44 protein-coding genes (1 of these 44 running past the window's edge) are annotated in these 48,988 nt (G+C 57.7%); 21 read left to right on the forward strand and 23 right to left on the reverse strand.

Annotated features, from left to right (window positions below; all coding sequences use genetic code 11):
* Window positions 1–2,277, reverse strand: the 5' portion of a protein-coding gene (locus FGA82_RS27320; protein ID WP_141129496.1) for an autotransporter. 162 nt of this gene lie to the left of the window's left edge; 2,277 of the gene's 2,439 nt are visible here — the first part of the coding sequence; it begins with the start codon at window positions 2,275–2,277; its stop codon lies beyond the left edge, outside the window.
* Window positions 2,278–2,463: 186 nt separating this feature from the next.
* On the opposite strand from FGA82_RS27320, the gene FGA82_RS27325 reads away from it, so the two are divergent.
* Window positions 2,464–3,447, forward strand: coding sequence for an acrylyl-CoA reductase (NADPH) (locus FGA82_RS27325; RefSeq protein WP_141129497.1), 984 nt, complete (start codon window positions 2,464–2,466; stop codon window positions 3,445–3,447).
* Window positions 3,448–3,474: 27 nt separating this feature from the next.
* Here FGA82_RS27325 and ada read toward each other — a convergent pair whose 3' ends face one another.
* From ada to FGA82_RS27345, 5 genes are all read right to left on the reverse strand, one after another.
* Window positions 3,475–4,542, reverse strand: a complete 1,068-nt coding sequence (gene ada, locus FGA82_RS27330) for a bifunctional DNA-binding transcriptional regulator/O6-methylguanine-DNA methyltransferase Ada (RefSeq protein ID WP_141129498.1) — start codon at window positions 4,540–4,542, stop codon at window positions 3,475–3,477.
* 87 nt (window positions 4,543–4,629) lie between these two features.
* Entirely contained in the window at window positions 4,630–5,295 is a 666-nt protein-coding gene (alkB, locus tag FGA82_RS27335; protein ID WP_141129499.1) for a DNA oxidative demethylase AlkB, read from the reverse strand.
* A gap of 5 nt (window positions 5,296–5,300) precedes the next feature.
* Window positions 5,301–6,011, reverse strand: coding sequence for a 2OG-Fe(II) oxygenase (locus tag FGA82_RS27340; RefSeq protein WP_141129500.1), 711 nt, complete (start codon window positions 6,009–6,011; stop codon window positions 5,301–5,303).
* A gap of 93 nt (window positions 6,012–6,104) precedes the next feature.
* On the reverse strand, window positions 6,105–6,281 hold the full coding sequence (locus tag FGA82_RS32215) for a hypothetical protein (RefSeq protein ID WP_171057370.1): 177 nt from the start codon (window positions 6,279–6,281) through the stop codon (window positions 6,105–6,107).
* A 28-nt stretch (window positions 6,282–6,309) separates the two neighbouring features.
* The gene (locus tag FGA82_RS27345; RefSeq protein WP_016984992.1) at window positions 6,310–6,612 is read right to left on the reverse strand and encodes a DUF1883 domain-containing protein; all 303 of its coding nucleotides are present in this window, start codon (window positions 6,610–6,612) and stop codon (window positions 6,310–6,312) included.
* A 210-nt stretch (window positions 6,613–6,822) separates the two neighbouring features.
* Here FGA82_RS27345 and FGA82_RS27350 point away from each other — a divergent pair, with 210 nt between their 5' ends.
* Both FGA82_RS27350 and FGA82_RS27355 read left to right on the forward strand, forming a co-directional pair.
* A complete protein-coding gene (locus FGA82_RS27350) occupies window positions 6,823–7,179 on the forward strand; it encodes a hypothetical protein (RefSeq protein WP_095120936.1) in 357 nt (118 codons plus the stop codon).
* A gap of 71 nt (window positions 7,180–7,250) precedes the next feature.
* Complete coding sequence (locus tag FGA82_RS27355; RefSeq protein WP_008082673.1) at window positions 7,251–7,481, forward strand: hypothetical protein; 231 nt, start codon at window positions 7,251–7,253, stop codon at window positions 7,479–7,481.
* A 3-nt stretch (window positions 7,482–7,484) separates the two neighbouring features.
* On the opposite strand, the gene FGA82_RS27360 is transcribed toward FGA82_RS27355, so the two are convergent.
* Together FGA82_RS27360 and FGA82_RS27365 are read right to left on the reverse strand one after the other, a co-directional pair.
* Window positions 7,485–7,766 carry a hypothetical protein gene (locus FGA82_RS27360; RefSeq protein ID WP_171057373.1) on the reverse strand — a complete coding sequence of 94 codons (282 nt, stop codon included), beginning with the start codon at window positions 7,764–7,766 and terminating at the stop codon, window positions 7,485–7,487.
* Window positions 7,767–7,907: 141 nt separating this feature from the next.
* A complete protein-coding gene (locus FGA82_RS27365; protein WP_007912238.1) occupies window positions 7,908–8,093 on the reverse strand; it encodes a hypothetical protein in 186 nt (61 codons plus the stop codon).
* A gap of 258 nt (window positions 8,094–8,351) precedes the next feature.
* Between FGA82_RS27365 and galU the strand changes: the two genes are divergently transcribed.
* The 3 genes from galU (at window position 8,352) to gorA (ending at window position 12,477) form a co-directional block, all read left to right on the forward strand.
* Window positions 8,352–9,191, forward strand: coding sequence for a UTP--glucose-1-phosphate uridylyltransferase GalU (galU, locus tag FGA82_RS27370; protein ID WP_007912230.1), 840 nt, complete (start codon window positions 8,352–8,354; stop codon window positions 9,189–9,191).
* Window positions 9,192–9,483: 292 nt separating this feature from the next.
* Window positions 9,484–11,013 (forward strand): MFS transporter, encoded by a 1,530-nt coding sequence (locus FGA82_RS27375; RefSeq protein WP_249384295.1) that lies wholly within the window; start codon window positions 9,484–9,486, stop codon window positions 11,011–11,013.
* 105 nt (window positions 11,014–11,118) lie between these two features.
* Window positions 11,119–12,477, forward strand: coding sequence for a glutathione-disulfide reductase (gene gorA / locus FGA82_RS27380; RefSeq protein WP_141129502.1), 1,359 nt, complete (start codon window positions 11,119–11,121; stop codon window positions 12,475–12,477).
* On the opposite strand, the gene FGA82_RS27385 is transcribed toward gorA, so the two are convergent.
* Window positions 12,474–13,490: a DNA-binding protein gene (locus tag FGA82_RS27385; protein WP_141129503.1), complete on the reverse strand. Its 1,017-nt coding sequence runs from the start codon at window positions 13,488–13,490 to the stop codon at window positions 12,474–12,476. The genes gorA and FGA82_RS27385 overlap by 4 nt on opposite strands.
* Window positions 13,491–13,667: 177 nt before the next feature.
* Here FGA82_RS27385 and FGA82_RS27390 point away from each other — a divergent pair, with 177 nt between their 5' ends.
* The 3 genes from FGA82_RS27390 to ahpF all read left to right on the forward strand — a co-directional run bounded on the left by FGA82_RS27390 (window position 13,668) and on the right by ahpF (window position 16,994).
* Window positions 13,668–14,606, forward strand: a complete 939-nt coding sequence (locus FGA82_RS27390; RefSeq protein WP_141129504.1) for a site-specific integrase — start codon at window positions 13,668–13,670, stop codon at window positions 14,604–14,606.
* A gap of 137 nt (window positions 14,607–14,743) precedes the next feature.
* Window positions 14,744–15,307 (forward strand): alkyl hydroperoxide reductase subunit C, encoded by a 564-nt coding sequence (gene ahpC / locus FGA82_RS27395; protein ID WP_007912224.1) that lies wholly within the window; start codon window positions 14,744–14,746, stop codon window positions 15,305–15,307.
* A 124-nt stretch (window positions 15,308–15,431) separates the two neighbouring features.
* Window positions 15,432–16,994 carry an alkyl hydroperoxide reductase subunit F gene (gene ahpF, locus FGA82_RS27400; RefSeq protein WP_141129505.1) on the forward strand — a complete coding sequence of 521 codons (1,563 nt, stop codon included), beginning with the start codon at window positions 15,432–15,434 and terminating at the stop codon, window positions 16,992–16,994.
* A 124-nt stretch (window positions 16,995–17,118) separates the two neighbouring features.
* Here the strand turns inward: ahpF and gloA are convergent, their stop codons facing one another.
* Window positions 17,119–17,640 carry a lactoylglutathione lyase gene (gloA, locus tag FGA82_RS27405; RefSeq protein ID WP_141129506.1) on the reverse strand — a complete coding sequence of 174 codons (522 nt, stop codon included), beginning with the start codon at window positions 17,638–17,640 and terminating at the stop codon, window positions 17,119–17,121.
* 139 nt (window positions 17,641–17,779) lie between these two features.
* Here gloA and FGA82_RS27410 point away from each other — a divergent pair, with 139 nt between their 5' ends.
* A complete protein-coding gene (locus FGA82_RS27410) occupies window positions 17,780–18,298 on the forward strand; it encodes a DUF4946 domain-containing protein (protein ID WP_141129507.1) in 519 nt (172 codons plus the stop codon).
* Between the two features lie 219 nt (window positions 18,299–18,517).
* Here FGA82_RS27410 and FGA82_RS27415 read toward each other — a convergent pair whose 3' ends face one another.
* From FGA82_RS27415 to FGA82_RS27425, 3 genes are all read right to left on the reverse strand, one after another.
* The gene (locus FGA82_RS27415; protein ID WP_077573093.1) at window positions 18,518–18,883 is read right to left on the reverse strand and encodes a histone-like nucleoid-structuring protein, MvaT/MvaU family; all 366 of its coding nucleotides are present in this window, start codon (window positions 18,881–18,883) and stop codon (window positions 18,518–18,520) included.
* A gap of 234 nt (window positions 18,884–19,117) precedes the next feature.
* Window positions 19,118–20,653, reverse strand: a complete 1,536-nt coding sequence (locus tag FGA82_RS27420) for an EAL domain-containing protein (protein WP_141129508.1) — start codon at window positions 20,651–20,653, stop codon at window positions 19,118–19,120.
* Window positions 20,654–20,771: 118 nt separating this feature from the next.
* Window positions 20,772–21,641 carry a LysR family transcriptional regulator gene (locus tag FGA82_RS27425; RefSeq protein ID WP_141129509.1) on the reverse strand — a complete coding sequence of 290 codons (870 nt, stop codon included), beginning with the start codon at window positions 21,639–21,641 and terminating at the stop codon, window positions 20,772–20,774.
* Window positions 21,642–21,719: 78 nt separating this feature from the next.
* On the opposite strand from FGA82_RS27425, the gene FGA82_RS27430 reads away from it, so the two are divergent.
* Window positions 21,720–22,667, forward strand: coding sequence for a DMT family transporter (locus tag FGA82_RS27430; protein ID WP_141129510.1), 948 nt, complete (start codon window positions 21,720–21,722; stop codon window positions 22,665–22,667).
* Window positions 22,668–22,912: 245 nt separating this feature from the next.
* Window positions 22,913–23,989 carry a 4-hydroxyphenylpyruvate dioxygenase gene (gene hppD, locus FGA82_RS27435; protein ID WP_007912211.1) on the forward strand — a complete coding sequence of 359 codons (1,077 nt, stop codon included), beginning with the start codon at window positions 22,913–22,915 and terminating at the stop codon, window positions 23,987–23,989.
* Window positions 23,990–24,061: 72 nt separating this feature from the next.
* Here the strand turns inward: hppD and rarD are convergent, their stop codons facing one another.
* From rarD to FGA82_RS27455, 4 genes are all read right to left on the reverse strand, one after another.
* Window positions 24,062–24,943: an EamA family transporter RarD gene (rarD, locus tag FGA82_RS27440; protein ID WP_141129533.1), complete on the reverse strand. Its 882-nt coding sequence runs from the start codon at window positions 24,941–24,943 to the stop codon at window positions 24,062–24,064.
* Between the two features lie 154 nt (window positions 24,944–25,097).
* Entirely contained in the window at window positions 25,098–27,215 is a 2,118-nt protein-coding gene (locus FGA82_RS27445) for an acyltransferase family protein (RefSeq protein WP_141129511.1), read from the reverse strand.
* Between the two features lie 112 nt (window positions 27,216–27,327).
* Window positions 27,328–28,341: an aldo/keto reductase gene (locus FGA82_RS27450; protein ID WP_141129512.1), complete on the reverse strand. Its 1,014-nt coding sequence runs from the start codon at window positions 28,339–28,341 to the stop codon at window positions 27,328–27,330.
* A gap of 68 nt (window positions 28,342–28,409) precedes the next feature.
* The gene (locus tag FGA82_RS27455) at window positions 28,410–29,309 is read right to left on the reverse strand and encodes a LysR family transcriptional regulator (RefSeq protein ID WP_141129513.1); all 900 of its coding nucleotides are present in this window, start codon (window positions 29,307–29,309) and stop codon (window positions 28,410–28,412) included.
* Between the two features lie 98 nt (window positions 29,310–29,407).
* On the opposite strand from FGA82_RS27455, the gene FGA82_RS27460 reads away from it, so the two are divergent.
* Window positions 29,408–29,815, forward strand: a complete 408-nt coding sequence (locus FGA82_RS27460; protein WP_141129514.1) for a hypothetical protein — start codon at window positions 29,408–29,410, stop codon at window positions 29,813–29,815.
* A gap of 293 nt (window positions 29,816–30,108) precedes the next feature.
* On the opposite strand, the gene FGA82_RS27465 is transcribed toward FGA82_RS27460, so the two are convergent.
* Window positions 30,109–31,419: an MFS transporter gene (locus FGA82_RS27465; RefSeq protein WP_141129515.1), complete on the reverse strand. Its 1,311-nt coding sequence runs from the start codon at window positions 31,417–31,419 to the stop codon at window positions 30,109–30,111.
* Between the two features lie 171 nt (window positions 31,420–31,590).
* Between FGA82_RS27465 and FGA82_RS27470 the strand changes: the two genes are divergently transcribed.
* The 4 genes from FGA82_RS27470 (at window position 31,591) to FGA82_RS27485 (ending at window position 37,228) form a co-directional block, all read left to right on the forward strand.
* Window positions 31,591–32,709 carry a sugar diacid recognition domain-containing protein gene (locus FGA82_RS27470; RefSeq protein ID WP_141129516.1) on the forward strand — a complete coding sequence of 373 codons (1,119 nt, stop codon included), beginning with the start codon at window positions 31,591–31,593 and terminating at the stop codon, window positions 32,707–32,709.
* A 217-nt stretch (window positions 32,710–32,926) separates the two neighbouring features.
* Entirely contained in the window at window positions 32,927–34,066 is a 1,140-nt protein-coding gene (locus FGA82_RS27475; RefSeq protein ID WP_141129517.1) for a glycerate kinase, read from the forward strand.
* Between the two features lie 307 nt (window positions 34,067–34,373).
* The gene (locus FGA82_RS27480; RefSeq protein WP_141129518.1) at window positions 34,374–35,999 is read left to right on the forward strand and encodes a methyl-accepting chemotaxis protein; all 1,626 of its coding nucleotides are present in this window, start codon (window positions 34,374–34,376) and stop codon (window positions 35,997–35,999) included.
* 41 nt (window positions 36,000–36,040) lie between these two features.
* Entirely contained in the window at window positions 36,041–37,228 is a 1,188-nt protein-coding gene (locus FGA82_RS27485) for a pyridoxal phosphate-dependent aminotransferase (RefSeq protein ID WP_141129519.1), read from the forward strand.
* Between the two features lie 131 nt (window positions 37,229–37,359).
* Here FGA82_RS27485 and FGA82_RS27490 read toward each other — a convergent pair whose 3' ends face one another.
* The 5 genes from FGA82_RS27490 to FGA82_RS27510 form a co-directional block, all read right to left on the reverse strand.
* A complete protein-coding gene (locus FGA82_RS27490) occupies window positions 37,360–38,337 on the reverse strand; it encodes a 2-hydroxyacid dehydrogenase (protein WP_141129520.1) in 978 nt (325 codons plus the stop codon).
* Between the two features lie 18 nt (window positions 38,338–38,355).
* Complete coding sequence (locus tag FGA82_RS27495) at window positions 38,356–39,654, reverse strand: MFS transporter (protein WP_141129521.1); 1,299 nt, start codon at window positions 39,652–39,654, stop codon at window positions 38,356–38,358.
* 80 nt (window positions 39,655–39,734) lie between these two features.
* The gene (locus tag FGA82_RS27500; RefSeq protein WP_141129522.1) at window positions 39,735–40,733 is read right to left on the reverse strand and encodes a sugar kinase; all 999 of its coding nucleotides are present in this window, start codon (window positions 40,731–40,733) and stop codon (window positions 39,735–39,737) included.
* Window positions 40,726–41,508 (reverse strand): sugar phosphate isomerase/epimerase family protein, encoded by a 783-nt coding sequence (locus tag FGA82_RS27505; RefSeq protein ID WP_141129523.1) that lies wholly within the window; start codon window positions 41,506–41,508, stop codon window positions 40,726–40,728. Before FGA82_RS27505 ends, FGA82_RS27500 begins: the two co-directional genes overlap by 8 nt.
* Before the next feature lie 151 nt (window positions 41,509–41,659).
* On the reverse strand, window positions 41,660–42,688 hold the full coding sequence (locus FGA82_RS27510) for a LacI family DNA-binding transcriptional regulator (protein ID WP_141129524.1): 1,029 nt from the start codon (window positions 42,686–42,688) through the stop codon (window positions 41,660–41,662).
* A gap of 232 nt (window positions 42,689–42,920) precedes the next feature.
* On the opposite strand from FGA82_RS27510, the gene FGA82_RS27515 reads away from it, so the two are divergent.
* The 4 genes from FGA82_RS27515 (at window position 42,921) to traN (ending at window position 48,932) form a co-directional block, all read left to right on the forward strand.
* Entirely contained in the window at window positions 42,921–43,727 is an 807-nt protein-coding gene (locus FGA82_RS27515) for a hypothetical protein (protein ID WP_141129525.1), read from the forward strand.
* Window positions 43,728–43,811: 84 nt separating this feature from the next.
* On the forward strand, window positions 43,812–45,962 hold the full coding sequence (locus FGA82_RS27520) for a hypothetical protein (RefSeq protein ID WP_141129526.1): 2,151 nt from the start codon (window positions 43,812–43,814) through the stop codon (window positions 45,960–45,962).
* A 226-nt stretch (window positions 45,963–46,188) separates the two neighbouring features.
* Window positions 46,189–46,965, forward strand: a complete 777-nt coding sequence (locus tag FGA82_RS27525; RefSeq protein WP_141129527.1) for a hypothetical protein — start codon at window positions 46,189–46,191, stop codon at window positions 46,963–46,965.
* Entirely contained in the window at window positions 46,956–48,932 is a 1,977-nt protein-coding gene (gene traN / locus FGA82_RS27530) for a conjugal transfer mating pair stabilization protein TraN (protein WP_141129528.1), read from the forward strand. The genes FGA82_RS27525 and traN overlap by 10 nt, the downstream gene beginning before the upstream one ends.
* Window positions 48,933–48,988: the final 56 nt, after the last annotated feature.

Here is a 48,988-nt window from a genome sequence, read left to right on the forward strand (position 1 = left end):
AGTCGCGCCGCTCCCGACCATCGATTGCCAGCCATTATCGGTCTTCTTGTACACGTTACCGTCGTGTCCCGCGTAGACGTTGTCGCCCACATGTGCAGCGCCGCCATTGCGCCCTCGAACGCCGCCATATCGAGTGGTGTCGCCGGTGTTGGGGTTGTACACGGCGCCGCGATTGGCGGTGACTTGCGCGCCGTTGCGCGCATTGCCGGCGGTAACGCGTTCGCCGGCAATGGCGCCCCCATTCGGTCCAACTGTCACGCCACTGCGCCCGGCTGCGTAGTTGCCGGTGTAGACGTTGTGCACGGCACCGCGTTGACCGGCAGCCGCGACGCCGGTGCGTGAGTTGTAGGAAGCGCCGACCTGACCGGCCCAGCGATTACCGGTCCAGGCGTTGTACCCAGCGCCCGAGCGACTGACCGTCGCTCGATCACCCCACTGATGGTAGATATTACCGGTGGTCCCGGCCCAGCCACCTGGACCCCAGGCCACCGCGCCTCCGTGATAACCGTAAGCGGCTCCACCCCAAGCCAGTGGCGCCGGATACAAGTGCGGTCCCCAGGCGTAACCCCAGCCGTAATTGCCCCACCACGGGTATGCGCCCCAACCCCAGCCCATCGCCACAGTGCTGCCGCCCCAGCTCCAGCCGAAACCGAAACCGAAGGTCCAGCCCGTCCACGGCGTATAGCGAATGGCGACACCGAAACCGTAAGTCACCGGCGGGCCATACCAGACGCTGCCCACCCAAGGCGTGTAGGGATAACCGGTGCCATACACCACGACGCCTGTGGCCGGATCCAGATTTGAACCCTGATAACCCGGTGTGTAGCCGACCACCACAGTATCGCCGCTGGACTCGTAGACTTTGACGTAGGTGAGGTAATGCATGGGCGAACTCGGCGGGATCGAATAGATCACCGCCGGCACAGAGCTGGCCACAACCCAAGGACCATTCACGGTAGTGGCGGTGAACCAGATACCGTTTTCCACCGCGTACCAACTGTCGTTATCGACACGGATGATGGGCGTTGCGCTGTTGACCACATATTGCAGGGTGGTGGTGTTGATCGCTTTGAGTTGCGGCTCGCCATCGAACTGTGGCGCGGTCATTTTTACTGCGCTTTTCTTGATTGCCGACGTCTGCGGAATAGTCGCGGCAATGGCTGCTTCTTTGGCTTGCGGGGTGCCGGCGACCGAAGCTTTGACGTTTTCCTTCGGGCTGTCGTCGGGGATGTTGGCGAAATCTGCCGGCAGCTTGTCTGCCGGGGTAAACGTCCACGGGCCATTCATTTCAGTGGCGCGAAACCAGCGTCCGGAGATCAGCACATAGCTGTTCTGGTCACCGATTTCCTTGAAGATGTGCCCGGTGGTATTGGTGACATACAGCAAGCCTGTGCCCTGAATCGGCGACCATTGCGCCGCGCCGTCAGTGACCAGCAGTTCGGTGGGCGTGGTTGCGACGAAAATCCTTGGCTGTGGTGGTTTGGCCAGACTGGGGATCTTGTCTTTCGGGTCGCTTTGCCCGGTCAGCAGATCCACTTGCCGGCTCTGAATGGCGGCCTGCTTGGCTTTCTCCAGTTCCGCTGGTGGTGAGGCCATACGCGTATACGCGCCATTGATCTGGTCAGAGACCATCCAGCCATCGAAGACGTGCAGGTAATGTTTGCCCTGTGCGTCCTTCAACAACAGCGGGCGAGTGTTGATCACCCGTTGCAGCGCCGTGCCATCTACCGGCCGGTAGGCCGCATCGCCATCTATATAGACGAGCAGGGCGGGTACGTCGGAACTGATGATGCTCGGCGGGGTGTTTTCCAGTGGCGCGTTGTCAGCTTTCTGTTCTGCCGAGAGTACGCCGACAGCAGCTTCGAGTTGATCCAGCGAGATGGTCTTCTTGCGGTTATCGGCGTCCTTCTGCAGAGCTGCGATCCAGGTGTCGGCTTGACTGGCATCAGCCGGGAAGTCGGCTTTGAGGATCTTGTACTGATCCAGCGCGACCCAGCGCGTAGCCTTGTCGACCAGCGTATGCGCGCTGAATTGCACGATCCCGTAGGTGGACTTGCCGTCGGCAGCGGTGGCTTCGACGGCTGCGCGGGCGTTGAGGGTGTAACCGTCCCAGCTGTCGAGTTGCGGTTGATACACCGTCAGTTTCGCCTTGCCGCTGGTGATGACTTGCGGCCAGGCCGGCTCGCTCGGAGCCTCGGTGACTGGTGCCGCCCAGGCACTGCCGAACGTCAGCAGGCACAGCATCAACATCGCGAACAGCGAGCGCGGGTAAGACATTGTCAGCTCCATCGACAAACCGGTTTCTGAAGAAATACGGCGAAACCACGACCGTCGAAAAAGCATAGTCGCCCGCCATGGAAATACTTGGTGGATTCGCCGATTGGCGCAAAGTCGAATGTGGCAGGGTGTTGCGATGTGGTATTTCAAGGCACGACATTCTGAAAACAGCCATGCGAGGCAGTCATGTTCAACGCCATTGTGATCGACAAAGACGACAGCGGTTATCGCGCCAACCTGCAGCAAGTCAACGAGGAGCAGTTGCCCGAAGGCGATGTCACCGTCGCTGTTGCGTACAGCACGCTGAACTTCAAGGATGGTCTGGCGATTACCGGCAGCAGCCCGGTGGTGCGCAAGTTTCCGATGGTGCCGGGGATCGACCTGGCGGGCACCGTAGAAGCCAGTTCGCACCCCGACTATAAGGTGGGTGATCAGGTGGTGCTCAATGGCTGGGGTGTCGGCGAAAATCACTGGGGTGGTCTGGCGCAGAAGGCGCGGCTCAATGGCGACTGGCTGATTCCATTGCCCGAAGCCTTTACGGCGGCGCAAGCCATGGCCATCGGTACGGCGGGCTATACGGCGATGCTGTGCATCCTGGCGCTCGAGCGTAATGGCGTGACGCCGGACCAGGGCGAAGTGCTGGTGACGGGCGCCAATGGCGGCGTCGGCAGTTTCGCCATCGCGCTGCTGAGCAAACTTGGCTACAGCGTCGTCGCCTCCACTGGCCGCGTCTCTGAGCACGAGTATCTTCAGCAATTGGGCGCCGGCGAAATCATCGACCGGGCAACGTTGTCAGCGCCCGGCAAACCGTTGGCAAAAGAGCGCTGGGCCGCGGTGATCGATTCGGTCGGTAGTCATACTTTGGCCAATGCCTGCGCCAGCACTCGCTCTGAAGGCACGGTCGCGGCATGTGGTCTGGCGCAAGGTATGGATTTCCCGGCTTCGGTTGCCCCATTCATTCTGCGCGGCGTGACCCTTGCCGGCATCAACAGCGTGACCCAGCCAAAGGCTCGCCGTCTGGAGGCGTGGGATCGTTTGGCCAGGGATCTGGATTTCTCGTTGCTGGCATTGATCAGCCATGAAATCGGTCTGAGCGAGGCCATTGATGCGGCGCCGAAGTTACTCGCCGGACAGCTTCGCGGGCGGGTTGTGGTGGACGTCAATCGCTGACAGCTGCCGACGAGGCGGGACGTCCGCTCAGGACGTCGTCTCGCGCTCCAGCAACTGACGCTTGCGCTCGACGCCCCAGCGATAGCCCGAAAGATTGCCATCGCTGCGCACCACGCGGTGGCAGGGGATCGCCACCGCCAAACGGTTGGCCCCGCACGCCTGTGCCACCGCACGCATGGATGTCGGTGCGCCAATGCGCTGGGCAATCTCGGCGTAGCTGGCTGTATGACCCGCCGGGATTTCCCGCAGCGCCTGCCACACGCGTTCCTGAAACGCCGTGCCACGAACGTCCAGCGGCAGGTCCAGGCCAAGCGCCGGCGCTTCGATAAATCCGACGACTTTCGCGATCAATTGCTCGAAGCCGGTGTCGGCGCCGATCAGGTTGGCTTTGCGAAACTGATCCTGCAGATCGCACACCAGTTGATGCGGATCGTCACCCAACAGAATCGCGCACACGCCACGCTCGCTTTGCGCCACCAGAATCGCTCCGAGCGAACATTGGCCCACGGCGAACCGGATGTCGTTGTTCTTTCCGGCAGCGCGATAGTCCCCAGGTTTCATACCCAGCAAATGATCCGCTGACTCATAGAAACGGCTGTTGGAATTGAAGCCGGCGTCGTACAGCGCATCCGTCACCGAACCGCCGTCTGCCAGGCGCTCACGGACTTTGCGCGAGCGATGGGCTGTCGCGTAGCCCTTGGGCGTCAAACCCGTCGCGGCTTTGAACACGCGATGGAAGTGAAACGGACTCAGTCCGGCGGTTTGCGCCAGTTCATTCAGTGCCGGCAAGCTCTCGGCCGATTCGATGTGGCGGCAGGCAATGGCGACGGTTGCGGCATGCTGCGCGGCGACATCACTCTGATCCTTGGTGGCTCGTTTGCTCGGCCGATAGCCGGCAGCCTCGGCCTGTTCAGCGGTATCGAAAAACTCGACGTTCTGCGGTTTCGGCAAGCGTGAGAGGCTGCTTGGGCGACAGTAGATGCCAGTAGTTTTCACCGCGTAGACAAATTGCCCGTCCGCCCGAGAGTCTCGGGCGATCACAGCGGCCCAGCGTGGATCGTTTTCAATCGTGAAGGTGGACGAAAGCGTTTTCATGAGGGGGTATCCGTTGACCTGTTTGATTCAGGTTAACCAGCGTCGCAAGGCACAACACTCCGGGCCTTGCGGTCAAACTTTTGCGGGTTATCCGGCCACGCGAAAGGTCAGATTGATCCGCTGTTCACCCAGACGTGGATGCCGACCCTGCTTGATCGGCAACACACCGTGATAACGCAAGCGATCAACGCCGCCCCAGACCACCATGTCGCCATGCAGCAAGGCAATGCGCTGGCTCTTGTCGCTGCGATTGAAACCACCGAAGAGGAACATCGCCGGCAACCCGAGTGACAACGAAACGATCGGTGCGCTGTAGGCCTTTTCGTCTTTGTCCTGATGCAATGACATCTTGGCGCCGGGGACATAGCGGTTGATCAGGCAGGAATCGGCGTTGAAGTCAGCAAATCCGGTCTGTGCCGCTGCCGAGTGCGCCAGCTCCGAGAATACTTCCGGCATCGCTGGCCATGGCAAATCACTGAGCGGATCGACGCCTGAATAACGGTAACCATGGCGATCAGTGATCCAGCCCAATGGCCCGCAACTGCTGGTGCCTACTGACATGCTGAATCCGCCCGGCGTGACCATGTGGCGCAATGGCGCCGCGGCAAGAATTGCATCCAGTGCCGGCAGGATCTGCTCGATCAGCGGCAGGGCGAAACCATGCAGCACCCACGATTGTTCGCCAATCTGCTCGGTGCGAGGGCGTTGTTCGGGTTCATGATCGGCGAACAGATCGAAAGTATTCGGTTGCATGGTGGTCAGGTGGCGTCGTGAAAGATGATGCCTAGGGTATGCCTTTTTCCACTGTGCAGGCGACTGACGCCGTGGCGCATCGTCACCCGATAATCACCGCGCACGCCTTTGGCCGGGCGCTGGTTGACGGCAAAGATCACCGCGTCACCTTTCGTAAGGTCCAGCACGTGCGGTCGGGATTGCATGCGCGGGCGCTGCTCGGTGAGCACGAATTCTCCTCCAGTAAAGTCTTGCCCGGGTTCTGACAGAAGAATCGCCACTTGCAGCGGGAAAACCGATTCGCCGTACAAATCCTGATGCAGGCAGTTGTAGTCCTGCGAGCCATATTGCAACAAGAGAGGGGTAGGGCGTATCTGGCCGACAGCATGGCAGCGCTGAAGAAATTCGGCGTGGCTCGCCGGAAAGCGCTCGGGCAGGTTCATGCGTTCGTACCAGCGATTGGCCAAAGACACCAGGCGCGGATACAACGCGCAGCGCAGGCGTTCGACCGGTGTCGGCAGGGGATAACGAAAGTATTTGTACTCGCCGCGACCGAAACCGTGGCGGGCCATGATGACCTGCGAGCGAAACGGTTCGGTCTGCGGATACAGCCCACTCAATTGATCACAGGTTTCGGCCTGCAGCAGCGAACGGATGATCGCGCAGCCGTGCTGATCCAGTTGCTGCTCAAGGCTTGCCCAGTCGAGCGAATCCAGCCGGGAGGGTGACATCGACATGCGGACTCCTTGACTCATGGTCGAAGAAAGTCAGTCTAGGCAGGGCCTCGCGGCAGAACACTCCGCCGCTTGCGGTCGAATTCCTGTCGATGCTTACAGCGCTTTGCTGACGGCGATGTCGCTGATCACGTCTTCAGATGAGCCGTGAAGCGCATCCAGAGCAGCCTTGGCTTCTTCTTCAGTGCCGTTTACCAGTTGCGCGAACTCGAAGCGGCGTTCACCGTTGAGTTTGTACTTGATGACGTATTTGGTCGTTTGGGCCACGGTCATGCATTCCTTTCTGGTTGAGCGGCGTGTCTCAGCTGAGTTTGGTGCTGGAACGACGGATGATCTTGATCGAGTGGGTCAGGGTCGGCTTGCGCGTGACGCTGATCGGCCGACGGTTGACGGTGTCGATGGTGATGTTCCAGAAACCGGTGCTCGGCGCGGTGATACGGGCCGGAAAAGTGTCGAAGGCGCCGCCGTGATAGGTGTGACGGCCGCCGTTCTTGAAGCTGCGGAAGTTGGCGTCGTTCATCAAACGGATGTTGCACATTTGCGAGCATTGAATGACGACGATGTCGTCTTCGTTGAGGTGTTCGCGCTGGTGAATGAATTTCATGGGCGCCTCCAGAAGGGCTTTTTCTACAAAATCAAAACGATAGCTTGTAATTGCGCGCAGTTTATCAGCCCGCACGGGTTATTATCTGGCCGTCGGGCGTTGGTTTGACAAATTTGAACAGATATTCGCAATCGGATGCGGGTTAAATGCAGAAGGCCCCGGAGAAAAACGGCATTTGTGCTGTCGGACGGTCTTTAACGGAGGTTTTGTATGAAGTGGGGTGTGGTGTGTCTGCCGTTGGTTTTGGCTGTGGGTGGTTGTGCGAGTGTTTCGGAAATCAATGAAACGCTGCCGACCGTGAGCGTAATCTCCGGCAAGAAACCCCATGAATATGCCCAATGCCTGGCCGAGAAGCTGGCGGACAGCCGCGGTGCGCTGCAAATGCAGCCGCACAAGGACGGGGTTCGGGTCATCGTCCCGGGTAAATTTTCCACCGGCGCGGCAGCGGTATTTGATATCGAAGATCGCTCCGGCGGCAGCAGCATCAAGTTGCATGAGCGCATGTCGAATGTGCCAGTGCGTCCGCGTGATGTGCGAAACGCTGCCAATGCGTGTATTTCCGGCTGATAGACTGACAGTCATCAGCACCGATGCCGTCGCAGTCATGCTGTGACGGCATTTTCATTTCTGGAGTTGCGATGAAGCGAGAGCAAGTACGGGAGCGCCACGTAGAGGGCCTGATCTCTGCCACCCATGTCATCCAGAACCCGGCGAATCCGGGGGAGTGGATCGTGTTTTTCAAGAAGAGCGCCGGCCGCAGTTACTTTCTGGTGGACGATAACGACGAAGTCGAATCCTTCAATCGTCTCGACGATCTGATCGAAGTCGTGCGCGGACTCGGAATCAAATTCGCCGAAATTCATATGTAAGGTCTATTTGCAGACCACAACAACGCTGCGGTTTTTGTAGTTGCCGACATCGACGCCCAGGGTTTTGTCGCTTTCCTTCGGCTGTGGCGTGCCGTCAGTGCCAACGATGCGATAACCAGTACCTGCGCAAGACGCATCGGCCTTTTCATAGCAGGTCGCCCAGGAATTGGCTTCGCCGGAGCAATCGATCGACAGCCCTTGCTCGCCGTTGTTCAGGTACGTGGGTTGAGAGGTGGCACAGCCAACCAATGCCAATAGCGCAATCAGTGGCAGGAATTTTTTCAGGGTCATGTTCATGGTCTTCAGCGAAGGGGACTAGACGCTCTGACAGCGCCGGTGTGAAAAGGTTATAGCGTTTGGCCACTTGTTTGTACGTGGGCACAAAAAAGCCCTGCTCAAGGCAGGGCTGGGGCATATCGCAGCAGATCAGTCCTGATCTTTGCCACGGCGCTTGGCTGATGCCGGAGTGTCCGTGAATACGGAAGCAACATCGGTCGCCATTTGCTCGCTGTCGAAAGGCCCGGCGATGTGCTCGCCATTGGTGGTGGTCAGCGTCCACTTGCCGTCTTTCTTGTCGATCACATACCCGTTGATGATTTTTACCGCGGCCATCTATCTGTCTCGTTCGCTGGTTCAAAGGCGCCATGATACCGCCAAATGCTGGCATTGGGGGGCGATGAGCGTATGGTAATCCGGATTGTCGACAGCTTTGAGCTACGCTGATCTGGCCGCGCCCGGATGTCGATGGAACTATCGGCGAGAATATTTCTCTATGTTGGCATCGGTTAGCCAGCGCGGGGCATTGTAAGGTGCACGCCGCCTGATTAGACTGCGCCGAAACTCGTACACACAGCCCTTTCAAGGACTTATATGATCAAGAAATGCTTGTTCCCAGCAGCCGGTTACGGCACTCGCTTCCTGCCAGCGACTAAAGCCATGCCTAAAGAAATGCTGCCGGTGGTAAACAAGCCACTGATCCAGTACGGCGTTGAAGAAGCTCTGGATGCCGGCCTGACGGAAATTTCCATCGTGACCGGTCGTGGCAAGCGTGCTCTGGAAGACCACTTCGACATCAGCTACGAGCTGGAAAACCAAATCAAAGGCACCGACAAAGAGAAATACCTGGTCGGCATCCGCAAACTGCTCGACGAGTGCTCGTTCTCCTACACCCGTCAGACCGAAATGAAAGGTCTGGGCCATGCGATCCTGACTGGTCGCCCGCTGATCGGTGACGAACCGTTCGCCGTGGTCCTGGCGGACGACCTGTGCGTCAACCTCGAAGGCGACGGCGTACTGACCCAGATGGTCAAGCTGTACAAGCAGTTCCGCTGCTCGATCATCGCCATCCAGGAAGTCGATCCGCAGGAAACCAGCAAGTACGGCGTGATCGCCGGCGAGATGATCCGCGACGACATCTACCGCGTGCACAGCATGGTCGAGAAGCCAAAGCCGGAAGATGCGCCGTCGAACCTGGCAATCATCGGTCGTTACATCCTGACCCCGGACATCTTCGACCTGATCGAACAGACCGAACCAGGCAAGGGCGGCGAAATCCAGATCACCGACGCCCTGATGAAACAAGCCCAGAACGGCTGCGTCATGGCCTACAAGTTCAAAGGCAAGCGTTTCGACTGCGGTGGTGCTGAAGGCTACATCGAAGCAACCAACTTCTGCTTCGAGAACTTCTACAAGACTGGCAAGGCTTACTAAGAGCGCTTGATTGGTCAGTAGCGACTTTGCACTGCGTCATTCGTGTAGGTCAAAAAAACGCCCCGACTGGTTCTGGGCGTTTTTTTTTCGCTGGAAAAAGTTCGCTTCCAAGCGAAAAGGGTCGAAAGTCGAAGGAAATTTCCGAGTTGTAATATGAAACAAATGAGTAATTGTCAGCGCGTTTGATCGCTGTTGAACTCGTCAATCCTCGCCACGGATGTGCGCAGGTAAAACTTTCGCGACTGTCTGAACACGTCAGCGGAATCAAGATTGCAGCATAAGGAATTTGTCGGTGCCGCTTACTCATCAGGTTACACATACCAAAGCAAAATCTACGCGCTGGTTCGGCCTCGGCGTGTTGATGTTGCCAGTGCTACTGGTAACCGTTGATAACACCGTACTGGGTTTCGCATTACCCAAAATCGCCGAAGCTTTGCGCCCAAGTGCCAGTCAACAACTGTGGATGATCGACGCCTACTCGTTGGTGCTCGCCGGACTGCTGGTGTCCATGGGAAGTCTGGGAGATCGGGTCGGGCACCGCAAGTTGCTGCTTATCGGCTCGCTCGGATTTGCTGTGGTATCGGTGCTGACCGCCTATTCCGAGACGGCCTTGCAGTTGATTATCGGGCGTGCCTGCATGGGGATTTTCGGGGCGATGCTGATGCCTTCCACATTGGCATTGATACGTTCGGTGTTTGAGGATCGAGAGGAGCGCAGGCTGGCTGTCGCGATCTGGGCCACGACATTGACCGTCGGTTCGGCTCTGGGGCCTTTGGTGGGCGGAGTGTTGCTGCAGTTCTTTGATTGGGGCGCGATTTTTCTGTTGGCGGTACCCGTTCTGATTCCGCTGTTGGTGTTGGGTCCGCTATTGCTTCCTGAGTCGGAGCGTGATGCATCTGGGCCGTTGGATCTGATCAGCATTCTTCAGTCGATGGCCGCCTTGGGTGGCATCGTTTACGGCATCAAGCATGCCGCCAGTGAAGGTGTTGACGGGGTCGTGCTGGGGGGCTTTCTGGTCGGCGTATTGGCAGGCTGGATGTTTGTCCGGCGCCAGTTACGTCTTCCTGTGCCGCTGATGGATATGACTCTGTTCCGCAACGGGACTTTCAGCGGGTCTGTTCTGATCAATTTGATGAGTCTTGCGTTCCTCGTCGGTTTTGTTTTCTTCACCACTCAGTTTTTGCAGATTGTCCTGCAGATGTCGCCTTTGAGTGCGAGCCTGGCGTTGGTTCCGGGCCAAATCATGGCGATTGTGGTTGGAATGGCGGTGGTGCCGGTCGCGCAGCGTATGCCTGTGCATATGCTGATACCGGTCCTGATGGCCTTCGCTGGTGCGGCGTTTTTGCTGGTGGCCAGCATCGGCAGCAGTCTCGCGGTGTTGGTAGCGGCGTTTGCATTGTTGAATGTCGGAGTGGGCGCTATTGCGACGGTGTCCAATGACGTGATTTTGTCGGCCGCGCCTCCGGCAAAGGCAGGTGCAGCTTCCGCCATCAGTGAAACGGCCTATGAAGTGGGCGTGGTGTTGGGGACGACTCTGCTCGGCGGCCTGGTCACGGCCTACTATCGTACTGGCCTGCAGCTTCCAGCGTTTTTGAGTGATATTCAGGCGACGCTGGCAAGTGAAACGCTGTCGGGCGCTCATCATGTGGCGGCCGGTTTGGCGGGTAATCAGGCGCAACAATTAATGCAGCAGGCGGGAAGTGCATTTGAAGGCGGAATCGAATTGGTTTCTTGGGTCGCCTTCAGTCTGGCGCTTATGGCGATTCTGATTGCTTGGTGTACGTTGCGGTTGCCAAAAGTTGAATCGGCAGAATGTCATTGATCAAAAGCTGAAGGTAAAACTCCACGGTGTTGCTGATCTACATGCTGTAGAGACTTGCTCAATAACCGTCTGCAGGTATGCTGATCCCCTGCCGAGGAGATAGAAATGGCCTACGATTTTGACCTTTATGTGATTGGTGCCGGTTCCGGCGGTGTGCGTGCTGCGCGTTTTGCGGCCGGGTTCGGCGCGAAAGTGGCGGTGGCGGAGAGCCGTTATCTGGGCGGGACCTGTGTCAATGTTGGCTGTGTGCCGAAGAAGCTGCTGGTGTACGGCGCGCACTTCGCTGAAGACTTTGAGCAGGCGTCCGGTTTTGGCTGGAGCCTGGGTGAAGCGAATTTCGATTGGGCGACGCTGATCGCCAACAAGGATCGCGAGATCAATCGCCTCAACGGCATTTACCGCAATCTGCTGGTCAACAGCGGTGTGACCTTGCATGAGGCGCACGCGAAGATCGTTGGTCCGCATGAAGTCGAAGTGAATGGCGAGCGATATACCGCGAAAAACATTCTGATCGCCACTGGCGGTTGGCCGCAGATTCCGGAGATTCCGGGGCGCGAACACGCGATCGGTTCCAATGAAGCGTTCTTCCTGAAAGAGCTGCCAAAGCGTGTGCTGGTGGTTGGCGGCGGTTACATCGCGGTCGAATTCGCCGGGATCTTCCACGGCCTGGGTGCGAACACCACGCTGCTGTATCGCGGCGATCTGTTCCTGCGCGGTTTCGATGGTTCGGTGCGCAAGCACTTGCAGGAAGAACTGACCAAGCGTGGCCTGGATCTGCAATTCAACGCCGACATCGCGCGCATCGACAAGCAGGCTGACGGCAGCTTGAAAGCCACGCTTAAAGATGGTCGAGAGCTGGAGGCGGACTGCATTTTCTACGCCACCGGCCGCCGCCCGATGCTCGATAATCTCGGGCTGGAAAATACCGATGTACAGCTCACGGACAAAGGCTTCATCAAAGTCGATGAGCAGTACCAAACCAGCGAGCCATCGATTCTGGCGCTGGGCGATGTCATCGGTCGCGTGCAACTGACGCCTGTGGCGTTGGCGGAGGGCATGGCCGTGGCGCGACGCCTGTTCAAACCAGAGCAATACCGTCCGGTGGATTACAAGATGATCCCGACAGCGGTATTCAGCCTGCCGAACATCGGCACGGTCGGTTTGACCGAGGAAGAAGCGCGCGAGGCTGGTCACGAGGTGGTGATCTTCGAAAGCCGTTTCCGGCCGATGAAACTGACCCTGACCGAGTGTCAGGAAAAAACCCTGATGAAGCTGGTAGTCGACGGCAAGACCGACAAAGTCCTCGGCTGCCACATGGTCGGCCCGGACGCTGGCGAGATCGTTCAGGGTTTGGCGATTGCGTTGAAGGCTGGCGCAACCAAGCGTGACTTCGACGACACGATCGGGGTGCACCCGACGGCCGCCGAAGAATTCGTCACCATGCGTACGCCGGTCGGCGCTTAAGCGTCTTTCGGTTTGGCTGAGTCTGGCGCTGCCGCAACGGTAGCCGCCAGACGCTGGCTTTCTTCCAGGCTTGCTTGAGCCTTGTTCAATTCTTTTTCCAGAGACTGGTTGAGCAGCGCCTGCTCCTCGACGCTCTGTTTGAGTGTCTGGCTTTCCAGGGTGGCTACGCGCAAGCGTTCCTGGAGGAGGGTGCGCTCACTGTCGACGCGGGTCGCTTGTTCGAGCAGTTGATCCTGACGCTGGTTGCTCTGCTTGAGCTGATCTTGCATCAGGCTCAGTTCGCGCTGCGTGCCACGGTTTTCCGTGAGCAGGCGTTCGTTGTCGCGGTGCAGTTGCGTGATTTCGTCCTGACGAACCAGTGCGCTTTGCTGCGCCTGACGCAGTTCGGCCTGAATCTGCTGCACTTGCGCTTCGTGACGGCTCTGTTCCTGCTCGCGCTGCTCTTTGCTGGCGTTGCGGTAGTGCTCCAGTGCGTCACGGGCGTGCAGGTGTTTTTCTTCCAGCGAACGGATCTGTTCGTCCTTGTCCTGCAGGCGCAATTCAAAATCGGCCAGTGCTTGATTCAGACCGGCGTTACGCGTTTGTTCGGTCTGCAGCATTGAACGAGTGTTGTTCAGGGCTTCGGACTCGCGCTCCAACGCTGCGCCTTGAATATCGTGCTCTTGCTCCAGCTTTTCCAGAGCCTGGCACGTTTGTTTCAGCTCCGACTCCAGTGCTTCGCGCTGCTCTTCAAACTGCTCGCGAGCCTGTTCGATAGGCTCTTGCGCCTGCTCTTTGAGGCGTTGGGCGAGGCGCGAGACGAGGGCGGCCAACTCGTCATCGATAGGCTCTGCCGAGGCTTCAATGGGCTGAGCGCCGTCGTCCAGCTCTTTCAGGTAGCGATGGATCGTGGTTTTTGAGCCGGTGTTGCCCATTTCAATGCGTACTGCATCGATGCTCGGGTGTTCGCCACGGGCGAGGATCGCTGTGCGCGCGATCTGCACAAGGGCTTTGGTAATGCCGCCACGGGCCATGTGAACTCCTACGGTTACGTACTGTGGTACATGCCACTAAAGTACGCAGTGTACCATTCAGAAAATAAAGGTAAACCTTTGATAATAAAGACACGGGATATACTGGTATTACCCAGTGTCAGACGGCAAAATGCGTTTCTGCATCCCTGTATCAGTACGCCAGCGAGAAAACAGCCCATGAGCGATCTGGATCGCTATCTGCAAGCCGCCACCCGTGACAACACCCGCCGTAGCTATCGCGCGGCCATCGAGCATTTCGAAGTGAAGTGGGGTGGGTTTCTGCCGGCGACCGCCGATAGCGTTGCGCGGTATTTGGTGGCGCACGCTGAGGAGTTGTCGATCAACACGCTGAAGCTGCGTTTGTCGGCGCTGGCGCAATGGCACAACAGCCAAGGGTTTGCCGACCCGACCAAGGCGCCGGTGGTGCGCAAGGTGTTCAAGGGGATTCGCGCGCTGCACCCGGCACAGGAGAAACAGGCGGAGCCGCTGCAGTTGCAGGATCTGCAGCGCGTCATCGATTGGCTTGAGCATGAAATACAAACCGCGAGAGAGCAGCAGGACCGCCCGTTACTCCTCAAGGCTTACCGTGATCGCGCCTTGATTCTGCTGGGATTCTGGCGTGGCTTCCGCAGTGATGAGTTGTGTCGCTTGCAAATCGAACACGTGCAGGCGCACGCAGGGAAAGGCATCACCTTGTATTTGCCACGCAGCAAGGGTGATCGGGAAAACCTCGGCCAGACCTATCAAGCGCCGGCGCTGCTCAAGCTCTGCCCGGTGCAGGCCTACATCGACTGGATCACCGAGGCGGCGCTGGTGCGTGGCCCGGTTTTTCGCAGCATCGACCGCTGGGGCAATCTGAACGAGGAGGGGCTGCACGCCAACAGCATCATTCCTCTGCTGCGCCAGGCTTTGCAGCGCGCCGGTATTGCTGCCGAAAACTACACCAGCCATTCCCTGCGCCGAGGCTTCGCCACGTGGGCCCATCAAAGCGGCTGGGATCTGAAATCATTGATGAGTTACGTCGGCTGGAAGGATATGAAGTCTGCGATGCGCTATGTTGAAGCCAGCCCATTCCAGGGGATGGCTCGGATTACGGATAAACCGGCTACGTCTTAGAGATCGTTTTCTTCTATTAATACAGTCAGCTAATAGCGAAAACAAATCAGCAGCATCAGGTTTGCCAATGAGCCATCCGTCGAGTGAGTGGGTAGGATTCACCCATCAACTTCATAACCCCTGACGGAGAGTCATCAATGCCTATCATCAACAGCCAAGTAAAACCGTTCAAAGCTACCGCATTCAAAAACGGCGACTTCGTTCAAGTCTCGGACGCTGACCTGAAAGGCAAGTGGTCGGTCGTGTTCTTCTACCCAGCCGACTTCACCTTCGTTTGCCCAACCGAGCTGGAAGACCTGGCTGACAACTACGCTGCGTTCCAGAAGCTGGGCGTAGAGATCTACAGCGTTTCCACCGACACCCACTTTGCCCACGCTGCCTGGCACAACACTTCGCCAGCCATCGGCAAAATCGAATACACCATGATCGGCGACCCGACCCACGCCATCTCCCGCAACTTTGACGTGCTGATCGAAGAAGTTGGCCTGGCTGACCGTGGCACCTTCGTGATCAACCCTGAAGGCCAGATCAAAATCGTTGAACTGAACGATGGCGGCGTCGGCCGTGACGCTTCCGAGCTGCTGCGCAAGATCAAGGCTGCTCAGTACGTTGCTGCTCACCCAGGCGAAGTCTGCCCAGCCAAGTGGAAAGAAGGCGAGGCCACTCTGGCACCGTCCCTGGATCTGGTCGGCAAGATCTAAGTCTGTGACACGCAACTCAGGGCGGTACGCCGCACCTTCTTAAGTACGCTGCACCGCCCAATAAAAATGCCCGGGCGAGATTCGCTCGGGCTTTTTTTCGCCTCAAATAAAGGAAATCGCCCGTATGTTGGACGCCAATCTTAAAGCCCAGTTGAAATCGTACCTGGAACGGGTCACCCAGCCGATCGAGATCGTTGCCTCCCTCGACGACGGTGCGAAATCCCGTGAAATGCTGGAACTGCTGAAAGACGTTGCCAGTCTTTCGAGCCAAATTACCTTGATCGACAGCGGTGACGATGCACGCAAGCCATCGTTCTCGATCAATCGCCCGGGCGCTGACATCAGTCTGCGTTTCGCCGGCATCCCGATGGGCCACGAGTTCACTTCGCTGGTGCTGGCCTTGCTGCAAGTCGGCGGCCACCCATCGAAAGCCAGTGTTGAAGTAATCGAGCAGATTCGCTCGCTGAAAGGCGAGTTCAGCTTCGAGACGTACTTCTCGCTGTCCTGCCAGAACTGCCCGGACGTGGTCCAGGCGCTGAACCTGATGGTCGTCCTCAACCCGAATATCCGCCACGTCGCTATCGACGGCGCGCTGTTCCAGGACGAAGTCAACGATCGCAAGATCATGGCCGTGCCGAGCATTTACCTCAACGGTGAAAACTTCGGTCAGGGCCGCATGGGCCTGGAAGAGATTCTGGCCAAACTCGACACCGGCGCGATCGAGCGTCAGGCTGAAAAGATCAGCGCCAAAGAGGCCTTCGACGTGCTGGTTGTCGGCGGTGGCCCGGCCGGTGCTTCGGCAGCGATTTACGCTGCACGTAAAGGCATTCGCACTGGTGTTGCGGCTGAGCGTTTTGGCGGCCAGGTGCTCGACACCATGGCCATCGAGAACTTCATTTCCGTACAGGAAACCGAGGGGCCGAAACTGGCCACGGCGCTGGAAGAACACGTCAAGCAGTACGACGTCGACATCATGAACCTGCAACGCGCCGACAAGCTGATCCCGGGCAAAAACGGCGAGCTGCATGAAGTCCGCTTCGCCAGCGGCGCGACCCTCAAAGCCAAGAGCGTGATTCTGGCGACCGGTGCGCGCTGGCGTGAAATGAACGTGCCGGGCGAGCAGCAATACCGCAACAAAGGCGTGGCGTACTGCCCGCACTGCGATGGTCCGTTGTTCAAAGGCAAGCGTGTTGCAGTGATCGGCGGCGGTAACTCCGGTGTGGAAGCGGCCATCGACCTGGCCGGTATCGTGTCTCACGTAACGTTGCTGGAATTCGACGTGCAACTGCGTGCCGACGCCGTATTGCAGCGCAAATTACACAGCCTCAAGAACGTTACTGTGATCACCAGTGCGCAAACCACTGAAGTCACCGGTAATGGCGAGAAGGTCAACGGCCTGCGTTACAAGGATCGCAACACTGATGAGTTGCGTAGCGTCGAGCTGGAAGGGATTTTCGTGCAGATCGGTTTGCTGCCGAATACCGACTGGCTCAAAGGCACCATCGAGCTGTCGCCACGTGGCGAGATCATCGTCGATAACCGTGGTGAAACGTCGATTGCAGGCATTTTCGCTGCCGGCGACGTGACCACTGTGCCGTACAAGCAGATCGTGATTGCGGTGGGCGAGGGGGCCAAGGCTTCGTTGAGTGCATTTGATCACTTGATCCGCACGTCCGCTCCGGCTTAAACGTCCTGGCAGAAATGAAAAAACCCGTGAGCGATCACGGGTTTTTTATGCCTGACGCAAAAGATCGCAGCCTGCGGCAGCTCCTACAGGGATTGTGTAGGAGCTGGCGAAACCTGCGATCTTTTTACAGCGGGGTTGGCTGAATGATCTCGACCCAGTAACCATCCGGATCCTTGATGAACGCCAGGCTTTTCATGCGGCCATCGCTCAGGCGCTTCTGGAAGTCGCAGCCCAACTCTTCAAAACGCGCACAGGCCGCGACGATATCCGGCACCGAAATGCAGATATGACCAAAACCACGCGGATCGGTATTGCCGTTGTGATAGGCGAAATCTGCGTCGTTCTCAGTGCCGTGGTTGTGAGTCAGTTCCAGAATGCCTGGAATCGACTTCATCCACTCGGTACGAGCAGCGGCGTCGGCCGGGATCTGTGCCTTGTCGACCAGCGCGAGGAAATACAAGCTGAATTCCGCTTCCGGGAAATCACGCTTCTCAACCAGCGAGAAACCCAGTACGCGGGTGTAGAAGTCCAGGGATTTGGTGATGTCTTTGACACGCAGCATGGTGTGGTTGAAGACGAAGTTACGGGTTGCGCTGTCTGGTGTGGCGGTGACGCCGGGGAAAGTGTTGAGTTCGTGCAGGCTCATGGGCCCTCCAATAACTATGGGCGAGTGAATGGGCGCAATGATACGCATGCCTGCCGGCATCGCCAAATGAAAGGGCAGACTTGCCCTGCGTGCGGGCGAGCCTCAGACTTTACCGCTCAATCTGCGAGTGCGTCCGGCAATGATCCGACTGTTCAAATCCCTGTTTGTATTTTCTGCGTTGTCGCTTGTGGCTGTCTGCGCGTCAGCGGACGAACCGAGCATTACCTGGCCGGCCGGCTGGGAAGTCGAGGCACTGCCTGAGACAAGTGCCCAGGTTTCCCGCCAGCGTGCGGTGAAGAATGACGCCGATGGCAATCAGGTCATGGTGATGGAATTGACCATGACTCAGGTTGAGAAGGACCATCAGGTCAATTTGCAGGGCGTGCTGCTGGAGATGCGCAAGTCGATACAGAAGGACTTCTTCCAGGGTGGCTATCAAAGTGTCTGCAACAAAGTGCATCCGGCCAAGCTGGGTACTTTGTCGGCACTGGAAACCACTTGCACGATCACCGAAAACGGTCGGCATGTGTTGTCGCAAACCTTGGTGGCGGCGGTCGAGGCGGACAAGGCTTATGTTCTTTCCTACGCCGGACAGGCGGAGGCTTATAAGGCGAGCGCAGACGAGATAGTGGCGCTGAGAAACAGCTTGAAACTTTAAGTCGCTGTACTCTTCACGGCTTGATTAGATACCCGAAGGGATTAAGCACAAAGTTTAACGAAGGGCTGCGATCGCAACATTGCGCAGCAAAATGTTTAGCTTTCTGACTCAGCAACGTTACAGAAAAGTCGAAAATTGTTAGATGAAATTCATTTCATTTGTTAGATATTGTCAATAAAAAAGCCCTGCATCATACAGGGCTTTTTTGTTGGCACGGGATTAACCGCGCAACCAGGAATCCACGGTGGCTGCACCGTATTGTTCCTTCCAGGCTTTCAGGCCGCGGTGGTTGCCGCCTTTGGTTTCGATCAGTTCACCGGTGTGCGGGTTGTGATAAACCTTGACCACGCGAGCGCGGCGGGTTTTAGGCGCTGCAGAGGTCTGCAGACCGGATTTTGCCGGGTTCGGATCGAGGATGGCGATGATGTCTTTCAGGCCTTTGCCGTAGTGTTTCATCAGCCCCTGGAGCTTTTCTTCGAATTCGATTTCTTTCTTGAGCCCGGCATCGTTCTTCAGCGATTCCAGCTGCTTGAGCTGTTCCTGAAGGGCCTTTTCAGCTGCACGAAATTCAGCGAGTCTGGACAATATCTTTACTCCAATAGTGTGTTTGGCTGATACCAACCGCAAACAAAGCTATAAGCCAAGAGCCTTGAAGCGACTCGGTGATAAATGGCTCACCTGCCAATCTTGCTCAGGTTGAAAAAATTGTAGTAGTTAATGCGCCAAGAGTAAATCCTGATGTTGTCTTCATGTAACAACTGCGGTCTTTTGTATCAATTTGGTGCGCCTGATCGGGACGCTCGTCTTAATCCGGCTTAGTTAATGGTGAGTTAATGCGCTGATGAAGTCCGCCGCCGGCATCGGTTTGCCGAACAGGTAGCCTTGCAGAAAGTTGACGTGATGTGCGGTCAGATAATCGGCTTGCGCCTGAGTTTCGACACCTTCGGCAACAATACCCAGATCAAGCTTGGCCGACAGTTCGATAATGGTGTCGAGAATGTGTCGGGACAGCGCATCGATGCCGATCATGGCGACGAAACTCTGATCGATCTTGAGGAAATCCACATTGAATTTGCGCAAGTAGCCGAGGCTTGAGTGACCGGTACCGAAGTCGTCAATCGCGATCTTCACGCCCAGTGCATGGAGTTGCTCGAACAGTTGGCGGGTGATGTCGGTCGGCTCGATCAATTCGCGCTCGGTCAGCTCCAGCACCAGGCTGACGCTGTCGGGCGCGAACGCGGCGAGAAACGTTCGGCAGTCCTCCACCAGCTCCAGGTCCTTGCAATGGCTGGCGGTGATATTGATACCGATATGAAACGGCGAGGTGAACGTTGGTGACAACGGCCCCAGCAGCGCTGCGGTTTGTTGCATCAGTGCGCGAGTCATCGGCACGATCAACCCCGAATGCTCGGCGAACGGAATAAACAGATCCGGGCGCACCAGGCCTTCTTTGGGGTGAGTCCAGCGCATCAATACTTCGGCTCCCGACCATGCCTTGCTGTCGCCATGCACCACGGGCTGAAAGTAAGGAATGAACTCGCCTGCCTCGAGCGCCCGGAGCATCTCGTGGCTCGGAGATGTAGAGCGCTTCTGCAAGACATGGCCGATGGCCCCCGACACCACACCAAAAAAGATCAACAGACTGAACAGCGGCGGATATTCATCGGCCATGTAGCGCCAGGTTTCGCCCTCGGGAAACCCCGCAGAAACGCTGAACGCATAACGCGAGGAGTCCAGCGTGTTTTGCGCTATGGGCAACGCGGGCAGGGCGCCGGTATGTACTTTGCCGTCGGCCGACAGCCAGTTGTCGCCCACTTGCAGCACCAGCAACATGTGCCGGCCGATCAGACGCAACATGTTGCTCAGATGGTAACCGTCCAGTGTCGTCAGGGCGCCGCCGCGACCTTCGCTGAGCCGGTAGACCAACAGGGCGGTGTTGGGTGTGACGGGGTTGCCATTCATCAGCCACAACTTGCCCTGGTTGTAGTCACCCGCGTTGACGGCTTCCTTGAAGTTGCCAAACAACGAGCTGCAATAGAGGTTGTCGTCCCACACCAGATTGGTCGAGCGTACAAACGGGCGGCGGGTCACCTGCTCGCGCAAGGCGAGTTTGACGTTCTCGCAGGTCTGGCCGGCCAGTGGCAGCAATTCACGGGCGGCCTGGGCGGTGTTGTCGAGCATCAATTCGAATTGGCCCAACGCCTCTTCGGCAGTCTGTTGCGAGCCTTGTTCCAGCGTGCGTTCGGCTTGCATATAAAGAATCGCGCTGCCCAGCAATACCGGAAGCAAGCCGCTGAGCAGTGTGAAAACGATGCGGGTGCTGCGTTTGCGGCGGGGTCTGACGGTCAACGGCATGGGCGCATCCTGTCGCGGTGGAGTGGGGCTCTCGAATGCAGGCCGGACAACGGCGCGCCGCTGAAAATCAGATCAGCCAGAGGGGAGGATAGATGGCTGAAGGCGCTTGCGCCGCTCATCAGTGCTTCATTCGCGTTGCCACCTCGATAAAGGCCAGAGTAGCGGGTGACGCCTGACGCTGATCAAGAACGGCAAGTCCGACCTGACGCTGCACGGCGGGCAACAACGGCTTCTTCACGTAACGAGGTGAGGCGTCGTCCGGCAAAGACCCTTCGGCAACAATCGTGATGGCGTCACCACGGCTGACCGTGTCGAGAGTGCTGAGCAGTTGCGAGCAGCGATAGCGAATGTTCGGCTGCAAACGCGCGGCCGTGAACAGCCGCGATACCAGTTCCGAAGAACCAGCCTCAGTAAGCACGAAAGGGGCGTCGCACAGATCCTTGAGACTCAACGCCGACCGCGCTGCCAGGGGATGATCCAAAGGGAGCAGGGCAACCATCTGATCTTCGAGCAAGGCAAATGTGTCGAAGCGCTCTTCGGGCAACACCACAAAACCGATGTCGATCCGCCGCTCTTCCAGCCATTGAGTCACTTGCCGGTCCGGACCTTCATCGATGTGCACTTCGATGCCCGGATGCGCTTCTCGATAGCGTCGCAGGATGTTTGGCAACAGTTTGATCGACGAGGTGGGCCCGAACGAGCCGATGCGCAAGGTGCCGCTTTTCATGCCACGCGCATCGGCGGCTTCCTGACGCAAGGTGTTGGCCAGACCGAGCATGGCGCGGGCGCGCAGCAACAGTTGCTCGCCGATATCGCTGAGCTCCACTGACGATTGGTGCCGACGCAGCAACTCAACGCCGAGCTCCTGCTCCAGCGACTTCATCGCGTGGGACACCGCCGACTGCGAAATCCCCAGCCGATGCGCGGCGAGGGTGAAACCGCGCAGTTCGGCGACCAGCGAGAAGATCTCCAGTTGCGTGAGGGTCATGAGTGTTTGCTCATTTTACGATGACAGGGAATGAGGTGAATGATACGGCATTCCGCACATTCTTTGGTCTGGAGCGTCATGCGCAACGTCGAGCAACTGCACACAACATCATCCGACATACCCGTTTACCTGACACTGGCGGCGGTCACCATGATCTGGGGCGGGACCTTTGTCGCCGGGCGTTTTCTGGCTGGCAGCCTGAGCCCGATATTCGCCGCTAGCCTGCGCTTCTTGCTGGCCAGTGCAGCGTTGCTCGGCTTTTTGTGGCTAGCGCGGATCCCCTTGGCGCGGCCGAGCCCACGGCAGTGGCTGCAACTGACGCTGCTGGGTTTTTTCGGGATTTTCTTCTACAACCTGTGCTTCTTTTACGGCCTGCAATATATCAACGCCTCGCGCGCCTCGTTGATCGTCGCGTTGAACCCGGCAGTGATCGGTCTGGCCTCGTGGTGGTTGTTCAAAGAGCGCCTGGGCCGGATGAGAGTCGCCGGCATCGCGACCTGTATTGTCGGCGCCGGTCTGGTGATCGTCAGTCGCAATCCGCAGTTACTGGCTGCAGCGCCTGATGCATGGATCGGTGATCTGTTGATTCTCGGCTGTGTGCTGGGCTGGGGTGTTTACTCGTTGTTTTCCCGTGAACTCAACCAGACGCTGGGGCCGGTGCAGACCGTGACGTACTCGATCCTGACCGGCACGCTGATGTTGTGGATTCTGGCGGCCGTACGCGGCGAGCTGAGCTGGAGTGCGCTGAATAACCTTGGTTTGCCGCAATGGCTGAGTCTGATCTACCTCGGCGTTCTCGGCTCGGCGCTGGCCTACATCGGCTACTACGATGGCATTCGTAAAATCGGCGCGACGCGCAGCGGCGTGTTTATCGCGCTCAACCCATTGACGGCGGTCATCCTTGGCGCGCTGCTGCTGGGCGAGCAACTGACGCCGGCCATGTGCCTGGGCGGTGCACTGATCCTGGGCGGCATCTACCTGTGCAACAAACCCCTTGCAGCGGGCGCAAAAAAGCGGATTTTATAGAGAGAGCAGACAAGCCTATTTACGCTGTGTAGAATCGGGTTACGCATACAATAATAATCGTCTTCTGGCAGCAGAAGCCTCGCCCGCAAGAGCCTTGGGTCGACAATGAAGATATTCGGGTTCCAACTGATCTATGGTGACTTCCTCGCCCGCAGTGTGCGTGGCATCTCCTGCGCGCCACCCGCCGACCTCGCATGACTGACAAATAACCCTGGTTAATTGATAAGAAATGATGAGGCGCCACCATGGCAGATTTATACGAAAACCCAATGGGCCTGATGGGCTTTGAGTTCATCGAGCTCGCATCGCCGGTGCCGGGCACCCTGGAGCCGATCTTCGAGATCATGGGCTTCACCAAAGTCGCGACCCACCGCTCCAAGAACGTGCATCTGTACCGTCAGGGCGCGATCAACCTGATCCTCAACAACGAACCGAACAGCGTCGCGTCGTACTTCGCGGCCGAGCACGGCCCGTCGGTTTGCGGCATGGCATTCCGCGTCAAGGATTCGCAAAAAGCCTACAACCGTGCACTGGAACTCGGCGCTCAGCCGATCCACATCGAAACCGGCCCGATGGAGCTGAACCTGCCGGCGATCAAAGGCATTGGCGGCGCGCCGCTGTACCTGATCGACCGTTTTGGCGAAGGCAGCTCGATCTATGACATCGATTTCGTGTTTATCGAAGGCGTTGATCGCAACCCGGTTGGCGCTGGCCTGAAGATCATCGACCACCTGACGCACAACGTGTATCGCGGTCGCATGGCTTACTGGGCGAACTTCTACGAGAAGCTGTTCAACTTCCGTGAGATCCGTTACTTCGACATCAAGGGCGAATACACCGGCCTGACCTCGAAAGCGATGACCGCACCGGACGGCATGATCCGCATTCCGTTAAACGAAGAGTCGTCCAAAGGCGCGGGGCAGATCGAAGAGTTCCTGATGCAGTTCAACGGTGAGGGCATCCAGCACGTCGCGTTCCTCACCGATGACCTGATCAAGACCTGGGATCAGTTGAAGAAAATCGGCATGCGCTTCATGACTGCGCCGCCAGACACCTACTACGAAATGCTCGAAGGCCGTCTGCCAAACCACGGCGAGCCAGTTGATCAGCTGCAATCGCGCGGCATCCTGCTCGACGGTGCCTCGGAGCAGGGCGACAAGCGCCTGCTGCTGCAGATCTTCTCGGAAACCCTGATGGGCCCGGTGTTCTTCGAATTCATCCAGCGCAAGGGCGATGATGGTTTCGGTGAAGGTAACTTCAAGGCACTGTTCGAATCGATCGAGCGTGATCAGGTGCGTCGTGGTGTACTTGCCACAGAGTAATCGGCCACTGAAATGAAAAAATCCCGGCCTGCAGCGATGCAGGGCCGGGATTTTTTTCAAGATCTTTTGCTTTTAAGGACGGCGTTGCCGCGTCAGGTGTTTGAATCCTTCGAAGACCAGCACCACAACCGCCAGCCAGATCGGAATATACGTCAGCCACTCCCCGGACTTGATGCTCTCACCGAGCAACAACGCCACACCGAGCAGCAACACCGGCTCAACATAACTCAACAAACCAAACAGACTGAATGGCAGCAAACGGCTGGCAATGATATACACCACCAATGCCGACGCACTGATCAACCCGAGCAACGGGATCAGCCACATCAGCCCCGGGTATTGATCAAACACGCCAAAGCCTTGCTCGCCACCCTGCACAAACCAGTAGGCGACTGGCAGCATCAGTGTCATGTCGATCCACAAGCCGCCGAGGTGGTCGGTCTTCAAGTATTTGCGCAGGACGAAGTACAGCGGGTAGCCGATCACGACCACCAGTGTCGCCCAGGAAAATCCACCGACCTGATACAGCTCGTTCAACACCCCCAAAGTGGCGAAGAACACCGCGACTTTCTGCAGATACGACAGACTTTCGCCATAGGCAATACGTCCGGTCAGGACCATCGCCAGCGGCAGCAGGAAATAGCCCAGCGAGACGTCGAGGCTGTAGCCGTTGAGCGGCGCCCACATGAACAGCCAGAGTTGCACACCGAGCAGAGCGGCCGAGACGATCAACCCGGCGACCAGTTTTGGCTGTGCCGCGACCATCCGAATCAGCTCCAGCACCCGCCGCCATTCCCCGGACACCAGCATGAACACGGTCATGCACGGCACGGTCAGCAGCATCCGCCAGCCGAAAATCTCTACGCCACTCAACGGTGTGAGCAGCGAAGTGTAGTAATACATGACGGCAAACAGCACCGAGGCTGAAACCGATAGAGCGATACCTTTAGACAAACTGTCCTCGCGGGGGTTGATGGTCAAACGGGGCGCGAAGGATACGTGGTTTTTGTGCTGAATATTGGCCGGATGCTCAATATTCTTCACACGCATTCCCTCGCAGGAGCTGCCGCAGGCTGCGATCTTTTGATCTCGCCTTATAAAGTCGACATTACTGAGCAACCTTCAATGGATTGCCAAAGCGCATGAGGTACATCTCGCCGAACTTGTACGAGGCATAATCGGTGATATGCCCAATGTCACGATAGACTGGCAAACCGTCGACGGTGGTCATGCACGCGTCGTCTTTGCATTGCACGATTTTCGGATCTATGACGATCAAACCGGGGTATTCGTTTTTCAAATCATTGAACAGTTGTTCCAGCACCGGCTCCTTGGCGCCTGACCACGGCGCCGTCGCGCAGAGGCTGCTTTGCTCGGCACTGCCCATCAGCCCGCGCAACTTGACCTGTTGCAGCAGGCACGTGTTGATCCCTGCAGGCATGGGCAGGGTGTTTTCCAGAAAGACCGGCGTAGCACCGGATTCGACAATGATATCCAGGGCCTTGCGGATCGCTAGCCCGAGGCGTTGTCGCGACAGTTCCGGACTGCGCGGGTCATCCAGCTTCGTGACGATGTCATGGTCGAGATAGGCCTCCCAGAACTGACCCACGATCACATACTTGAAATGCTGCTTCGCAATCATGTCGTAATAACGCTGAGCGGCGTCGTGGCATTTTTGATACAGCCCGTTTGTGTATTTATTCACGTCGTAGAGGTAGATCCCGGGCAAGGCCAGGCACGCCGGGTAGCCCTGCGTCAGTACGGCAAGATTGGCATCCCTGGCCAGCGTTTCAACAAAGCCCCAGTAATGATTCGAAAACGAATCGCCCATCAGCAATATTTGCGGTGCGGCCTGCGCGCCGCCCGCAATACAGCCAGGATCGGCGCCATCGCTGACACCCAGGCATCCTTCCCGATTGGCCGGAACAGATGCTTTCAAGCCATTGAACACGTTGTTGTAGCCCTGGTTGAAGCGGTTCGGCCAGCCTTCCTGTCTGACGCCGGCAGCGTGGAGCAGCGACAGGCCGATAGCCGGCACGATCATCAGCACGACCAGAGTTTTGGCAAAGCCGAGCCTGGCCTTGCGAAAGCGGTTTTCGATCAACACATAGCAGAGCCACGCCGTGACGAATGTGCAGACGAAGTAAACGATCGTCATCGGCGGGGTGAGCGCGATGCCCATGTAATTCATTACCGCCAGGATCGGCCAGTGCCATAAGTACAAGGAGTACGAGAGCGTACCGATAAACACCAGCGGTTTGAACGCCAGCAGTTTCGAGGTGATGCTGGCATCGCCAACACCCTTGAACAGCAAGGCTGCCGTAGCGAGGCACACGGCAATGGCGTGGTATCGCGGAAAACCCGGCAGGATATCTTCCAGGGTGGCGCAGTAGATGATCGTCACCAGCGAAAGCGCGCAGACCAGCGTGGCGCTCAGGCGATTGAGCCTGAACGTGTCCGTGCCGAAGATGACCGCACAGGAGCCAATCATCAATTCGAAAATTCGCGCAGTGAAGAAGTAGTAGTTTTTATCCGGAGCGGAGTAAGACAGGTACAGCGCGAGCGCCATGGCCGCCAGGGTCAAGCCGAGTACCGCCGCTTTGAAAGCGCTTTTCGCCAGATAGCGGTAGAGCAACCAGAGGCCCAGTGGCAGCGCCAGATACCACTGCCATTCGATGGCCAGCGACCAGGTGTGCAGCAGTGGCAGACTGGCCGCATCGGGCGTGGCATATCCCGTTGTGACTTTGGCGAAGTACTGGTTGGAGATGATCAGCGACGTGTACTTTTCGCTTTTGAGAGAGTCGACATAGTCATCGGGCAAGTACAGCAGCGTTGTGATTAACAGCGTTACAACCAGCAAGGCAATGACGGCCGGTTGCAGGCGCCAGATTCGACGCGTGTAGAACCCCGAAAAAGTGAACGTGCCGTTGTTCAGCGATTTCATGATGATCGCGGTCGTCAAATAACCCGAGATCACGAAGAAGATATCGACGCCAATAAAACCGGACGGGAAAAACGTCAGGCCGCCGTGGAAAATCAACACCAGCAACACGGCGATTGCGCGTAGCCCGTCGATATCCGCACGGTATTCAATCGAGGGTTTGCGATCGCCGGCGGTCGCGGTCGATGCCGGCGAAGGTAGCTCTTGCAGCTTTTTATCGGCAAACCATTTGAACAGCAGCCCACGCAAAGGCTTTCTGGATACCTCGACAGGGCGATTGTGCATGCATAAGTCCTTGGCTGTTTCCGAGCGATCAATCAATTGATTCCATTTGATCGCGCTTGAATCGATGAACAAACAGCCGAGGGTGTCGGCTGTCGAACGGACAGGGGAAAGCTCACGTCAGGTACGGTTTACGCCCCGACACAAAATGGCTCACATCGTTGAACCCCGGTGTCGATGAATGCCCCGGTGTCACCAGTGAGTCGATAAACGCTTCATCCTCTGCCGTGATCTTCACCGCCTGCGCTTTGGTGTAGGCATCCCATTGCGCCTCAGTGCGCGGCCCGACAATCGCTGACGTTACCGCGCCGTTGTTCAACACCCAGGCAATCGCAAACTCAACTATCCCGACGCCGCGCTGCTCGGTGTACTGCTGAATCTGCTGGGCAATGCGCAGCGATTCCACGCGCCATTCGGTTTCCAGAATGCGCTTGTCCTGACGCCCGGCGCGGCTGTTGGCGTCCGGTGTGGCGTCCGGCGCGTACTTGCCACTGAGCACGCCGCGGGCCAGCGGACTGTAAGGCACTACGCCAAGGCCATAGGTTTGCGCCGCTGTGATCTGTTCGGTCTCGGCCTGGCGGTTGACGATGTTGTACAACGGCTGGCTGATCACCGGGCGATCAACGCCGAGGTTGTCGGCGACGCGAATCACTTCGGCAATCCGCCAGCCGCGATAGTTCGACAAGCCCCAGTAGCGAATCTTGCCCTGACGGATCAGATCGCCAATCGCCGACACGCTCACCTCCAGCGGCGTGTTGTGGTCTTCGCGGTGCAGGTAATAGATGTCGAGATAGTCAGTGCCGAGCCGGGACAGGCTGGCATCGATGCCATTGAAGATGTGTTTGCGGCTCAAACCGCTGCGATTCGGCACGCCGTCCACCGGGCCGAAACCGACCTTGGTCGCCAGCACCCACTCATGCCGATGACGGGCAATCGCTTCACCGACGATCTCTTCGGAACGGCCGTTGGTGTAGACGTCGGCGGTGTCGATGAAATTGATGCCCTGATCCCAGGCCTTGTTGATGATGCGCAGCGAATCATCTGCGCTGGTCTGCTCGCCAAACATCATCGTGCCGAGGGTGAGGGTGGACACCTGCAAGCCCGAGTGACCGAGTGTGCGAAAGCTCATGCCGAAATCCTTTTGTCGGTGGGAAAGGGTTAATCAAATACCAGAAGCAGGCGATGCGGCAAAGTGAATTATTGGCTCAATCCTGCACAGCGCTCTTGCAGAAATACCTGCAACACCCTGACCCGTTCCGACACTTGCACCCGATGCGGACACAGCAGATTGAACGGCGCACTTTCACCTTGCCAATCATTGAACAACGTCACCAACCGCCCGGCGCGCACGTCTTCGGCGATATCGAGCCAGGCTTTGTAAGCGATTCCATGCCCGGCCAGCGCCCAGCGGCGGGCGACTTCGCCGTCGTCGCTGAAGTAGTCGCCGTGGACTTCGACTTCCAGCGTTTCATCGCCGCGACTGAAGCGCCAAGTGTTGTAGGGACTGCCGTTACGCAAATAGAGCAGGGCGCTATGCTCGCTCAATTCGCCGGGACGTTGCGGGGTGCCATGAAGCGCCAGATAGTCAGGACTGGCGCAGGCAACCCGCCGGTGTTGCGGCAGAATCGGTAACGCCACCAGCGTTGAATCGCTTGGCACGCCAAAACGCAACGCCACATCGACGGTCTCGCGAAACAGATCGGCATGCCGGTCGTTGAGCAGCAGCTGCAGTGAAATATTCGGATGTTCGCGTTTGAAATCGTCGAGCCACGGCAACAACACGTTGCGTCCGAAGTCCGACGGCGCAGCCAGTTGCAACACGCCGCTCAGCCCTTCGTTTTGCTGCTTGATTGCCTGTTCGCCCTCGGTCAGCGCCGCCAGTGCCAAGCGCACGCTTTGCAGATAACAGCGACCTTCTTCAGTCAGACGAATACTGCGCGTGGAGCGTGCGAACAAGCGGATGCCGAGGCGGGTTTCCAGGCGCTTCAACGCAATACTGGCGGCGGCTGGCGTCAGCTCCAAGGCACGAGCGGCGGCGGAGATGCTGCCGGCGTCGGCGACGCGGACGAAGATCTCCAGATCTAGAATCGAGCTCATTGCTAAAAATCCTTTAAAGATCTTTGCGTTTTTGCGGGATTTTTCAGTGATTGGCAAGGGCAGATACTGCAATCAGTCAACAATCGCAGGAGAGGCGCATGACCTGGACATTCGATCATCTGGCCTTCAATACCGCTGACGGTCAGACCTTGCAGGACGATTTCGCCAAGTTGCTCGGGCTCAAGCCGGGCCGGCGGCCGCCGTTTCCGTTTCCGGGGCGTTGGCTGTATCAGGATGAACACGCCGTGGTGCATGTGATCGAGCGGCCGCTGCCCGATGACACTGAACTGAGCCACATCGCGTTTCGTACTGATGAGCCAGCGGAAACGGTGTTGCAGCGGGTGCGTGACAGTGGATTGCCGTATCAATTGGCGCAGGTGCCGGGCGAAGGGATCACGCAGATTTTTGTGCAGATGCCGGGTGGTCTGGTGATTGAGCTCGACGCATTAGAAGCCCCTCACCCTAACCCTCTCCCAGAGGGAGAGGGGACCGACCGAGGCGTTTGAACGAGGTACGCCGACGTGCAATACCGAGTCGAACTCAGGTCTTGAAAAGCACCAAAATCGCCTCCCTTCTCCCGAGTCGAACTCAGGTCTTGCAAAGCACCAAAATCGCCTTCCTTTCCCCGAGTCGAACTCAGGTCTTGAAAAACCCGCAGATCGGCTCCCTTTCCCCCTCGCCCCCCTGGGGGAGAGGGCTGGGGTGAGGGGGAAAAGATCTCCAGAACACCACAAAAGCCCAGCCGAAACCCCAATAAAAAACGACCCTGAAAAGGGCCGTTCTTCCAGCCATCAAAAACTCAAGCGCGCAACGTTCGCGTCATGCGCAACGCCAGCAAACTCCCGCCAACAATTACACCTGCCAGCAGATACAACGCCGCATCCGTCGACCCCGTGCTGTCCTTGACCCAACCCACCAGATACGGGCTAAGGAAGCCAGCCATCTGCCCCATCGAGTTGATCAACGCCAGACCACCGGCCGCAGCGCCCGCGCTCAACATGGCCGTCGGCACCGGCCAGAACATCGGCAGGCCAGTCAATGCGCCCATGGTGGCAATGGTCAGACCGAGAATCGCAATCGCCGGGTTCGCCGCAAAGTTAACGGCGATCACCAGCCCGATCGCGCCCATCAGCATCGGCACCACCAAGTGCCAGCGACGTTCCTTGCGCAAGTCCGCCGAGCGCCCGACTACCAGCATAAACACCGCCGCTAGCAGATACGGAATCGCACTCAGCCAACCGATCACCAGGTTATCGTTGAAACCGAGGTTCTTTATGATCGACGGCAACCAGAAGTTGATCGCGTACACGCCGCTCTGGATGCAGAAGTAAATCAGACCGAACGCCCAGATCGCCGGGTTCTTGAACACCGCCAGCAGTGAGTCCGACGTGGTTTTCGGCTTGTTCGCCAGGTCTTCAGCCTGATCCGCCTCTAGCACCGCACGCTCATGCGGGCTCAGCCACTTGGCGTTGGCGAAGCTGTCGCTCAGGAGGAAATAGGCAAGGGCGCCGAGGATCACCGTCGGAATGCCTTGCAGCAGAAACATCCACTGCCAGCCGGCCAAACCACCTTGCCCTGCGGCGAAGTGATTGAGAATCCAGCCAGAGAACGGGCTGCCAAGCAAACCGGACACTGGGATCGCCGACATGAACAGCGCCATGATCCGCCCACGGCGGAAGGTCGGGAACCACTGCGAGAGGTACAACACGACGCCCGGGAAAAACCCGGCTTCGGCCGCGCCGGTGAACAGGCGCAGGGTGTAGAACTCGGTCGGGGTGGTGACGAACAACAGGCAGGTCGACAGCGTGCCCCAGGTGATCATCATCACGGCGATCCAGCGCCGTGGGCCGAATTTGGTCAGGGCCAGGTTACTCGGCACGCCGCACAGCACGTAGCCAATGAAGAAAATCCCGGCCCCTAGGCCGTACACGGTTTCGCTGAATTTCAGTGCATCGAGCATCTGCAGTTTGGCAAATCCAACGTTGACCCGGTCGAGGTAGTTGAACAAGTAGCAGATGAAAATGAAGGGGATCAAACGCAGGGTGATGCGTTTGTAGACGGCGTTTTTATCGTCATCGATGGTCTGGGTAGCTGCGGCGCTCTGCGACATAGCGGCTCTCTCTTTATTATGATTTTTTGCGATGCAAAGGGTAACGTTGATCGCCCCGAGAGTCTCGGTCACCTTTGGCCGGATTGTCTTTGTGCCTGAGCACAGGGTTTGCCGCCAGACCCTGTGCGGGTGAACAACTACCTGTGCCATAAATCAAGGATTGCCGCCGCTATGTTCGAACTCGATCACGACCTCGCCCAGGACATCGTCGACCGGGCCATGGCCATTTTGCCCTACAACGTCAATGTCATGGACAGCCAGGGGCTGATCCTCGGCAGCGGTGAGCCGGAGCGCATCAACACCCGTCACGAAGGTGCGCAACTGGTGCTGGCCAACGGTCGCGTGGTGGAGATCGACGCGCAGACCGCTGTGCATTTGAAAGGCGTGCAGCCCGGGATCAACCTGCCGCTGTTGCTCGATCAGCGCTTGATCGGTGTGCTCGGCATCACCGGTGAGCCAGAGCAGTTGCGCACGTACGCCGAACTGGTGCGGATGACCGCCGAAATGCTCGTCGGCCAGCGCAATCAGCAGGCCGAGCAGCAATGGCGGCGCCAGCGTTGCGATGATCTGCTGGCGTTGCTGTTAAGCGAGGCGGGGGACTCGCCGCGACTGGTCGATGAGGCACAGCAGTTGGGGCTCAAACCGCAATTGACGCGGGTGCCGTATCTGTTCGAGCTGGGCCTTGAACATGGGTCGGGGCAAACCGTAGAGGCGCTCAGTGCCTGGCTGATGTCGCGTTATCCGGACAGTTGGTGCGTGAGTTCGGCGAAGTCGTCACTGCTCTGGTGTCGGCCGGCGAGTCAGCACGTCGAGCATGATCGCCTGCTGGAAAAACTCGATGGTCTGGGCTGGAAGGTTCTGCGCATCGCCGTAGGCGGGCAGGCCGATGGACTGGCGGGGCTGCGCCGTTGTTACCGACGAGTCGGTGATTTGCTCGCCTATGGCCGAGAGGTGCTGCCGCACTCGCGTTTGCTGACGCTGAACCGCTATCGGTTGCCGGTGATGCTGTGGCGCCATCGCAATGACGATGCACTGGACGAATTACTCAAACCGTTGCGCAAGGTGATCGCCAAGGATGGCAACGGCCAGTTGCTGGCGACGCTGCGCAGTTGGTGTGACCACGACGGGCAGAGTCAGGCCTGTGCGGATGCGTTGGGGATTCATCGCAACAGCTTGCGTTATCGGATGGAGCGGATTGCCGAGTTGAGTGGGGTTGATCCGCTGCGGCTCGATGGGATGCTGGCGCTGTATCTTGGGGTGCAGCTGCTGCCACAGACTGATCCGGGTTAATTGGGCGTCTTCAAAGACGCCATCGCGAGCAGGCTCACTCCTACATTTGGAATGCATTCCCCTGTAGGAGTGAGCCTGCTCGCGATGGCGACGGTACGGTCACCGCAGAGCTTTTTGTGAAAATGAACAATAAACGCCCCCGCCACTTGTGCAGCGGACCGGCGTCAACGCGCAGGCAGACTGGCAGCATGAGGGGCATTGCAACCGGAGAATTCGCATGAAGATCGTCATCGCCCCCGATTCGTTCAAGGACAGCCTCACTGCCCAAGGCGTCGCCGAAGCCGTTGCCCTCGGCCTCGCTCAGGTGTGGCCGCAGGCAACGATGGTCAAATGCCCAATGGCTGACGGCGGCGAAGGCACGGTCGAATCGATTCTTGCGGCCTGTGAAGGTGAACTGCGCCGCACCCGTGTGCGCGGCCCGATGGGGGCACCGGTCGATGCGGCGTGGGGCTGGTTGCCTCACAACCACACAGCGATCATCGAAATGGCCGAGGCCAGCGGCCTGCAATTGGTACCGCTCGGCCAACGCGATGCCTGCATCAGCAGCACCTTCGGTACCGGCGAACTGATTCGCGCAGCACTGGATGCCGGCGCGCAACGGGTGATTCTGGCGATTGGCGGCAGTGCGACCAATGATGGCGGCGCTGGGGCAATGCAAGCGCTGGGCGTGAAGTTACTCGATGCGCAGCGTCAGTCGCTGGTGCCCGGCGGTCTGGCGTTGGCGCAACTGGCGCAGCTGGACCTGGGCGAACTCGACCCGCGTCTGGCGCAGGTGCGTTTCGATATCGCTGCTGACGTCAACAACCCGCTGTGTGGCCCGCACGGTGCGTCGGCGATTTTCGGCCCGCAGAAAGGTGCATCGCCGGCGCAGGTGCAGCAACTCGATCAGGCGTTGGGGCACTTCGCCGAACTCTGCGCACAAGCGTTGGGCAAAGATGTTCGTGACGAACCGGGCTGCGGTGCGGCGGGTGGTCTTGGGTTTGCGGCCAAGGCTTTTCTCGGTGCGCAATTTCAAGCCGGGGTCGAAGTGGTCGCCGAACTGGTCGGCCTCGCCGAAGCCGTTAAAGGCGCCGACCTGGTAATCACCGGGGAAGGGCGCTTCGATGCCCAGACCTTGCGCGGCAAGACACCATTCGGTGTTGCGCGGATTGCCAAACAGCAGGGCGTACCAGTGATTGTCATCGCCGGAACGTTAGGTGAGGGCTATCAAGAGCTTTACGAGCACGGCATCGATGCGGCATTCGCCGTGACCAGCGGCCCGATGACGCTGGAGCAGGCCTGCGCCGAAGCACCGCGCCTGTTGCGCGAGCGCGCCACGGACATCGCTCGTGTCTGGCACATGGCCGCGAAATCCTGAGCAAATCCTGTAGGAGCTGCCGAAGGCTGGGATCTTTTGATTTTGCTTTTAAAAGCTCAGATCAAAAGATCGTCCGATCGCGGCCCGAGCCTTCTGCAGCTCCTACACAAAGAGATTAACGGTGTTTCATCGATGTAACACCCTGAAAAATAATTGCCCTTGACCCGCAATCTTCCTAAAGCCTGGCCGATACAGCTAACAGGCGCGCACATAACTTCCTAAAACAGTGACGCCGGACTGAGCCCGCCCCCACGGGTCAGTGATGACGCATGGACGCTCGTAGTTTCTATCTTTCGAGAGCTCAACTATGTCCCTGCGTAACCTCAATATCGCGCCCCGTGCCTTCCTCGGTTTTGCCTTTATCGCCTTGCTGGTGATCGTGCTCGGCGTGTTCGCCGTCAATCGCATGTCGATCATCCGTCAGGCCTCCGTCGAGATGGATTCGACGCAACTCCCCAGCGTGACCCAGCTCAGCGTGGTGACTGAAAACGTTCTGCGTCTGCGGATTCTGTCGTTCCGTGTGCTGGTCAACCGCGAAGCGGCCGGTTTGCAGGAGGCGCAGACCCGCATCGGCGTTCTGGTCGACAAGGTTCGCGCAGCGCAGGCCAGTTACGCCGCATTGCCGGCCGGTCCGGAAGAACAGGCGTTGTACCAGAGCTTCGCGACCACACTGGACAACTACCTGCAAGCGCAGAACCAGATGATGGAGCTGTCCCGTCAGGACAAACTCGACGAGATGCGTACCCTGATCAACACGCGGATCAAGGACGGCACCGACCAGATGGGCGAGCAGCTCAACAAACTGATCGCGATCAACGCCGCTGACGCTAAAGCTGCGTCGATCCAGGCCGGTGAACACTACGACAGCGCCATCACCGGGATCATTATTGTCGCCGTGGTGGCGGCGCTGGCCACCGTGTTGCTGGCCTGGCTGCTGACCCGCAGCATCGTCACGCCGCTGAACCGCGCCGTGCAGGCCGCGCAAACCATCGCCAGCGGCAACCTGACCAAAACAATCGAAATCGACGGCAAAGACGAACCTGCCCGCCTGCTCGAAGCGCTCGCCGCCATGCAGAGCAACCTGCGCAAAACCATCGAGCAGATCGCCGGTTCCGCCACTCAACTGGGCGCTGCCGCCGAAGAACTCAGCGCGGTGACTGAAGAAGCGTCCCGTGGCTTGCAGCAGCAGAACAACGAAATCGAACAAGCCGCCACCGCCGTCAACGAAATGACCGCCGCCGTCGAAGAAGTCGCGCGCAACGCCGTGTCGACTTCCGAAGCCTCGAACCAGTCGACCCACGCCGCCCGCGAAGGTCGTGATCAAGTGGTGAAAACCGTTGACGCGATTCAGACCATGACCCACGACGTGCAGAACACCGCGCAAATGATCGAAGGTCTCGCCGCTCAGGGCCGCGACATCGGCAAAGTGCTCGACGTGATCCGCGCCATTGCCGAACAGACCAACCTGCTGGCACTCAATGCGGCCATCGAAGCGGCGCGCGCCGGTGAGGCTGGGCGTGGTTTTGCGGTCGTGGCGGACGAAGTTCGGGCATTGGCCCATCGCACCGCGCAGTCGACTCAGGAAATCGAAAAAATGGTCGCCGGCATTCAGAACGGCACCGGCGAAGCGGTTTCCTCGATGCAGCAAAGCAACCAGCGCACCCAGTCGACGCTGGAAATGGCCCGCGCGGCCGGCGTGGCGCTGGAGCAGATCACCCAGTCGATCCATCAGATCAACGAACGCAACCTGGTGATTGCCAGCGCCTCGGAAGAACAGGCGCAAGTCTCGCGCGAGGTCGACCGCAACCTCGTCAACATCCGCGATCTGGCCACGCAATCGGCCGCCGGGGCCAATCAGACCAGCGCTGCGACCCACGAACTGTCGCGTCTGGCGGTGGATTTGAACGCCATGGTGGCGCGTTTCGTGATTTGAGATACGGTGAAGGCTGGAGACCGCGCAATCAGGAGACGTACATGCGCTATTCAGCCTTGACCCAACGAATCGCCGGCGAGGGGGCAGCCGCCTGGCAGATTCACGACCGAGCGCTGGAGTTGCGCGCCGAGGGTGTCGATATCCTGCTGCTGAGCATCGGCGATCCGGATTTCGACACGCCTCTGCCGATTGTCCACGGCGCGATCGACAGCTTGTTGGCCGGCGATACCCATTATTCCGAAGTACGTGGCCGTTTGGCGCTGCGCACGCTGATCGCCGAACGCCATCGTCGGCGCAGCGGCCAAGCGGTGGAGGCCGACCACGTGATCATCATGCCCGGCGCGCAATGCGCGGTGTATTCGGTGGCGCAATGTTTGCTGGATCCGGGCGATGAAGTGATCGTTGCCGAACCGATGTATGTCACCTACGAAGGTGTGTTTGGCGCTTGCGGCGCGACGGTGGTCCCGGTGCCGGTGCGGCCGGAAAACGGCTTTCGCGTTGACCCGCTCGATGTCGCTGCGCGGATCACCCCGAAAACCCGCGCCATGCTGCTCAACAGTCCGAACAATCCCAGCGGCGCGAGCCTGTCACTGCTGATCTGGCAGGAACTGGCGGCTCTGTGCGTGCGGCATGACTTGTGGCTGATCAGCGACGAGGTCTACAGCGAACTGCTTTACGAAGGTCAGCACGTCAGTCCGGCGAGCTTGCCGGGCATGGCTGAACGCACGGCGACGATCAACAGCTTGTCGAAGTCCCACGCCATGACCGGGTGGCGCATCGGCTGGATGATCGGACCGAAATCGCTGGCCGGGCATTTGGTCAATTTGTCGCTGAGCATGTTGTTCGGGTTGCCGGATTTTGTGCAGAAAGCCGCAGAGATTGCGCTGCAGTCAGACCTGCCTGAAGTGACGCAAATGCGCGAGGAATATCGCCTGCGGCGGGATCTGGTCTGCGAACGTCTAAACGGTTGTCCGGGGCTGTATCCGATCCGCCCGGATGGCGGCATGTTTGTGATGGTTGATGTGCGCCAGACCGGGCTCGGCGCCCAGGCGTTTGCCGAGCAGTTGCTCGAGGGTTATGGCGTGTCGGTGCTGGCTGGTGAAGCGTTCGGGCCGAGTGCGGCAGGGCATATCAGGATTGGTTTGGTGCTGGACCGGGTGAAACTGGCGGATGCCTGTGCGCGGATTGCCTTGTGTGCGGCGCAGCTTTTACAGGCGCGTAGTGCCTGACACTGCACAGATTGATCGTTCCCACGCGCAGCAAAGGAATGCCTCAAGGGACGCTCCGCGTTCCAGCTTCCAGAAGGGACGCAGAGCGTCCCGTGCTGCATTCCCACGCAGAGCGTGGGAACGATCAGGTCTCAGCCCTGCCAGGCTGATGGGTTTACCAGATTCGCCGGCTTCTCTCCCTTCAGCGCCGCCAACAGATTCTCCACCGCACAGCGCGCCATCGCCTCACGCGTCTCATGCGTCGCCGAACCCATATGCGGCGTCGCCACCACATTGTTCAACTGCAACAGCGGCGAATCATGGTTCAACGGCTCACGCTCAAACACATCCAGTCCCGCCGCCCGAATCCGCTGGTGACGCAGCGCATCGATCATCGCCGCCTCATCGACTACTTTGCCCCGTGAGATATTGATGAAGATGCTTTCCGGACGCATCAGCGCGAACTGTTCAGCGCCGATCAACCCTTCGGTCTGAGCCGTCAACGGCAAGGTCAGGCAAATGAAATCGGCCTGCTTGAGCAAGTCTTCAAGGCTGCGATAGTGCGCATCGAATCGCGCCTCGACCGCCGGTTTGCGCGACTGGCTGTGATAAATCACCGGCATGCCAAAACCGAAATGCCCACGTTGCGCCAGCGCCTCGCCGATACGGCCCATGCCGATGATGCCCAGCGTCTTGCCATGCACATCGGTGCCGAAATGCGCCGGGCCGATGTTGCGACTCCATTGCCCGCTGCGCACCATGTTCGCCAGCTCGACCACACGCCGGGCGGCGGCGAGGATCAACGCAAAACCAGTGTCAGCGGTGGTTTCGGTGAGCACGTCCGGGGTGTTACTGAGCAGGATCTTGCGCCGGCTCAGGTAATCGATGTCGTAATTGTCGACGCCCACCGAGACGCTGGCGATGGCCTGCAGCTGCGGCGCCAGATCGAGCAACGCAGCATCGAGCTTCAGGCTGGCGCCGAGCAAACCGTGAGCACGGGGCAGGGCATCACGCAGTTGCATGAGGCCGTCGGCGTCAAGGCTGTCGATCAGTGTCACGTCGCAGTGTTCTTGCAAACGCGCCATCAACGCCGGCGAAAGTTTCTTGTACAACACAACCTGCTTTTTCATCGCAATGTTCTCTTCAATTCAGGGATGCGCCGGCACCGGGCGTGGCGCAGCGGCTTGGGGCACGACGCGATCACTGGCGCCGGGCTTGAGAAAAATCGTCAGCACCACTGACAGCAGCAACGCGCCGCTCATCAACAGGTACGAAGCACCGGGCGAACCGGTGGAACTGTTCAGGTAACCGACCAGGTACGAGCCGCCGAACGAGCCGAGCGCACCCATACTGTTGATCAGCGCCATCGCGCCACCGGCGACGTTGGCCGGGAGAATTTCCGGGACGATGGCAAAGAACGGCCCGTAAGGCGCGTACATGCAGGCGCCAGCAATCACCAGCAATGTGTACGACCACCAGAAGTGCTCAGCGCCCAGTGCGTAAGAGCCGTAGAACGCAATTGACGCGATCAGCAGCGGTGGCCAGACGAAGCGTTTGCGCTTCTGCAACTTGTCCGAACCCCACGACACCACGAGCATGCCGATCACCGCCGCCAGGTACGGCAGCGCCGACAGCCAACCGGCTTCGATCATGTCCATTTGCGCACCGGCCTTGAGAATCGACGGCAGCCACAACACGAAGCCATAGACGCCGATGCTCCAGCAGAAAAACTGCAGCGCGAGAATGATCACCTTCGGCGAACGGAACGCCTCGGCGTAGTTCTTCACCGCTTTGATGCCGACCTGCTCAGCGGCCAGAGCGCTTTCCAGATCCTGCTTCTCCTGATCACTCAGCCACTTGGCCTGGGCCGGACGATCATCGGCCAGACGCCACCAGATAAACGCCCAGATCACCGCCGGCAAGCCTTCAATGATGAACATCCAGCGCCAGCTGAAATGCTGCACCAGATAGCCCGAGACCACCGACATCCACAGCATCGTTACCGGGTTGCCGAGGATCAGAAAGGTGTTGGCCCGTGAGCGTTCGGCACGGGTGAACCAGTGGCACAGATACACCAACATCGCTGGCATCACCGCCGCTTCGACCACGCCAAGCATGAAGCGGATGACGATCAGCCAATAGGCGTTGGAGACCACGCCGGTCAACGTCGCAAGGCCGCCCCAAAGGATCAGACTGACGAAGATCAGCTTCTTCACGCTGTGTTTTTGCGCGTAGATCGCGCCCGGCACCTGGAAGAAAAAGTAACCGAGGAAGAACAGCGCGCCGAGCAGCGATGACAGGCCCGGGGTGATCATCAGGTCGGCCGCCATGCCGGACGCGGCGGCGAAGCCGTAATTGGCACGATCGAGATACGCCAGGCTGTAGGTGATGAACACGATCGGCATGATGTACCACCAGCGGCGGGTGGCGAGGGTTGCGGTTTTCATGGTCTTGCTCCTGAGCTTGTTGTTTTTGTCGCAGCAGGTTCAAACAACTTCTCGTTCCCACGCTCTGCGTGGGAACGCCTCTAAGGACGCTCCGCGTCCTCTGTGACGCGGAGCGTCACGGTATGCATTCCCACGCTGGAGCGTGGGAACGATCGATCAAGTTCTGCCCGGGTCGGCAACCCCTCCATATCCCCGCGACTCTGCACCGCGCGACTGCCAATCCAGTTCGCCCGCTGCACCGACTCGGCAAAACTCTGCTGCTCAAGCAGGGCACTGATCATCCCCACCGCAAAACCATCACCGGCACCAACCGTGTCGACGACATTGGTCACCGGCACACCAGCGACAAATCCCGACGCCAGATGCGTTCGGTAATAAGCACCTTCAGGCCCGAGTTTGATCGCCACGGCTTCGGCACCCTGATCGAGATAAAACGCCGCAATGTCCGCCGGGTCTTCGAAACCGGTGAGCAAACGACCTTCGCTCAACCCCGGCAACACCCAATGAGCGAGGCTGGCGAGGCGGTTGATCTCGCTGATCATCTCGCGCTCGCTGGCCCACAGGCTCGGGCGCAGATTAGGGTCGAACGAGACGCTACGCCCGGCGTTGCGCATGCGCGTCATCAGCTCGAAGGACATCTCCCGCGCCGAGGCCGACAGCGCCGGCGGAATGCCTGTGGCGTGCAGGTGACGGGCGCTCAGCAGACTTGTCGTGATCGCCTGTGGCGACAGATGACTGGCCGCCGAACCGCGCCGGAAATACTCGACTTGCGGGTCACTGCCATCGTCGTTGCGCGATTTGAACTGAAAACCGGTCGGGTGCTGTTTATCCACCTCGACGTGGCTGCAATCCAGACCTTCCTTGATCAAGGTCTCGACCACAAAACGCCCGAGTGAATCATTGCCAACGCGGCTGAGCCAGGCGACGTTGAAACCCAGGCGCGACAGCCCGATCGCGACATTGCTGTCGGCCCCGGCGATACGCTTGTGAAAGTGCTCGACCGCCGCCAGATCACCGGTCTGCTCGGCGACCAGCATCGCCATGGTTTCGCCGAACGAAAGAATATCGATCTCAGACATGAGCAGGCTCCAGACGCGATTGGCCGAGGCGGGCGAGGGCGGCGACGTGCTCGGTGGTCAGTTGCACCAGGTCATCGCCCTGCAACGGGTATTCGGCCGCGCGCATAACGCCTTGGGCCATGTGCCGCAGCAGTTGTTCCCACAGATGCAGGTCACTGACCGTCGGTGGCACCGCCACCAGTTTGCCGTCCGGCCGGCGGGCCACGGCTTTGCAATGCACGTAACCGACGTGGCGGCCCAACAGGCGCGCAGCGTTGGCGGCGGACTGGTCTTGCCACTGCCAGTTACCGATGTCGAAGGTCATCTTGATCGGCAAGTTGTGCTGCTCGACGGCGGCGAAGAAGCGCTGAAACGGCTCGATGCGACCGCCGTGCAAAGTCTGGTCGTTCTCCACCAGCAACTGCACCGGGCTGAGCTTCAAGCGTTCGGCCAGGGCTTGCAGATCGTTGGTGTCGGTGAAGTAGCCGAGAGAAACCTTGAGCCACTTTGAGCCGAACGCTTCGGCCTGTTGCAGCGCGGTGATCAACTCGGGATTCGGCTGCGCCTGACCGGCCAGCCACAGTTCGGTGGGTGAGGAATAGATGCTGAGCAGGCCCAGCGCTTGGGTGGCCTGCGCCAGTTGCGCGGGGTCTTCACGTGTCAGCAACTCCTCGCGCCATTCGATGCGGTTCGCTCCGGCGGCAGCCAGAACATCGATAAAAGAATCCTGCCCGCGCTGACGCACAAGCTCGGCGCCGTAGCTGGACAAACTGATGGAAACGGCGGGTTTATTCATTGTTATTGACCTCTGAAACCGGTTTCATTTTTGTTCAAAAAAATATCAGTGAAGGAGGGTTTGTTCTTGCGGGCCTCTTCGCGAGCAAGCTCGCTCCCACAATGGAATGCGATCAACCTGTGGGAGCGAGCTTGCTCGCGAAGGCGTCAGATCAGACACCACCAACTTCACGGGTCGACCCACGCTCAACCAGCACCGGCGCAAAATCCACCACCCGCGCCACCTCATCATCCCCACGCAAGCGCTTGAGCAAACACTCAAACGCCCGCGCGCCTATCTCCTGCGTCGGCTGAGCCAGCGCGGTAATCCCGCTGCCCACCAGCGGATACCAATCCAGATCGTCCAGGGCAATCAGCCCGACATCCTCGAACAGCCGACAGCCAATCTGGCGCAAGGCAGTCGTTGCGGCCAGCGCCGCCACGCCATTGGCGCAAAACAGCGCTTTTGGGCCATTGCCGGGTGTCTTTAAAAAGGTCAGAAGTTGCGCGTTCAGATCATCGCCGGTTTCCAGCACAGCCCCGGTCACCCCCGAACGCTGCGCAATCTGCGCGTGAAAACTGTTGACCCGCTCGATCCGTGAACTGGTGCCGTCATAGGGTTCAGTCACCAGCACCAGATCCCGGTAACCGCGCTGCTGCAGATGCGTCAGCGCCATCTCCACCGCTTGCGGGTTGTTTAGCCCAACCATGTCGCTGACGAGCCCGTCGACCTTGCGATCCACCAGCACCAGCGGCATCTCGCGGCGCAGCTCGTGCAACTCGTCACGGTGATGGCCCAGCGTGTTCACGATCAGCCCTTCGATGTTGTAGGAGCGCAACAGCGCCAGGTGCTGGCGCTCCTGCTCGTCATCGCGGTCGGTGTTGCACACCACCAGGCTGTAGCCGTGCGCCCGGCAAGCGGTTTCCACCCCGTGCATCACGGCAATCGAATAAGGGTTGCGGATGTCGGCGACGAGCATGCCGATCAGGCGCGTGCGCCCGCGTTTCAGGCCGCGAGCCATCTGGTTGGGGCGGTAACCGAGTTCGGCGATGGCTTGCTCGATGCGCTGGGCAATTGCATCGGAGAGCAGGGCGCGATCATCGCCGATGAAGCGCGACACGCTGGCCTTGGACACGCCGGCGTGTTCGGCGACGTCGAGCATGGTCACGCGGCTGCGCTGGGCGGTGGAAAAGTCGTTCATCACAGTAGTTCTTGTTTTTGGATTGATTTTCGAAGTGGCTGAAACCGGTTTCAGATAACACCAAACCTCCTATCTTCGTCAAGACGCACCTGTTGCTGGCAGAGGTATACAACCGGCGAATTCCCGACGAGCGGTCGCTTCCCCTGTCAGATCTGACAGTAGGCGGAACTCATTTTGAAGCGCCTAATGAAATTCATTGCTGTTGCAAACCGATTCAAGTCAGGTACGTCAAATGACCGATCAAAAAACAACAAACCCAGCGGCTAGCAGAGGCACTGATCCCATTGGTGTGTTTGATTATGACCCCCCAGTAGTTATTGAAGTCGATGCAAGTGGAGTCATTCTTCCCATTGCCCATCAGAATGGTTTGACCGTCATAGTACCGAGATGGCCTTTTCCGGCTCCTGTTGGATCACCGAATTTTCTTTATATCTATTTAGATGAGAAAGAGGTCTTTCAGCAAAATTATCCAAGCCCACTGACCGAGCCAGATTATCGGCCGATCATTGCACCCGAGTTCTTCGCAGTTGATGGGACGTACCGCCTGCATTACGAAACCATCACAGACGGGAATCCCGCTTACTCAGGTGACAAATTTCTTATCGTTAGACGCAAACCACCTGTTGTATTGGATGAGCCCGTTTTTCCCAGTGCAAATATATGGGGGTATTTGAACTGCACATCGACTCCGTTGCTATGGGAAAGAGTGATCGTGCGTATTCCAGTTCCTACTTCGATTGAGTGGCGTGAAGATGATGAAGTGCGTTTAGGGTGGGTCGGGTATGCAAGTTTGAACGGTTCCGGTCCAGCGTTGTTTACCCACGAACTGAAGAAGACATTAATCCGCCAAGAGGTGGTGACAGGATTTGATTTTTGGATAGTCGACTATGAGCAATATGTAAAGCCTTTGGAAAAAAATGCTTCGGCGTTGGCGGTCTATTCGATATTTCGTAATGGTGTGCCTATTGCGGCTTCCTCTCCAGGGCTGGTTAAGATCGACAGGAAGATTCCTGGAGAAGATTACGCTTGTGGTCCTTGATTGAGTTGGATAGTAGTTTTGAAACTTGCTTGATTGGGCTGTTTTTTTTGCTGGCATCGTTCATAAACGGAAGGAGCTGTTAACATGACAACTGATATTAAGTTAAGTGCTGTACAACAGGTCGCGGAGAACTCTCGGAAAGAACTCAGGCTAAAACGTCTGAACGCAAATGGCGTTCTGGCCGATTCGCAAAAACCTGTGGTTGTGGGTGTGGCAGATGGTGGAGTAGTGCCTGTTACGATATTGAAAAGCGCCGCGGCACAGGCGGGGACTACAACAGTTGCACGCCAGCCCGATCTTCCCATTACGGTTACTGTTTTCGCATGGGAGTTTCCGAGTGACAGAGACGAAGTAGTTATCGAGGGCTATGCCTTTCAGGAGGGTATCGACGACCCGGATGCTCCTGATAGCTGGGCATGGGTGGAGTGGCTGCGTCAACCGGCCCCCCCTGTTTCCGGCCGGCCTACTCAATGGAATGTCACGTTGCCTGCGGGCAGGCTCACGGATATTCTCACGACGGGTTCTGCCTCACCTACCCAGTGGAAAATCCAAAGTTCGGGACAACTGGACGGCAACCCTCAGTACTCTGAAATCACCACTTGTTTCGTGGATACTTTCGCTCCTTTCCACAACAAGGGCGATGTCCGTGTTCTGGCACCCACCCGAGTGGACTTTCCACTGGCTGCGAACGCTAAAATTGATACGGCCTATCTTGAAACCATTCGAACTACCGGGATGGAGTTCACGTTGCCGGTCACAGATGGCAAGTGGGATATTAAAGCTACAGATAAATGCTTTATTTACTTGAGCCCAACGCTAAGGCCTACACGTCAGCTCACCCCGACTTTGACTGTTGATCCTGTACCAGCGGATGGGAAGGTGTCTATCCCGATGCTGGACATCAGTAAACTGGCAAACGGTACCGTGTGGCTGATCATGGCCTATGAAGATGCGGCGGGCAATCGTAGTGCAGATATGCTGGCGTATAGTCGAGTCGTTGAGTTTGTTCCCCTTCCTGTACCTGCTGCGCCGATCATCGATGCTGCCAACACTGCCGGCGATAACACGATCGACCTTGCCGATGTGCGATTCTATGAACCTAACGGTGTGCCGATCAGGGTTCTGCGCCCTCTGAATACGCAGGACACAGACAAGGCAACCGTATTTTTCGAGAATTTTGAAACCATAGATCTTGATCCTCCTATTCAAGATTTTGGAACAAATACCGAATTGACCTTCAGGATCAAATGGACTGACTTGAAAACGATTTACGCCTCTCTTGCTGGAGGTGATCCTGATGTTCGTGAAGTTGGTACGCGCGTGTTGTGGACCTGGATGCGGGGCATCACGCCAAAAGACTCTCCGGCGGCAACACCCGACCTGGATTTTTCATATCCAGGTGAGGAAAATGTGGATGAACCTGATGAAGTCAATAAATCTCTGGCGAAAGTGCAACTGCGTGGGGTCGACAAGATTCTCAATACGCTGAACCCGCCTGATCTGATTACAGATCCAGAGGTCATCATTCCATTACCGGCCACCGAACCACTGGGTAACGACGTTGTTTGTACCTGGTATTACAACGGCATTGCCGTCAATGAGTTTTCACCAGAAGGCCTGACGGAATATAAAAGTACCTTGCCCGCTCAGAGAGTTGTTGATGGTGGGCCAGGGGACAAGATCACCTATTGGAGCTTCTCGTATATCGGCGGGATCAACCGTCAACGGTGTCTGGACGAAACGGTGACGGTGACAACTGTCGCGAAAGAAGTGCCTGAGCCGGTCATTGACAGGTTGTTCGACAACGGCACGATTATCAACTGCCCAACCGTTGGATTCATCCGAGGCGTCAAGCCACCTCTGCCGTTTTTGACTTTCAGGGTCGCGGCGAATCCTGTTCTGGCTGGCTTGCAAAGCATTACCGCCCATTGGGTCGGGACTACTGATGCTGGGGGGCAATCGCCAATCGCTGGTACCGAGCAAGATGTGATTATTGCTGTAACCGGAACCGAAGCCACGACGGGCATCACGGGTCAGATCGCGGAATATCTGACCAAGATTGTACCGATCCAGACGCGCCCGGATCCCTTCCCTGTACCTGCGCCTGCCATTACTTATGCATCACTCAAGTACACGGCGGTATGGACCGATGGCACTCGAGCTACTTCGAACGCTACGGTGAAGATCGTTTCTCTGGTCAATGGGAACCGTGAGTTCTGTCATGAGGTGAGGTGACTAGAGGGAGAGTCAAGAGAACCGGGTCTGATTAAACGGGAGGCATGAGAAATGCCTTCCCGTTTGGTTTTTTCAACGGCGCAGATTTTTCTTTCAGCAGTTAAGGATTAGTCCTACAGAAAAGCGAGAACTTGGTCTGTAGTCTTCCGGCCATTCTGAGGGAGGAAACTTTAATGGGAAGCCCCCAAAGTTATCCTTATAGATTTATTTTCGGGTGGTAATTCTCATGCCTTTGCATTGTTTTGACAAAAAGCTGATGGCGGGTCGTGCAGGAAAATTCTGGTTTCTCGCTTTTTCCGTATTGTCCACATCGATGGCTCATGCTCGCGCCATCATCACCGATGAAACGATCAATAACGGTGCGCCAGTGGAGGACTTTATTATTGGTCAGGGTGCTACGTTGACCGTGAATAATGCTGAGACATTAAATATTTCTTCGAATGCTTCAAAGCTGGTTGTTAATGCCGGAACCTTGCAAGATATTCGAGCAACTAACGGTTCGACAGTGACGCTTGATCGTGCCACGGTCACGGCGCGTGCAAATCAGCCGGCTGTCACCATTACCAACTCAACCGCTGTCATCACAAACAGCACGATTACCAGTGATACCACTGGGCTGCAGGTTGGGCGTATACCTAACGCGCCTCGTGAGACAGTGGTGTCCCTGATTGGAACTACGGTTACCGGCGGTATAGAAGCAGCGGTCGTCAGCGCGCAAACTACACTTAACCTGACCCGTTCGGATCTGATTTCCAATGGCGCCAATGGTTATGGCTTACGCTTGGCCAGCGGAGATGTCTTTGCACAAGGCGGTAGTATTGTCGGTGGAATGAATGGCATTTTGTTGAGCGGGGATAATTTTGTTGATCGTGCCAATACCCTGGTATTGGATGGCACGCGCGTATCGGGAGGCAGCGGTGCCGCCATTGCTGTCGATAGTGCAGGGCGTTCGATTGTCACTAACGTACACGTGCGCAATGGCGCCGAGAAAAAATGTCTGTGAAAATAATTAATCCAGACGCTATCGTAAAAGCCACTCTTGAATATGCCAAATATGATGATTACATGCAGATTTGGACGGGTGACACGAAAGTTTGGAATGGCCCTAACGGTAATTTTCCTCCTGAAACAGGCGGGCCATGTGAGCTGTCTACTGAATGGCAAGATAACCTCGATATCGACGTTACCAGACACTTCAAAGTGAACGGTGACGTAGATTTTAAAACCCGAGTTTCGGTGGGCGACAAAGGGGAAGCCTACGCGAGAATAAAGCTGCTTTTTGATCCAAGTAAAGCTGTGATCCAAGATGAGTATTACGACGAAGCTGCAATTGCAGCGGCTACCCAGATAACTGACGGATTCTGCTCAGCCCAAAGTCTTACCTGCACTGACATGCCTACGGTTACAAATGGGTGCACTTCTATCAACGGCGTACAGGTGTGTGAAAATCATTTAAAACCATCGCCATTACCAGGCATCAGTCCACTCTGTCGGCAAGTTTCATTTAAGTCTGAATGCAAATTTTACCAAGGTGACATGGAGTGCTTTGTTGACGCTAAAGGGATCAGGCGCTGTCCCACAAATAATGGAGGCAATCTCAACTCATGTAAAAAATACGAAGATGACCCGAAATGCGGTTTCATTGAACAAAAATGTGTCGGTGGAGCTCAGGGTAAATCTGGTGCATGTGCCGTCTTTGAGGAAGTCTGGGACTGCGGTGTTGATGTGGATGTTCCCAATCAGCAGGCAGATACCGTTTACAAGTGTGACGGTCCTGTACGTTGCGCAGGGGGCGAGTGCTACAACCCGACCTATGACAAAAGCAATGACTTTTCCAAGGCAGTGGCAGCATTACAAATCGCTCAGTCAGCGCAGCACGACATGGACTGTACTGGAGATGACGGCATCGAGAACAACCGCTCCTGCGCTTTGTTCAAGGGCGAACCGATGGAGTGCAAAAAAGCAGTGGGCGGATGGGTCAATTGTTGCGAGAACCCTGGCGGAATCTCTCTGGCTGATTACGTAAACCTCACGATCAAAACCTATTCCTTGATGGAGGCAACAGGCAACTTCGAGATGACAAAACCCGTCTACGGTGCTTGGAACCAGTTGAAGCAACCAATCATTGACGGTATCAACTCGGCGTGGCGCGCAACCAGCGATTTGTGGGCGTCAATGACTGACTCAGGAATGGCGGCAACCGATCTGGTGGCTAAAGGGGCAGAGCAAGGAATTATCGCCACGTTCAAGCAGACCCTGATGAACAAGACCGCGGAATGGACGGCGCAGACATTTGGAGCCCAAGCTGCTAACGCCGTGTTTGTCAGCGAGGCGGGTGGTCAGTTTGCCCAAACGGGTGCAGACGGTACTGTCACGACGGGAGGAAACGCAGCGCTCGGCCCACTGGCACAGAACATCGCCATGGCCGCTAACGTCATCATGATCATTTACACGATCTATGTTTTGACCGAGATTCTTGTAAACATTATCTGGGAATGCGAAGAAAAAGAGTTTGAGCTCGGCGCGAAAAAGGAACTCAAGGTGTGCCATTTCATCGGCAGCTATTGCGCCTCCAAAACTCCGCTGGGTTGCATCGAGAAGAGAGAGTCCTACTGCTGCTTCAACAGTCCGGTTGCCCGCATTCTCCAGGAGCAGATTCGTGCCCAGCTTGGGACAAATTTCGGCGAGGCAGAGAACCCGTCCTGTGACCCGATACCGATCGCGGCCTTGGACAAAGTGAACTGGGACAAAATCGACTTGGGTGAGTGGATTGGCATTTTGCAGACCACGGGTAATTTTCCAAACGTGAACACCGTTAATCTCGACAATCTGACAGGGCAGGGGAGCAACCTGAACGTTAAAGGAGACCGGCTCGACACGCTGAAGCGAAACGAGCAGCGTCTTCAAGGTATCGACGCAGACACCCTGAGACACGAAGCCGAGACCCAGGGGTGGTCTGAAGTTAAATAGCCAAGGCAAAAGGTAAAAATAAACGGGCTTCGCAGCTAATGCCGATCAGTTAAGCC

The sequence above is a fragment of the Pseudomonas fluorescens genome (assembly GCF_005938625.1).
In the GTDB taxonomy this organism is placed as follows: domain Bacteria; phylum Pseudomonadota; class Gammaproteobacteria; order Pseudomonadales; family Pseudomonadaceae; genus Aquipseudomonas; species Aquipseudomonas fluorescens_BD.

What these genes read in the sequence shown, in the direction of transcription:
- FGA82_RS27475 (WP_141129517.1), top strand. Translation starts at nt 32,927, where the DNA reads ATGAAGATCGTCATCGCCCCCGATTCGTTCAAGGACAGCCTCACTGCC.
- FGA82_RS27515 (WP_141129525.1), top strand. Translation starts at nt 42,921, where the DNA reads ATGACCGATCAAAAAACAACAAACCCAGCGGCTAGCAGAGGCACTGAT.
- FGA82_RS27420 (WP_141129508.1), bottom strand. Translation starts at nt 20,653, where the DNA reads ATGCCGTTGACCGTCAGACCCCGCCGCAAACGCAGCACCCGCATCGTT.
- FGA82_RS27470 (WP_141129516.1), top strand. Translation starts at nt 31,591, where the DNA reads ATGTTCGAACTCGATCACGACCTCGCCCAGGACATCGTCGACCGGGCC.
- FGA82_RS27340 (WP_141129500.1), bottom strand. Translation starts at nt 6,011, where the DNA reads ATGTCGATGTCACCCTCCCGGCTGGATTCGCTCGACTGGGCAAGCCTT.
- FGA82_RS27450 (WP_141129512.1), bottom strand. Translation starts at nt 28,341, where the DNA reads ATGAGCTTTCGCACACTCGGTCACTCGGGCTTGCAGGTGTCCACCCTC.
- ahpC (WP_007912224.1), top strand. Translation starts at nt 14,744, where the DNA reads ATGCCTATCATCAACAGCCAAGTAAAACCGTTCAAAGCTACCGCATTC.
- hppD (WP_007912211.1), top strand. Translation starts at nt 22,913, where the DNA reads ATGGCAGATTTATACGAAAACCCAATGGGCCTGATGGGCTTTGAGTTC.
- FGA82_RS27525 (WP_141129527.1), top strand. Translation starts at nt 46,189, where the DNA reads ATGCCTTTGCATTGTTTTGACAAAAAGCTGATGGCGGGTCGTGCAGGA.
- FGA82_RS27410 (WP_141129507.1), top strand. Translation starts at nt 17,780, where the DNA reads ATGATCCGACTGTTCAAATCCCTGTTTGTATTTTCTGCGTTGTCGCTT.
- FGA82_RS27485 (WP_141129519.1), top strand. Translation starts at nt 36,041, where the DNA reads ATGCGCTATTCAGCCTTGACCCAACGAATCGCCGGCGAGGGGGCAGCC.
- FGA82_RS27390 (WP_141129504.1), top strand. Translation starts at nt 13,668, where the DNA reads ATGAGCGATCTGGATCGCTATCTGCAAGCCGCCACCCGTGACAACACC.
- FGA82_RS27455 (WP_141129513.1), bottom strand. Translation starts at nt 29,309, where the DNA reads ATGAGCTCGATTCTAGATCTGGAGATCTTCGTCCGCGTCGCCGACGCC.
- gloA (WP_141129506.1), bottom strand. Translation starts at nt 17,640, where the DNA reads ATGAGCCTGCACGAACTCAACACTTTCCCCGGCGTCACCGCCACACCA.
- FGA82_RS27325 (WP_141129497.1), top strand. Translation starts at nt 2,464, where the DNA reads ATGTTCAACGCCATTGTGATCGACAAAGACGACAGCGGTTATCGCGCC.
- galU (WP_007912230.1), top strand. Translation starts at nt 8,352, where the DNA reads ATGATCAAGAAATGCTTGTTCCCAGCAGCCGGTTACGGCACTCGCTTC.
- ahpF (WP_141129505.1), top strand. Translation starts at nt 15,432, where the DNA reads ATGTTGGACGCCAATCTTAAAGCCCAGTTGAAATCGTACCTGGAACGG.
- gorA (WP_141129502.1), top strand. Translation starts at nt 11,119, where the DNA reads ATGGCCTACGATTTTGACCTTTATGTGATTGGTGCCGGTTCCGGCGGT.
- FGA82_RS27505 (WP_141129523.1), bottom strand. Translation starts at nt 41,508, where the DNA reads ATGAATAAACCCGCCGTTTCCATCAGTTTGTCCAGCTACGGCGCCGAG.
- FGA82_RS27350 (WP_095120936.1), top strand. Translation starts at nt 6,823, where the DNA reads ATGAAGTGGGGTGTGGTGTGTCTGCCGTTGGTTTTGGCTGTGGGTGGT.
- FGA82_RS27480 (WP_141129518.1), top strand. Translation starts at nt 34,374, where the DNA reads ATGTCCCTGCGTAACCTCAATATCGCGCCCCGTGCCTTCCTCGGTTTT.
- FGA82_RS27465 (WP_141129515.1), bottom strand. Translation starts at nt 31,419, where the DNA reads ATGTCGCAGAGCGCCGCAGCTACCCAGACCATCGATGACGATAAAAAC.
- FGA82_RS27495 (WP_141129521.1), bottom strand. Translation starts at nt 39,654, where the DNA reads ATGAAAACCGCAACCCTCGCCACCCGCCGCTGGTGGTACATCATGCCG.
- alkB (WP_141129499.1), bottom strand. Translation starts at nt 5,295, where the DNA reads ATGCAACCGAATACTTTCGATCTGTTCGCCGATCATGAACCCGAACAA.
- FGA82_RS27430 (WP_141129510.1), top strand. Translation starts at nt 21,720, where the DNA reads ATGCGCAACGTCGAGCAACTGCACACAACATCATCCGACATACCCGTT.
- FGA82_RS27510 (WP_141129524.1), bottom strand. Translation starts at nt 42,688, where the DNA reads ATGAACGACTTTTCCACCGCCCAGCGCAGCCGCGTGACCATGCTCGAC.
- FGA82_RS27500 (WP_141129522.1), bottom strand. Translation starts at nt 40,733, where the DNA reads ATGTCTGAGATCGATATTCTTTCGTTCGGCGAAACCATGGCGATGCTG.
- FGA82_RS27425 (WP_141129509.1), bottom strand. Translation starts at nt 21,641, where the DNA reads ATGACCCTCACGCAACTGGAGATCTTCTCGCTGGTCGCCGAACTGCGC.
- FGA82_RS27385 (WP_141129503.1), bottom strand. Translation starts at nt 13,490, where the DNA reads ATGGCCCGTGGCGGCATTACCAAAGCCCTTGTGCAGATCGCGCGCACA.
- FGA82_RS27355 (WP_008082673.1), top strand. Translation starts at nt 7,251, where the DNA reads ATGAAGCGAGAGCAAGTACGGGAGCGCCACGTAGAGGGCCTGATCTCT.
- FGA82_RS27490 (WP_141129520.1), bottom strand. Translation starts at nt 38,337, where the DNA reads ATGAAAAAGCAGGTTGTGTTGTACAAGAAACTTTCGCCGGCGTTGATG.
- FGA82_RS27445 (WP_141129511.1), bottom strand. Translation starts at nt 27,215, where the DNA reads ATGCACAATCGCCCTGTCGAGGTATCCAGAAAGCCTTTGCGTGGGCTG.
- FGA82_RS27365 (WP_007912238.1), bottom strand. Translation starts at nt 8,093, where the DNA reads ATGGCCGCGGTAAAAATCATCAACGGGTATGTGATCGACAAGAAAGAC.
- ada (WP_141129498.1), bottom strand. Translation starts at nt 4,542, where the DNA reads ATGAAAACGCTTTCGTCCACCTTCACGATTGAAAACGATCCACGCTGG.
- traN (WP_141129528.1), top strand. Translation starts at nt 46,956, where the DNA reads ATGTCTGTGAAAATAATTAATCCAGACGCTATCGTAAAAGCCACTCTT.
- FGA82_RS27520 (WP_141129526.1), top strand. Translation starts at nt 43,812, where the DNA reads ATGACAACTGATATTAAGTTAAGTGCTGTACAACAGGTCGCGGAGAAC.
- FGA82_RS27345 (WP_016984992.1), bottom strand. Translation starts at nt 6,612, where the DNA reads ATGAAATTCATTCACCAGCGCGAACACCTCAACGAAGACGACATCGTC.
- FGA82_RS27460 (WP_141129514.1), top strand. Translation starts at nt 29,408, where the DNA reads ATGACCTGGACATTCGATCATCTGGCCTTCAATACCGCTGACGGTCAG.
- FGA82_RS32215 (WP_171057370.1), bottom strand. Translation starts at nt 6,281, where the DNA reads ATGACCGTGGCCCAAACGACCAAATACGTCATCAAGTACAAACTCAAC.